We start from the raw sequence: 57671 nt of genomic DNA, 5'->3' as shown, positions 1-57671 counted from the left end.
TCTCGAAGGTTTTTACCGCCTGGGCGATTTTGCAATTGGAAGATGAAGGGCGGCTCGCCCTGGATGACCCGATCGCACAGCATTTGCCGACGCTTGAGCTGAACCAACGGTTCGGTGAGATCACGGTGGCTCATTTGCTGAGCCACACTGCGGGGCTGGAGGAACGCTATTCAGGATATTTCACCTCGCGTGAAGCAACTGGCGCTGACAATGCGATTGATCACATCTCTGCCGTTCTGCCACGTCAAAACCGCCCGCCTGGCGAGGTGATTGCCTATTCCAACGCTAGCTATGTCTTGCTTGGAGAAATCGTTGCGCAGGTCTCTGGCCAACCCTTTGTTGATTATGTGGCCGACATGCTCGCGCCGTTCGATATCGAAGGCCTGCGCGCCATGCACACGCCATCGGAGCAGAACGGCGCAAATCCATTCCACGTTTGGGATGCAGGCCGATATCTGGCTATTGATCCGACCGCATTTCCTGCGATCCACACGCCGTCTGGCGGGCTGGCGTTGACGGGAGAACAAATGGGCCGTGTCATGCAAGTGCTGCTGGCGAACAGTACTGCGGACGGGGCGGCGCGGCGTGGCATCGCCAATATGTACGCGCCTGCCTGGCCCGGTCGGCCGGAGTTTGGAGGGCGAACCCAAGGGTTTTGGACCGAAACATGGGCCGGGTATGAGGTGTTTCACCACGCCGGGACACATTTCGGGTTTCACAGCAACATGGTTCTGGTGCCTGACCTCGGCCTTGGGTTTTTTGTGACGGCCAATGGTCCAAGCGGATCAGCATTGACCGATTTGCCCCGCCGTGTGCTGAACGAAGTGATTGCCCCGGATAATCGCCCGGCTACCCCACGCATTGCGTGCGCTGCGTCCTGTTTGCAGGATTTTGAGGGACGTTACCTGATGACGCGGCGCAATGAGACCGGTCTGGACCGATTGCAAGCGATCAACACTCACGGCTTTGAGTTGACCTCATCCGATGACGAGGCGCTGCTCATCTTTGGTCTGGGTCATGACCTGCTGTTCGAGCCGATCGGCGATGACCGGTTTGAGACCCCGGACGGCGTGATGCGCCTTGGCTTCCGGCGCGATGCCAGCGGCGGTGTCGTGAATGCATACGTGAACGGTGGCATGCACACATTCGACCGTGTCGGCTTTTGGCACAGTGGTCTTTCGCTGGATACAGCGTTGTGGTCCGCTGCTGCTGGGATTTTTGTCTGTCTTGTCGGCATTGCGGTACGCTGGCGCAAAAGGCGCACTTTGACGGGTGCGTCTATGTTTCTTGGAGGTGTCGGGCTGGTTTGCGTTGCGGGGTGCTACTGGGTCTTGGAGCCCATCCTGCGCGGTCGAGACCTATCTGCCCAGGCTGCACCGGGTCTGGATTTGTGGAGTGTCACCGGGCTGTGCATCGCCATGGCGCTTGCCTTGCTTTGGTCCGTGGCGCACGCAATCATTCCGTTTTCAAGAATGCCTATTGGTGAACGGGTTGCGATACTGGTCGCAGGTCCGTTGTTTGCCTGGTTTCTGATTGTCGCGTGGGTTTGGAATGTGCCGACCGCCGCATTGACCTGGTGAATATCCTGCGCAGGTTACTGCACAGCAGCGGCAGCAGCGATTGTGCCAAGTCGCCTGTGTGCGAGCGAGCAAGGCCGCCGCGGATGTGGGCGACCAGACGCTTGACCTGCGCGATTAGGATGTCGCCGTCCTGGCCGTCATTGCGTATCAGCAGCCGGTCACCAGGGGCAGGCTCAAAGAGATCTTCGGCAAACACATCAGCCGCGATATGTTCGGGTGCTGTCACACCCGCGGGCTGATCTCGACCGTTCCCCAATCCCCGCGTCGCGGTGCCCCCCTACACCTACATCACAACAGTCCACTTCCTGGTGACCTTCGATCTGCAGAGCCTGCGAGACCTTCAGGATCGGGAGCAGTTAACAGATACGGGGCTAGCTGCAGCGTGACAATCTAGCGGCAAAGCACTCGCCCTATCGCTCAAAATTTGCCCTGCGCATGAGTTACGGAAATCTCTTCGGTGACTCACTTGAGGCGCCTTGCTTCTAGTCGTTGGTTGGCAGACCTCCAAGTGACAGGCGATAGACGCCTCCATCGCCGACCGTTTGATTGATTTTTCGAATGAAATCGCTATACTTATGCCGCTATGGCGAAGGGTATGCATACCGCGCTGCACACGACTGTGAACGCACCGTACCAGACCTTTTTGGATGCGCCTGATCCACTGTTACAGTGACATCGGTTTAGATTATCTCAGACTAACCGTTCGGACTACACCCGCTCTCTCAAAGGCCTTCGAAGAGCGTTAAGTCGAACCAAAAGCTGTCCGCACCTTCACCCACATCCTGATCGGTGGCCAAAACGAGATGAGCAAACTCGCCTCTGAAATAGTCGCCTACGGGGATTTCGAAGCGGAGCGGACCCTCATCAATCACCGATGGACTGTAGAAGTCGCGGATGCCAAACCCGTCCTGCGTTCCCAGCAAGGTAAAAAAGGTATCCCCATCAGGCACATCATCATTGTCAAATCCGATGGCATGAAATTCACCCTCGGTAGAAGCATCAAACTCAAATGCGAGCAGAGTCTTCTCTGTGACTTCATAGTCGATATCGATCTGCTTCCATGAGTTAGAATCCTGTGCGATCCCAAAACCATCGTTGAATATCTCGACCCCGCCCCTGTCCTGTGCCGGGCCGTAGGATCGCACATTCTCCAGCGCGCCGTTAAGCCGCGCGCGCGGCCCATCCTCGAATAGCATGACATCTGACCAGAAACTCGCCGCAGGCTCCTGTGGCGCAGACGGCGGGGTGTCCAGATCGGTGACAAAGACCAACCGGTCGAATTGCCCTGTGAAATATTCGCCCACCGGAATACGGAAAACCTCGGGGTTCGTGTTGTTTTCAACCGCGACGTTGAAATCCTGAATGCCGAAGCCCTGTTGTGTTCCGCCAAGCTGAAAATACGTCTCAGAATCTGCCTTGTCGTCGTTGTCGAAGCCGATGCCAAAGATTTCAGCCTGCCCGGTGGTGTCCAGACGAAAGGTTAGAATCGTATCTGCCGTCACCTCGTAGTCGATCGGAAGGTGGTTCCAGGCGTTTTCGCCCTGTATCAACTGGGCACCAAATCCGCTCACTTCGAAGGTGCCGCGGTCCTGGTCGCCACCGTAGCTGAGCACGGGCAGCACCTCATCGTTCAGCGGCAGTGTCTCCGCAGGATCAAGCCGAAGCTCCAGCGCGCCCAGATCCACCAGGCTCGCACCGATCTCTTCGACGTAGGGCAAATCGAAGGCCCGTGCAAAGCCGGGGCCGCGCGCATCCGTCAACAGCGGCGCGCCCGTGGCATCAAGCGCCAACCCGGGATCACCCGCATCAAGTGCCAGGTTAAGGTCGGACGCACGCAACAACAGCGTTGGCAGCGCCCCGCCATTGTCAGTCAGGATCGCTCCGTTAGGACCAAAGTTGGCAAAGATGTCCTGGGCATCGACAAGACCAATCAGCGTGTCGCCTTCAAGGATCGCCGAACCGACGATGTTGGTGCCAAGCTTCGCGACGACCCCGCCGGGCGCTTCCGTCACGATGCTATTGATCAGTGTCAGGTCGGCACGGTTTTCAATCTCCGCCCCCGTGTTTGCGGTGATCGTGGATTGCACAAAGGTCAGTTCCCCAGTGTTCCATACCGCATCGGGGGTGCCAAACGACGTGGGTTGCGGGATATTTCCGGTGATCGTTCCGCCACTGACCACCATCGTGCCGGAATTGTTGATGGCGCTGCCTTCAAGACCAAAATTGCCCGTCAACACTATGTTGGTCGCGAGCGTCGTTCCTGTGTTGTAAATGCCGCCGCCGCCGCCCGGGATGCGACCGGCGGTGTTGTTATCGCTGATCAGCGTATCCTCGACAATCAGAAGGCCGGTATTGGCTATGCCGCCGCCATCAGAGGGTGAGCGGCTGAAACCAGCTGAATTCTCAAAAACCTCAGCGCTCGACAGGCGCAAAGTGCCTTCGTTGAATATGCCGCCACCCAGTGATCCACTCATGTCGCCGGCGCCGTTGCGGTATATCCGTGCGTCGGACAGCGCTAGCTCTGCCTCCGCCGCTATGAACACGCCACCACCATTACCCTCGCCAAACTCATCCCGCGGGCCGCGGCCACCGCGGGTGATATCGACGTCCGAGATCGCGGCATCACCGGCATCAATTTCGAAAACGCGAGATCTGTAGTCGCCGTCAAGAACAATGCGGCTTGTGCCATCACCCGCCGCGTCGCCGTCGATCGTCACGTCGCTGCCGATTGTCAGGGCCTGACCGGTGAGCGTCAACCGACCGTTGGCAAGGTCGGGGTGAAAGACAATCTCGTCCGCGCCGGCGATCGCATCGGCAAGACCAAGCGCTTCTCGAAGCGAGAGGCCAGTGCCATCTTCGGCCTCGCGTGTTGCGTCAGGAGGCTGATCGAGGGACAACCTCTCATCCGCAAGAGTTGTTACAGTGTACGTTGTCATCAGAATCTCCGGCCGAACGGCGTCGCTCGACCGACGCGCGCACGCAGCGCTCAACCGGTGACCGCGACGCGAATGAACACAATGGTCAGTTAAATTCGCGGTATTCTAATTCAAAACGCTATGCCGCGATCTAAACTCCATCAAGGTCGATTTCGCGTACAAAACAACGCTCGGCGCGAGATCGCCGAGACTCTGCTATCAGCCCGTATATCTGTGGTTTGGGTAACTCGGAGCATACGTCGAAGACGGCGAAATAACATGCGAAGCAGTTTCATCTAAGGTCGGTCGCTCGGGCGAGATGCAGGCAATGGCGAGAAATGCAGATACCGCAAGCAGACTTGTGTGGTTTAATCGAAAGACATCCTGAGCCTGAGCACGGCGGCAGAGGACAACTTGAACACTCTTGATCAACTAACGAACGTTAGTTTGTTCTATAACATGACTAGTTCCAGCCTCCTCCGTCTCCATGGCGGCTTCTTGATCCTCCTTGCTGTCGCCCTCACGATTGGAGGGTTTGTGGGCCTTACCACAGCAAAAGGCCCTTTCGCCTGGATCGTAGAGGCACCGATTGCTGCGCCTGGCCTCGTTCAGGCATATCTGCTGATGCCGCTTATCGGCTTTGTTCTTTGGTTCGGCTCATATCGCGCCGAAGACACCAATATCTTTCATTGGCTCGGCATGTTGGCACACATGGTGCCACTTGGCCTGTTACCTGTATTCTGGAACATCCTCGGCGCTGTGGGCGCCACGGAAACCGCGCCAACGAGCGTCGCCATTCATGGCGACTGGATTGTGGTCGAGGCATCCTCAATCTGGCGCCTGTACCGGGCTGCGCCGCATGTCTGAACCGGATTAGACGCGCATGGCCGTAATCGACGCGACCGTCGAAGTGATTGCCGCCAAAGGGTATCACGCTCTCTCTATGCGCCGGGTCGCAGAGGCGGCCGGTATCCGAGCGCCAAGCCTCTATAATCACTTCAACGGCAAGGAAGATCTTATTGCGGCGGCCATGCGTGAGCGCCATCCCTTTGTCACGCTCGCACCGCGCTTGGCCACCCTAAAGGGAGAGACGGTCGAAGCCCTCGTGTATGAAGCAGCGGGCCTTGTCGTGGACGCCGTTGATGCGCGTCCACCTCTTCTCGACCTTCTTCTGGCAGAACTTGTAGATCTCCGTGGCGTTCACTTACCCGAGATACTGCCGGAGCTGATCGCTGCTTTGGCACCTTTCCTTGACCAGATCGAAGTCGTTGCTGGATCGCGCCTGCGATTGGATCGTATGGGTTTTCTGCGAGCATTTGGAGCAATGCTGCTATCCCACTTAACACTGAAATATTGTGCAGGTCTGACACGTGAACTCTCGGCCGACGTCGATGCTCTGCTTTTCGGCGCGCTCGGGGCGCCATGACTGGCCGCCGCCGGCCTTCTTTGGTGAGCACGAGTTGCAATCGTGTGGCGTGGTACGGGCGAGCGCGTCCTCTTTTGGTGTACCTTTTCCTATATCGCACTCAGCGTAGTCTTGCATGCACGCTCGTGGTTTTCGAACGAAGCGACGGATCTTTTTGCTGCATTCCCATACTGGTATAATGCAGCTTTCCTTATCGTCATTATGGGCGTGCTGATGCTCTGGTGGCGGTTACCCTGCCGACCCTGAACGGACGTCGGAGATCTTGGGGGAATGGCAAAGATTTCATCCGTATCTGAAGGCCGGATGCATAAAAGAACTCAACCCGGAAACTTGTCCGCTGCTTTCCACCAAGCAGTTATCAGCTCATAGCTACCCAATATTCTAGAAGAAGCTATGCGCGAAAACTCCATCGGACATCAGTTGCTCATGCGGCATGCAAATCGCGTATTTGACAGGCGCTCTGCAGACAGGGGACAGAATTTGGTCTCTCGATTGTGATCTTCGTTTCCTAGAGCTTGAACACAGAATTGCAGTGAAAAAACGGAGAATGCGGCTGAGCGACGCCGATGGGGTAGTTGTGGTATCCTGAAGCTCAAGGCGTTTGGGAGGGCGTATGCAAGACAGTGACCACCTGGAGGAAATTGACCTTGTTTTGAGCGGTGTGGACACAGGGCGCGACCGCCTGGTGACCGACAGCTGGCAGCGCTGTATCGAATCGTATGGCATGGATCCGTCCCGGCGGGAGCCTGCGCATATACTGTCTCAGATGGAATTTCGCGAGCATCGCGAACAGTCCGAACGGCTGATCGCCACTGCGCGCTCGGGGCTTCGATCTCTTTTCAATCAGGTGGCTGGCCAGAGTTACGTGCTTTTGCTGGCTGATGACGAGGGCGTCTGCGTCGACTTTTTTGGAGATCGAAACTTTGAAGACGATCTGCGCGCCGCCGGATTGTACATGGGATATAAGTGGACCGAAGATCTGGCTGGCACCAACGGGGTTGGTTCCTGCCTGGTGACGGGCGAGCCTGTCACAATCCATCAGGGCGATCACTTTTCGCTGACCCATACGCCATTGTCCTGCACCGCCGCGCCGATATTTGACACAAAAGGGTCGCTGGCTGCGGTTCTTGACGTATCGCTGCTACGCGGCCCGTCGCCGAAGCTATCGCAAAATCTTGCTATGACGCTGGTGACCAATTCGACCCGCCGGGTGGAGATGGCCAATCTGATGGCGGCAACACGTCGTGACTGGGTCTTGCGGTTCTCGGTCAGCCCAGAGTTTCTCGAAGTAGACCCCGAGGCTGCGGTGGCGCTGGACGGATCGGGACGGATTGTCGGAATGACATCCGGCGCACAACGCACTCTGGATCCGGCAAGCAAAGGCCATTTGATTGGCTCAAAGCTTGAGGATTGGCTTGAGTTGTCCGTCGATGATCTGCCCGATTTTATGCGCGGACGCCCCTCTGAGCAGCGGGTCTTGCGCATGATTGACGGCCGCGCGCTTTTTGGTCACGCCATCGCTCCTCAAACGCCGCAGATGCCATCAGCGCTGAGGCGCCGAAAGCCGGAGCTGCCGGGAGCACTTGGCAGTTTTGCCGGACCTGACCCGACCTTGCAAGCACTGCTGCTTAAAGCGGCGCGACTTGCCTCGACCAAGTTGCCATTGCTGATTTTCGGCGAGACGGGAACCGGCAAGGAAAAGCTCGCTCGTGCAATTTACCTTGCTGACCCGCGGGCGTGTGGGTTTCAGCCCCTGCGCTGTGCCGGATTGAGTACGGTTGACACCGTCTTTGAAGCAAACGCGGGGACGCTGTACTTGCGTGGTCTCGAGGACCTGTCGCTGCGCGCTCAAGCTGGCCTGCTGTCCGTTCTCGAAAACCGACCCGATCTGCGTGTCATCGCTTCAAGTCGAAGCACGCCTTCTGCGCTCACCGATGTACTGCGCGATGACCTTCTGCATCGGCTGGTCGGAGCCACTTTGGACTTGCCCCCTATACGCAACAGAGCCGATCTGGACTGGCTGATCGACCGAATTCTACGCCGCTGTTCAAGCGACGATATCCTCCTGTCTCCTCTCGCCCGTGCAGAACTGAAATCGAGAGCCTGGGCAGGCAACATCCGGGAGCTTGAACATGTGCTGGAAAGCGCTGTGGCACTTTGTGAGGGGGTGACCCTCGATATTGCGGATCTACCGCCGCCGCCGTTGCAGCCCCCGGCGTTGCATGCAGCGGGCACTGCAGATCTTGAGGCCCTGCTGACAGCTTGTGACTGGAACATGTCCGAAGCGGCAAGACGGCTTGGGCTCAACCGCTCCACGATCTTGCGCAGAGTGCGTAAGGCAGGGCTGGTGGCCCCTCACTGAACCGCAAGAACCGCCTGTTGCATCGCTGTTGCGCACGCAACGGGAACAGCTGCATTTCTGCCTTCGTTTCGGATTGGCCGCATTTGTCTTTGCGCGGACAACGCGAGAACTGCCAGGCTGATCCTCGGAGGGCGAATAGTGAACGGGAGGATCACATGCTCGATACAACTCATTCGGACCAGACCCAAGAGTTTCTAGACCGCTTCGGCGCGGCATTGGCTGAGGGTGATGTTGCGACTGTCCGCGACATGTTTGCAGACGATTGTTACTGGCGTGATCTGGTCGCGTTTACGTGGAATATCAAAACCGTCGAGGGCAAGGACCAGGTCGAGGACATGCTGAAACATCAGCTTGCCACCACAAAGCCCTCAGGTTGGACGCTTGCTGCGGGCGAGACCCCAACCGAGGAAGGAGGCGTAACAACCGCCTGGATCGAGTTTGAAACCGAGGTCGCACGCGGATACGGCCTGGTGCGCCTTAGGGAAGGCAAGATCTGGACCCTGCTCACGACGATGGTCGAGCTGAAGGGCCATGAGGAACCTGCCGGCGCCAACCGCGCTCTCGGCGCGAAGCATGGCGCGGCGAAGAACCGCCAAACCTGGGCCGAAGAGCGCGCCCGCGAGGAAGCGGAGCTTGGCTATGAAACACAGCCCTATTGCCTGATCATAGGCGGTGGTCAGGGCGGTATCGCCATGGGGGCCCGGCTGCGCCAGCTTGGTGTTCCCACCATCATTGTGGAGAAGAACGAGCGGCCCGGCGACAGCTGGCGCAACCGTTACAAGTCACTCTGCCTGCATGATCCGGTGTGGTACGATCATCTGCCCTACATCAAGTTTCCCGACAATTGGCCCGTCTTCTCGCCGAAGGATAAGATCGGCGATTGGCTGGAGATGTACACCAAAGTCATGGAGCTCAACTACTGGAGCAAAACGACAGCCAAATCTGCAAGTTTCGATGAAGCCAGCGGTACGTGGACTGTGGTGGTGGACCGGGACGGGGAAGAGGTCACGCTCAAGCCCACACAGCTCGTCATGGCCACAGGCATGTCCGGCAAGAAGCGCATGCCCGACTTCCCCGGAATGGAGGTGTTCAAGGGCGTCCAGCAACACTCCTCGGAACATGATGGACCGGATCAGTGGACAGGCAAGAAGGTGGTGGTCGTGGGCTCCAACAATTCCGCCCACGATATCTGTGCAGCCCTTTGGGAACATGACGCGGACGTCACGATGGTCCAGCGCTCCTCAACCCACATCGTACGGTCCGAGACATTGATGGATGTAGGGCTGGGAGCCTTGTATTCCGAAGAGGCCGTCCGCAATGGGGTCACAACAGAAAAGGCCGATCTGATCTTTGCCTCTCTGCCCTATGCCATCCTGCACGAATTCCAGATTCCCGCTTACGCCGAGATGAAGAAACGTGACAAGGACTTCTACGACGGTCTGGAGAAAGCCGGTTTCTGGCTGGATTGGGGCGACGATGATAGCGGCCTTTTCCTGAAGTATCTCCGGCGCGGGTCGGGCTACTATATCGATGTCGGCGCCAGCAAGCTTATCATTGATGGCGAAATCAAGCTCAAGCGGGGGCAAGTGAGCGCATTGGATGAGACCGGCGTCATCCTTGATGACGGAACGCATCTGCCCGCGGACCTTGTTGTCTACGCCACCGGCTACAATTCGATGAATGGTTGGGTCGCTGACCTGATGGGCCAGGAAATTGCGGACAAACTGGGCAAGTGCTGGGGCCTCGGCTCGAATACCACGAAGGACCCCGGTCCCTGGGAAGGTGAGCAGCGCAACATGTGGAAGCCGACGCAGGTTCAAAACTTGTGGATGCATGGCGGCAACCTGCACCAGTCGCGGCACTATTCGCAGTTCCTGTCTCTCCAGATCAAGGCGCGGATGGAGGGCATTCTAACGCCCGTCTATGGGCTGCAAGAGGTTCATCATCTGAGCTGATGACGACGCTCTCGATGCCGGGCTGTTCTGCCCGGCGCCCTCCAGTCTTCAAACGCTGACCTGCCCCCTTAAAGCAAGGCTTTCGTAGGAAGCGGGCGCATCAGATACCAAGTTGGAAAGGCAACTCCAATGGAAGTTACACTCGAAGGACAAGGCGTGATCGTAACTGGCGCAGGCCGCGGCATCGGTGCGGCAATGGCGAAGAATCTGGCCAAAAACGGTGCTCAGGTGATGATCGCGGACATAAATGGCGACCTGGCAACGGAGATGGCGCACGAGATCAAATCGGATGGCGGAACGGCTATGGCCTACGCCGTGGACGTGCGTGACCGCGCAAATGTCAAAGAGATGATTGAAACCGCCTGTGCGCATTTCGGCCAGCTCAACACGATGTTCAATAACGCGGGTATTGCACAGGTACGCCCCTTTCTGAGCATAACCGAAAAGGATTGGCAGGACGTCATGGACGTCAACGGGAAGGGTGTTTTGATCTGCATGCAGGAAGCTGCGCAGAAGATGATTGATCAGGGCAATGGCGGCAGTATCGTCAACACGGCCTCTATAGCGGGCAAACAGGGGTATGAGCCGCTCGCTCACTACTCTGCCAGCAAATTCGCCGTTGTTGCCTTAACGCAAGCGGCAGCCCGCGCCTTTGGAGCCCGCAAGATAAGGGTGAATGCCATCTGCCCCGGAGTTGTTGCGACGGATATGTGGAAACTGATTGACGAGGGCTTCCAAGACAGCGGTTTGACGGAAAAGGAAAACCAGGCCTTTGATGAGTTCGCTGGGATCGCCGTCCTTGGCCGCGCTTCACAACCAGAAGATATGGCCGCTGTGGCGACATTCCTGTCCTCGCCTGGGTCAGAATTCATGACCGGGCAGACCGTCATCGTGGATGGCGGGATGGTGTTCGACTAAGCCACCAGAGGAAAGTCGGGGCGTCAGTTGGCGCCCCATCCCGCGTCCTTGGTTGTGTGATCCGATACCTTTTCGGGATCTTATTCTGGCGCCTCAGATGGAACCGGCTCATATGATGCTTTCCAAGACTGTTGCCGAATTGGGCGGCGGTCATTTACCAGTGAATGAAGCTTTTGAGACGCAGACAATAGCTCCGGTCGGCACCATGGTTGGTTCGTCAGCAATCTGTAAATTGCGCTCAATAGTTTCGTTGCGCAAAATACTGATGTGGCCGCTTTTCACGTCGCCTAGTAGCGATCAACTCTAAGCACCTGTAGCGGTTTTCGTGCTGCGTGCGCGTGCAGTGAAGCTTCCGAATTCACAGGTTGGGCTCAGAGCCGACCTTAGCCGCGTCAGGTTCCGATAACAGAATAGACCAGAGTTGACCTTCATGCCATTTGCGAGCGACATTCAAAGCTTGCCCTCGATCAGCCCGGCAGCTGAGCGCTTCGAACATCACGCCCGAGGTCATGTCATCCGCTTCGATTGCGTCGCGCAGCATCACACCCGCAGCGCATAGGTCAGCATCCGAACAGGCTGCAGATCGTGGAATTGCTGAGGGTCGAGCAAAAGTCTCGGTTACGTCTCGGCGAATTGCCGGACGCGGTCGGGTTCGAGCGTCACGACGATCAGGTCCGAGGTTGCAAACCAGGTCCAGCAGGAGCGCATACCGGCAGGCGTCACGATCATGTCGTTCTTTGAAAAGGTGAAACCCCGCAATTCCCCATCGCGGGTGTTTTGCACCCTATGCGGCTACTCCTTGAGGTTCAGAAGAACATGATGTTCGGCGAACACCTCAGTCGGCATGCTCGCAGGCTCTGCCTGAAAATAGCGCACGGACATCAACGCCGCTGCCGATGCATGCGTCAGACCATCGCTGTTAAGCAACGGAAGTGATGGATAAATCTCGGCGTAGCGTCGGGGGCATGCGTCGTTTCTTCGTCGCGAAACTACCCAAACCAAGGTTGTATCTCGTCTAGAGCTAGGGCGGCTCGCATTAGCAAACTTGACAGCACTGCCAATCCCCTTTGCGATCACGATCCCGAACTCGCCCAGCAAGTCCTGTAACATGTTGCTGAGCTGTGTCCGCCGCGGCGCGACCATCAGGATCCAAAATCTGCAAATCAATTCAAATGATTTGGGCGATCTGTCGCTTCCTGGCTGAACATCCTCATCAACTCTTAATAACCTGGGTTTGGCGGCGCGAGCCGAGGGTAAGCGCAAGTTGCTTCTCCAGCTCGAGCAACACGAACAATACCACTCCCAAGCCAACGATTATTAAACCATCGGTCACCGAAACGTCTGAAGTGCCGAAAGCGGTTTGGAGCGGTGGCAGGTAGGTTACGGCGAACTGCAGCAAGGTCACAGAGATCACGCATAGCCAGACGACCCGTGTCCCTCGCACCGCATCCCATGTCAACGAGGTCCCGTAGATGTTTCGGACAAAGAACAGGTGAAAGATCTTGAGCACCACCAGCGTATTGAGCGACAGCGTCTGTGCCAAGGCGAGATCGTAGCCCTGTTTCAACGCATAGCTGAATATGCCGAAGACACCCGCCAGAAATAGCGTCGAGACCAGAACGATGTGCCAGACAAGTTCCGGCCCTAGGATTGGTGCGTTACGTGACCGTGGTGGCCGACGCATGGTGTTTTCCTCTGTTGGCTCATAAGCGAGCGCGATTCCAAGCGTGATGGCGGTGACGAGGTTAACCCACAACAGCTGCAGGGGGCTGATCGGGAGAGCGAGGCCAAGCAGAAGCGCCACCACAACGGTCAGGGATTCCCCGCCATTGGTTGGAAGCAGCCAACTAATCACCTTCTTTATGTTGTCGAACACCGTGCGCCCTTCGCGCACAGCCGCGGCGATGGAGGCGAAATTGTCATCGGCCAGCACGATATCGGCGGCTTCCTTTGCGGCTTCGGACCCTTTCTTCCCCATAGCGATACCGACATCGGCGCGTTTCAAGGCTGGGGCATCGTTTACTCCGTCACCCGTCATTGCCACCGACAAACCATGGGATTGCAAGGCACGCACCAAGCGCAATTTGTGCTCAGGGCTGGTCCGGGCGAAGATGTCTATATCCAGAACATGGGCCGCAAGCTGCGCATCGTCCATTTGATCAATCTGTGCGCCCGTCATGACGGCGCTGCCGTGGGCCAGCCCGATCTCTGCGCCAATGGCTGCCGCTGTGCCCGCGTGGTCACCGGTGATCATCTTTACGGCAATTCCCGCGCCACGACATTCGGCAACGGCTTCGATGGCTTCCGCGCGGGGCGGGTCGATGATGCCGACGAGCCCGAGGAGGGTAAGCCTACCGTCGATATCGCCGATAGTAAGCTTGGTGGTACTCGGCTCCATCTTTTTGCTGGCAAGTGCCAGAACGCGCCGACCTTGGCTTGCCAACTCTGCTGCCTTAGCCGCCCATTGCGCACTGTCAAAACCACGTGTGGTGCCGGCTGAATTTTGTTCGGTCGAACACATGGCAAGCACTTGCTCGGGCGCCCCTTTGACAAAGGTCACAAGGGCATCGTCAGCGCGTCTTTCCATGGTGGCCATGAATCTTTGTCGCGAGTCGAACGGAATAAGATCACGCCGGGACCATGTATCGCCAATCTCCGCGCGACGGCCAAAGACCTTCCAGGCAAGTGTTAGAAGGGCTCCTTCCATCGGGTCGCCGTTAACCTTCCAGACGCCATCGATCTCTTGCAATTGGGCATCGTTACAACGCGCCGCAGCCAAGGCGAGCTGGCGCAGGGCGTCGTCGTCTTCTGGGGCCACTGATTGTCCTTCGTGTAATACCTGCCCGTTGGGAGTGTAGCCGTCTCCTTCTATGTCCAGAACTCCGCTGGCAGTCACAACATCGGTCACGACCATCTCGTTGCGCGTCAGTGTCCCGGTTTTATCGGTGCAGATCACTGACACCGAGCCGACGGTTTCGATAGCTGGAAGGCGTCGCACGATGGCATGGCGCCGTGCCATGGCTTGCACGCCGATCGCCAGGGTGATCGACAAGACCGCCGGTAGACCCTCAGGTATGGCGGACACCGCCAGCACAACGACGGCCATGAACAGTTCGAAAAAGTCATACCCAGCGACGAAGTATCCGAAGACGAGCATGATCGCCGCAACGGCCAGAATGAACAATGTCAGCCAGCGCGAGAAGGTGTTCATTTGTTCGACCAACGGCGTGGTCAGTTCATCCACATCGGAAAGCATCCCACTGATGCGGCCGATCTCGGTCCGATTTGCGGTCGCCGTCACGATGCCACGGCCCTGACCGGCAGTGACCAGAGTGCCGCCGAACGCCATACAGGTCCGGTCCCCGATGGCCGCATCGGCGCTTACCGGCTCTAGGGTCTTTTCAATGGCAACCGATTCACCCGTCAGCATGGCTTCTTGGACCTGAAGCCCGTGGATCTGGAACAGGCGCAGGTCGGCGGGTAGTTTATCGCCTGCCTCAAGCAGCACGACATCGCCCGGCACCACCTCGGCGCTATCGATTGAGGTGCGTTGCCCGCCTCGAAGCACCGAAGCCTGCGGCGCAAGTAGCTCGCGGATCGCCTCCATCGCCTGTTCAGCGCGGCCTTCCTGGACAAAACCAATGATCGCGGTCACAAAAACCACAGTCAGGATCACCACGGTGTCGATGTGATGCCCCAGCAGCAATGTGACCGTGGCAGCACCGATCAGCACGTAGATCAGCACATGATTGAAATGACGCAAAAAGCGCAGCACGACGTTTTTCTCTTTTCGCGCTGGCGGTTGATTGCGCCCAAAGAGGTCTAGACGCCTGGCGGCCTCGGCACTGGAAAGCCCATCTGTGGACGATCCGAGCGCTTCGAAAACCGCGATAGGCTCTTTGGAATGAGACGCATCGAGATCAAACTGCTTGGAGATGAGGTCGTTGTTCACCTATCAGTCCTTTTCGAGAAGTGAGGTCTTGATGTGCTCGTACTAAGGTCAGGATTGGGATCGCCCATGGTCAAGCGCTAACGCGCGTTCCAGCACTGCCAGAAAGGATCCTGCGGGCGTCTTTGAGCGCGCCAATGGCCGCGAAACGGTCGGAATTGCGGGTGAATTCCATCGCCGCCGACACTTTGGGTGCCATCGAGCCTTCAGGCAAATCGAGCGCTGCCAGTTGGTCTTCTGTCAGAAGCTCGATCTTCCTGGCGCTGTCAGTTCCAAAATCCCGATATACGCCGTCCATATCTGTTAGCAAAAGCAACGCATCCGCTTCGATCTGATCGGCAAGCAGTTTGCTTGCATGGTCTTTGTCTATGACCGCTTCGACCCCAAGCAGGCTGCCGTCATTCCGACGAATGACGGGGATACCTCCGCCACCGGCGCATATGACGACGACGTCGTTGTCCAAGAGGATCTGGAGAATCTTGAGATCGGGTATCTCCACTGGCTGCGGTGACGCCACAACGCGTCGCCAACTGTTCCCGTCTCGGGCAACGCTCCATCCTCTGTCTTTCGCAATATTGCGGGCTTCGCGTTCTGAGCCATAGATGGGGCCGACAAATTTCGTTGGCCTGGAAAACGCGCTGTCCTTGGGATCGACGACAATCTGCGTCAGCAAAGTGGCCACCGCACGGCTGTGTTCCAGGGCGTTCTCTACTTCTTGTTCGATGAGATAGCCGATCATACCCTCTGTCTCGGCTCCCAAAATGTCTAAGGGGTAGGCTTCATCGGGTTTGTAGGCGGCCCCCTGAAGCGCGAGCAACCCGACTTGGGGGCCGTTGCCGTGGGTAATGACCAGCTCGTGACCATCATTCACCAGGGCAGCCAAGACAAGGGCGGCCTCAGCGATGTTGCGGCGCTGGTTTGTTGCGGTAAGCGGTTCACCCCGTTTCAAAAGCGCGTTTCCGCCAAGCGCGACGACCACCCGCATCTCAAGCTCCAAGCGTGGCGACCAAGACTGCCTTGATCGTATGAAGCCGGTTTTCTGCCTGATCGAACACAATGGATGCCGGGCTTTCGAAGACCTCTTCGGTGACTTCCATTGATGTCATGCCATATTCCTGCGCGATTTCAGCACCCACGGTCGTCTCTGCGTTGTGAAAGGCCGGAAGGCAGTGCATGAATTTGGCCTCGGGATTGCCCGTTCTGGACATGACCTCCGCGGTTACCTGATAGGGTTTCATCAACGCGATGCGGTCCCGCCATTTCTCTTTTGGTTCGCCCATCGACAGCCAGACGTCGGTGTAAACGAAATCGCTACCTGCAACCCCCTTGTCCACGTCTTCGGTTAGCAGAATGCGTGCACCCGTTGTCTGGGCGACGTCGCGCGCCTCAGCTTCTATAGCTTTGTCAGGCCAACAGCTCCGCGGTGCGCATAGCCGGATGTCCATGCCCATCTTGGCGGCGCCGATCATCAGGCTGTCGCCCATGTTGTTCGCGGCATCGCCAAGAAATGCGAACGCGATGCGGCCGAGCGGCTTATCGCAATGCTCTCGCATGGTGAGAAAATCCGCAAGGATCTGAGTGGGATGAAACTCGTCGGTCAGACCATTGTAGACGGGTACGCCGGCATGGGTGGCCAGTTCTTCGACGATACTCTGACCAAAGCCACGATACTCGATCGCGTCATAGATCCGCCCCAGAACGCGGGCGGTGTCCTTGACGGTTTCCTTACGGCCCAGATGGGTGCCGGAGGGGCCGAGATAGGTGACGTTGGCACCTTGATCATGGGCCGCGACCTCGAAGCCCACGCGGGTGCGGGTGGAGTCCTTCTCAAAGATCAGGGCGATTTCTTTACCCTTGAGTTGGGGCACCTCGGTTCCTGCGTATTTGGCCGATTTAAGATCGGCCGAAAGACGTAGCAGAAAGCCAATCTCCTCTGGCGTGAAATCTCGAAGCGTCAGGAAGTGCCGATTGCGCAAATTGAATGCCATGGTCAAGCTCCTCAGATCGGGTCACGGATTGTCGGACAGCTCATGCAACGGCCTCCGCCACGGCCACGCCCAAGTTCAGCACCCGGCACTTCGATTACATCGATGCCCGCCGCGCGCAGCGCTGAGTTGGTGTCATCGTTTCGATCGTAGCCAATGACCGTGCCAGGTTTGAGAGCGAGGACATTGTTGCCGTCGTTCCATTGTTCGCGCGCCTGTTCGAACAGATCGTCCCCACCGGTCGGCACCACGGTCAGCTTCGGATATCCGAGACATTCGGCGACGATGTCAAAAATCGGTCGCTCGTTTTTTCGGATGTCCAAGGCCGCTGGCCCTTCTCCGGGCCGCAGATCATAGCAGGCAATGCCTTCGGCAACCTCGGTGAAACTGGTAATCACATCCCCACCGCAAAAGGTGAACACTGTGTCCAGATGCATCGCGGCGCGGGATTTTGGCATTTGGCACGCAATCACGCGGTGGGCTCCGCCTTGTTCAAAAAGCGCTTCCGCCAATAAACCAACGGCTTGCGGTGTCGTGCGCTCCCCCATGCCCACCAGTACGATACCATCCCCGATGGGCATGATGTCGCCGCCCTCCAGTGTCGCGAGGCCGTAGTTGCGATCAGGATCTCCCCACCAGACTTTCGTCTTGCCGACAAACTTCGGGTGAAAGCGATAGATTGCGGTCATAAGCAGGGTTTCGGGACGGCGCGCCTCCCAATGCATTGGGTTCAGCGTCACGCCACCGTAGATCCACGCGCTCATATCCCGTGTGAAAAGCGCATTGGGCAATGGCGGCAAGATGAAACCAAGCGGGCCCAGATAACTGCCAAACATGCTCTCCGCGCTGAAAGGGACATCGCTGACGGTAAGCCCGCCCAGCATGTGGTCAGAGAGCGTCTGACCGGTCTGCTGATCACACCATTCGCGGAGTTCGCGTAGCATGCCAACACCGACCATATGGGGCACGATCCGTCGATCAAGTGTCCATGTCCGGCCGTCGACCGTATCGAGCACCTCGGCAAGCAGTTCGCCAAAATCCAGAACGTCGATACCGGTTTCGCGCATCGCAAGGGCGAAGGCGTCGTGGTCCTTTTGGGCCTGCTTGACCCAAAAGACATCGTCAAACAGGAGTTCAGCGCAATTGCCCGGGGTCAGACGCCTGTGAGCCAAGCCCGGACGGCACAGGATCACCTGGCGCAATTGCCCGGTTTCCGAATGAACGCCAATAGACGGGTTCTCCATTGCGATCCTCCCTCAGATGATTACGGAGATGCTGAGCGCGCCCATGATGAAAACGGTCAGGATCAGAAGCAGCGGCCAGATGAACATCAGCCACCGTTCGTAAGGCACCCGACCGATCGCAAGCCCGCCGATGACCACTGCAAAGGTCGGGTTGATCAAGTTGACCAGCCCATTCGCGGATTGGTAGGCGGTCACAACAAGCTCGCGGCTGACACCCGCGAAATCGGATAGCGGCGCAAGGATTGGCATCGACAGCACCGCAAGCCCCGAAGACGACGGCACAAAGAAACTCATGCCCGCGAGAATGCCGAACATCGAATTGATAAAGGCGATGTCGGAAAGATCCCCAAGCGTGTTGGCCGCATTATGCAGGATCGTGTCTGCGATCATTCCGTTTTCCATGATCACCACGATGCCGCGCGCGAGCCCGATCACCAGCGCCACGCCAAGCAACTCCTTTGCCCCGTCGACAAAGGCCCCCGTAAGCGCCTTTTCTCCCAACCGAGCGACAAGACCGACGATGATCGCGGCCCCCAAGAACAGCGCCCCCATCTGCGCCATCCACCAGCCTTGCAGCGCGACACCCCAGATCATGGCCGCAAAGGTTAGCCCGAACAGAACCAGGATGATCGACTGCGTTACCGTCAGTTTGTCGGTCTGACGTTGCGGATCATCCGATAGGAAATGGGCCTTATGTCGTGCATGCAGTCTGGCCACGATTGACCGGGAAGGATCCAGCTTTACGCGTCGCGCGTATCGCATCACATAGGCACTGCAGATCAGCAGGCCGCCACCTAGTAGAACGAGCCTTAGGCCGAGACCGTCGGTGAACGGGATTGCCGCAGCATTCGACGCGATGATTGTGGCAAACGGATTGATGGTCGACCCAAGCACCCCGATCCCCGCGCCGATCAGAATAATGGCAACACCGGTTACCGTGTCATAGCCAGCGCGGAGCACGACAGGCATCAAGATCGCGTAGAATGCAATGGTCTCCTCTGCCATCCCGTAAGTCGTGCCGCCCAGTGCAAAGAGCACCATGAGAAAAGGTATCATCCAGATCTCATGCCCTTCGACCCGTCGCATGGCGGCGCGGATGCCGGTATCGATCGCTCCGGTGGCGTTTACGACGCCGAGAAAACCGCCCAGAAGCAAGACGAACAACGCCACATCGATTGCATTCGCGGCGTAGCTGTCAGGATCGTAGAAGCCCGCAATCGGCGCCAACAACACGTCGATCAAACCCTGTGGATTGGCGTCTACTTCGGCATAGGTGCCCGGTATGGCCACTTCACGACCTACCTCTTCATTCAGAGCTCGTTCGTATTGGCCAGCAGGGATGATCCAGGTCAGCCCGGCGACCAAAACGATCAATAAAAACAGAATGGTATAAGCCGTTGGAAAGCGAGATGTTCCCTCGTTTTCATCTTTGTCAGCGGCGATTTCATTAGCGTTCATGCCATGCCCTCACTGCGTTCTGATGTGGTTTGCCACTATACCGAGACGCTCGGGTACTGGTGTTGACACAGATCAACCTTCGACCGGTTAGGCGTTCAGAGGGTCGCGGCGACTGGCTTTGCTCCCCTTAGGGCTGGGCGACGATGGGGGCGTCAGACGGGGGCTCCGCCGCTCAACCGAAGTCCAAATCCAACCAGACTGGCAGGTGATCGGATGCAACGCGTGTGAGCGCGTTTTGTTGAACGCCTGACGCCCGCACCATCACCTCGCCGGCAAGCGCAAATCTATCCAAAGACACCATGGGACGTGCTGAGTGAAAGGAGGCGCCTGGTGTGACGACGTGAAATCTGTCGACGATCGGTTCCATTCCCTTTGTTCGCGACCATTCATTGAAATCGCCCACGATGAGGGCGCTTGGCTCATCTGAAAGAACACGAGAAAGGCAGCGCAATTGCGCTACACGGTCACGGCGTCTGAGCCCTAGATGGGTCGCCACAACACTCATCGGCCCGTCAATGTTCAGTTTGAACCGGACGGCTCCTCGGGGTTCAAGGCCTGGCAAGGCGATGCGGTCCGCCCCTGTTGCGGACAAATCTTTGCGCACCAGAACGGCATTCCCGTGCCATCCAAGGCTCACGTCATTTGCTGCGACATCCAGGACATCGAGATCGGTTTCACGTTCGATGAGCGCGCGCGGCAAAGCAGCAGATCTATCGCCCAAGCGTCTGTCGGCCTCTTGTAGAGCCACCACATCGGCATCCAGTGCATTGATGACGTTCAGGATCCGCGACGGATCGCGCCGTCCGTCTCGCCCTCGGGCCTTGCGGATGTTGTAACTGACAACGCGCAATCCGCGTTTTGTTTCGGCGTAGATCATCACCTATATATGCGGCCTGGCACGGGACTGGTGAAGGAGTGCGAAGGGCAAATCATGCGATTCCTCCGAAAGCAGAGCCCTATTTTGTTGTTCGTGTGGATCGGCTTGCTTCTGTTTGCCTTTGGCGCCTCCGCGCTGAGCAATTTCGCACTCGCTTTTGTCGCATTGGCGACGCTCGGACTGTCTTTGGCACCTGTCGTTCTTGCGCGTCATTTGTCGATTTCAGTGCCAACGCCCTTCTTTGTGGCCACAACTCTGTTCATTGCGGCTTCGATTTTTATGGGTGAGGCATTTGGCTTCTACGACCGAGTGTGGTGGTGGGATCTTGCACTACATGGGATATCGGCGATTGGCTTCGGGCTCTTCGGGTTCCTGTTCATCTTTATGCTCTTTGAAGGCGACCGATACGCCGCCCCGCCTATTGCCATTGCCTTCTTGGCCTTTTGCTTGGCGGTCACGGTGGGCAGCCTATGGGAGGTGTTCGAATTCTTCATGGACCAAGCGTTCGGCTTGAACATGCAGAAAAGTGGGCTGAATGATACGATGGGCGATATGGTCGTCAACGCGCTTGGCGCCGTGATCGGGGCGGCCAGCGGTTTCTTGTTTTCACGAGGGCGCGAACGAGGTCTGTTTGCACCTTTGATCCGGCAATTCATCGATGCCAACCGCAGGCTTTATCGCAAGGCCAAGGATCAGCTAAAGCGTTGAAACCTGAATTGTGTCGATTGAGTATCCAGAACAACGACGACACTCTCCAAACCCATAGTGACGCGCTGGCCTATGAGAGCGAAGTGCCTGTTGCAGCGGGTAGATCTCTCTATGATCTGAGAAACGCGTTTTCCCGGCGTGCAAAGAGCAAGAAATGCTCATCGTGATCGCTGGATAGATCACCCATCTATTGGTGGTACCGCCCGTCGATAGAGATGCCACATGGTGTGGCCCGGGACTGGCAGAATAAAAATCAAGCCCAGAAACGCCAGTACCATCGACAACAGCATGGTGACCGAGATGATGATGTTTAAGAAACCATCAAAATCCGAGAAGGGTGAATCTTGCAGCACGATTACCAGTACGGTTCGGAACTGGTACACCCACACCCAAAAGATGAACAGTGTAACAAAGGCCATCCAGCCCATCTCGCGCTTGCGTTGATTGGCCATCACGGTGAGGATTTCAGACCAGCCGAGATTATCCCCTTCTGCAACCGGCGGGACATTTCATAGAGCCCTGCGGCAGCGAAAGGTGCGACCAGCGGAAAGCCGACAGCGGCGGGCATAATCATCCAGATCTCGCCGAGCCAGAACAGGCACCAAACAAACAGGACGCTGATAAGCGCAGATGCTTCAGGCCCTCCAACCGCGGCACCGAGCCCATCCTGTGAATTCGATTTTCTCGCTGCGTACGCACGCAGACCGAATTCTTCTGCATCTGTACAAACTCACGCGCTGAGATGCGGCTCAAATACCGGTCATTGGTGGCGGGTGCAGCATTCATCTGGATGCAAATGACCGCGTTGCGGGACATTGCTGCCGTTCGAGAAGTCAAGTTATTCACAGATCATGTCAAAATTCATCGTGCCTCTGTCTATCCTACTTGCGATCCCGCTGCTGGTTGCAGGTCTTTCTCTAGATCCTGCATCTGTTGCTAGTGTTGAGCAGAATTCGTCCAGGCATCCGAGTGATCTGGGGGAGGTAAGGCAGTTCTGGCCGAATGATGGAAATCCAATTGATGTTGTTGCAGTCGCAATTGGGCCAAACGGGGACGTTTTCGCCATTCACCGGGACAATCGTGGGTTCAGTGGCGATGGCACATTGATTGAGCGACCGGTCATCGTGCGTCTTGACCCTGAAACTGCCGAAGTGATGGCTGAAATCGGTGATGGCATTTTCATAAATCCCCATGGCCTTTCCGTCGGAGAGGACGGAGCTCTATGGGTGGCAGACATCGGACTGAATTCGGTCATCAGACTCTCTCAGGATGGGACGTTGCTGGGTGCCTTCGGAGATGCCTATCCACGTTGGATGGAGCCGGCCTTAAGGCTACGGAACGTCCTCCCGCGTTTGCCGGTTCCAATGTCGGATTTGACGTTCGCAAGGCCGACGGATGTCGTGCCCTTGCCCAATGGGGGGTTTGCAGTAACCGATGGGTACCGAAACGCAAGATTGGCAGTGTTTGATGCTGAGGGAGCCCTGAACTGGGAACGCAATTCCCGTGGGTCTGAAGTTGGTTCCTTTCACCTGCTACATGGGCTGGCGGTCGATCGCGAAGGCCGACTTTTTGTTGCGGATCGCCGCAATGCACGCATTCAGGTGTTCTCGTCGGATGGGCAAGTGCTGGCACATCGTCTGGGTGCGGAGCTTGGCCGTCCATTCGGCCTCGATATCGGTGATGATGACTGCTTGTACGTTGTCGACGGAGGCGATCGTCTCGACACCCAAAACCTAACAGAAGAACAAGCGTCTCGCCGAGGCTTGTCTCAAACCATTCTCAATGATGCAGATTTGGAACCAGCCACAAGAGTAGCTATGTCACAACGTTTTGTGCTGCCCCATGACGTCGCGGTCGGGCCCGATGGTACTGTCTTTATTGCCGATCCAGAGGCAGGGTATCTGTTTGCGGTTCAGATTGAGAACTAGTGTGGTTCGGCATGAAAGCGTAATGGCTTGCGTCGAACCGTGGCTTTGTCCTGCGTCTCGATGGTCGATCAGCCAAGCAGCAAAAGAACGGTTTGGATTTCACCCATTAGATCAGTCTTCAGTGACCTTTCTTGCGGCATGGGCCGCAACGCAGAGATGTAAGTGCTGCAGGACCGAATGCGTGCCACGTCTGCAATAGCGGTGGCTGCACAAGTCCGGTTTGTCCCGCTCTTTGCAGTCCGGGCGCGGGCCAGCCTACAACGCACTAATCCCTTATCTAACATTGCTGCGAGAAGTACCAATTGCCGGTATCGGCTCAATCCAGGCAATTGATCAGATTAGACGCCTTCTCTACTCCTATCAGAATGATTGATACCAAAACCACCGACCTTAATTTGCTCGTCGCTCTGGATGCTCTGATCGCCGAACGGAATGTGACGCGCGCGGCGAAGCGCTTAAACATCTCGCAGCCTGCTCTTTCTGCGCGGCTCAACCGGCTTCGCGACCTTTTTGGGGACCCGCTTCTGGTGCCAACTCAACGTGGCATGATCCCGACGCCGCGCGCTTTGGAACTTCAGGACCCATTACACGCCGCATTGGAAGGGGTTCGAGCAGTCGTGTTGGATGGTCGGGCGTTTGACCCTGCCAGCGCGGCCGGCGTCATCAACATCGCCGCCTCCGACTACGTGCAGTATACGCAACTCAGGCCGCTAAGCGCTCGTCTTCGTCAGGATGCGCCAGCGCTGCAATTGGCATGGCATCAGATCAATGGTGCGCAATTGCAGGGGCAGATGGAGCGGTCCGAGATCGATCTGGCGCTCATGACACCCTCAACGGCACCTGATCAGTTGCGTATGCGCAAGCTTTATAATGAAAGCTATGTTGCGATTGTACGGCGGGATCACCCGGCGAACCATGGCGAGCTTGATCTGGAATTGTTCTGCGCGCTTGAACATATCGTCGTCTCAACGCGCGGGGGCGGCTTTCAAGGCGCGACCGATGCGGCCCTGACAGGGCTCGGGCGGACACGGCGGGTTGCCTTGTCCGTTCCAAGCTTTCTGATCGTGCCTGAGATCGTTGCCTCTTCCGATCTGATTGCATTGGTGCCCCGGCGTCTGGTGGATAATCGGTTCGCTCATCTGCAGATCTTCGATCCACCACTGCCTGTCGAAGGGTTTTCCATCGCGATGCTTTGGCATGACCGGGCCGATGCTACACCGTCGCATCGCTGGGTCCGCGATCAGCTTGTGAAGATGGAGGTCGAACTGGTGGCCTGACGTCAGCTATTCATATCATGGATAACTGATCTAACACCGTTCGATTTCCGAATGGCAGAGCTATCTCCTAAGTCTTTTGCAGCACCAGGACAACCCTGACGCACAAGGAAGGAGGCCACTCATGACACGTAAATTCAGAACCATCCTATCAACAACCGCATTGGTTGCCGCACTTGTCGGCACGCCAGTTGCCTCGGTCGCGCAAGTTGGCCACCTGACCGATGAGGGCACCCAATTGGCCCAAATCGAGACGCCGGATCAGGCCGTCGCCTTTGCCAATGTCCAAAACCTGGTCGCACGCTGGAACACGATCATCACCCAGACTTCGACCGGGGAAGAGCAACTGCAAGTCATGCTTGAGTCGGGTGTCTTCGCCGAGGACTTCACCATCGCTTTCAACCTGCCCGATGGCACACGGATTGCGCTTGAGGGTCTTGATACCGATGACGCACGCGGCTTTTACAACCAAACGGTCAATGGGTTGCAGAAGGCACGTGCCAACGTGGCATCGAATGTGGAAGTCACTGCCTTTGGGCGCGATGAGATCCGCGCACGCTTCCGCTATGTTGTCTTCATGGGCGATCGCTACTCACTCGGCGGCATCAACGAAATCACCGTTGAGGTCCGGGATGGGCGCTATCAGATCGCCGGGTCGGAAATTTTCGTCGAACGGTTCGACACGGACCACGCCCGCTAATCCATCAGTTCCACGTCTTTCCACGAGGCAAGCGCGAGCTCGTCTCACGTTCAGAAGGTGCTATACCATGCCCGTTATTCGTATCTCACTCGCCCGTTTCCAACCGTCAAATGCCGACACCGTTCACGCCCTGCTGGACGAAAGCCGTGCTATTCTTGTTCCGGCAATTCAAGGGCTCAAGGGCAATCTTGGCTTTTACGCTGGCGTCGACGCTGCACAAGGCGCGATGACCAACGTCAGCCTTTGGGAGACCGAACAAGATGCTTTGCAGATGGCGAACCTTCGAGCCATGACAGATCTTGCAAAAGCGTTTGTCGATGCCGTCGTTCAATTTGAAAGGCCCATCACCAACCATCAGGTGCTCTGGTCGATTTAGGACGAACGCTGTTGTTCCCATTAGATAGGTCAAGGATCGTTTCGTCTTTCACTGCCGACGTTGGCGCGCTGATCAGCGAAGGTCTATTGTGAGCGCTCAAGCACCGATCGATCTGGCCGCGATGCGTGGGAACAAGCAGCTTGGCCACAATGAGGCTTATGCGCAAAGCAAGCTCGCCGTCACCATCTGGACCCGCGAATTGGCGAAAGAACTTGGGGACGGGCCGCTTGTCGTTGGGGTCAATCCCGGTTCTTTACTGGCCTCGAAAATGGTAAAAGAAGGCTACGGCATCGCGGGCAACGATCTATCGATTGGTGCGGACATTCTGCGCGAAGCGGCCCTTGGCGTGTCCTTCGCGGCTGCTTCCTTGGCCGAGTGTTATCAACGACTTCACCTTGTCATTGATAGCCCGTCTTTTGTGAGCGGTACATCGCAGCATAGAGGCCATCGTGAGCCATCAGGTCACTGTGAGTTCCCTGTTCCACCACTTTCCCGAAATCTAGCACATAGATCCAATCGGCATGGATGACGGTAGACAGGCGGTGGGCGATCATCACAGTGGTGCGCCCCTTTGCGGCGCGTTCGAGGGCATCGCGAACCCTTTCCTCCGTCTTCTGATCCAAGGCCGACGTAGCCTCGTCCATCAACAGGATCGGAGCATTCTGCAAAACGGCGCGGGCAATGGCGATGCGTTGTTTTTGGCCCCCAGACAACTGGCTGCCCTTGGGGCCTAGGGGCGTATCCCCCCGTTCGCGCATCAGATCTGCAATCTCGGCGGCTTCGGCAGCGGCCCAAAGATCGGCATCGGTGGCATCGGGGCGCACGTAACGGATGTTGTCGGCAATCGAAGCGTTGAAGATGACGATATCCTGTGCCACCACAGAGAACGCCTTGCGCAGCGCCTTGACTTGAAGCTCTTGGATATTCTCACCGCTTATTGTGACAGCGCCATCGTTTACCTCGTAGAGGCGGGTAATGAGGCTAAGAACAGTGGTCTTGCCCGATCCTGTGGCTCCCACAATGGCGGTGGTCTTACCACCTTCGATCGTCAGATCGAGCCCCTGATAGAGAGGCTCGGCATCTTCATATGCGAAATGCACCCCGTCCAGGCAGATATCGCCTGTGGCGTCAAATTCGGCACGCGCGCCAGGAATATCTTTCACCGAAGCATTAAGCCGAAGAATGCTGTGGAGGCTGTCCAGCAGAATGAGCGAAGCCTGGAGCGTGGCGAAAAACTGCGCCAGACGGCGGGCTGGATCAAACAGGATCGTAAGGCCCAAGAGAAAGGTAATAATCCCTGCTGCATCAATCCTGAAATCACCGCTGATCACCATGTATCCGCCGCCGCCGATCACCAGGACATAAGCGCAGGCCGATACCAAATCGATGGCCGGCGCCACCATGGCCTGGGCCGATTGCAAACGGATCGTCAGACTGCGGATACCAATGGCTGCAATGTTAAGACGCTCGCGCTCGCGCCCTTCTTGCCCTGAGATCTTCACCGTGCGCATGCCGTTGGACATTTCTTCGATGGTGTTGATGTAGTCACCGAACGCGTTCTCGGCCTTGGCTTGGATATCTTTGATCCGATGCGAGATCTGCTGCATCAAAAAGATCACCACAGGTATGAAGATTACCGCCCCCACAAACAACAATGGCGACTTGTAGATCAGATATCCGGCCACGATCACAACGGTAACTGCATCGCGAACCGCACCTACGGTTCCGACGCCGATGAACCTGCCCATCCCATCGGCCTGGTTGACCAAGCGCAGGATCGTATCTCCAACTTTGGTCCGCTCGAAATAGGACAGATCCTGCATCAACAGGTGCGCCGTGAGATCAGCACGGAGTTTGACGATGGCATCGCTGGCAAGCCAGACTGACAGCCGAGGCACCAGATAGGATAAAAGCGCGCGCACCGCGAACAGGAAGAAGACATAGGCGCAGATCAACGCCAGTTGATATAACTGCCCGTCCTCAAAGATGACGCGCAGACCGTTCTCAGTGAGTTGGAGAAATTGCTGGTAGACGACCCCCTGAATGCTCACCATGCCCAAAACGCCTAACAGCCAAAGCGATCGATCGCGCAGATATGAGCGCCAGAACCAACGCAAATTCGTACGGTCTTGGGGCGAGAACAGGACCCTCGTGTTTGGCGTATTCGGCTGCGTCATCGTGGGATACCCGTAGGGCAAGGGGGGCGACCATCCAGGCAAACAGGTGGCGGGTCGGCAAAGTCATGGTCTCTTAGTAGATTGCCATAGGACGTTCAAGGCAATGTGTCCCGGCGGCTTTTGCCGAGACTTGGCAACAAGCTGCCATCGATCACACGGCCTCTGCACTCGGTGTTAAACACGGTCACGGCGGCGGCAAACCACCCGTTTCTTCGGGCCCGCTATCAAGTTCTGCAGCACGTCTGATCAGCTGTCGATGAGATCGCGTTGAGTGTGTTTCGGTTCAGGCATTTTGCCTTGATGCATCCGAGATTTGTACCGAGGCGAGCATCACAATGACGTCGCTGCAAGCGCCGTTTCGCCCGCTAAGCGTTTCTTCCAGCCTCTCGGAACGCTACCAGCTACGGTACAAGCCCTGGGTATCCGTCGGGAAAACGGCAGTCAGCTCTGTTTTCTCACACTCCCTCAATCCGCGCGACGATGAAACTCTGCGATACTGTCCTCGCGCATATTGCCATCCACCATGATCTCGATCTTCTTGTCCACTCGATGGAGTTCGCGCGTGGCACGGCGGATGCCGTTCGCGATCTGTCCGCCCAGGCTCTGTCTCATTTTGGTTGCACTTGGCCAGACACCCGCCTCGATCAACTTACGTCAGACTGTCCCTCGAAGCACAAAGTCAGACAGACAAACCAACCAAGCGCGGCCCGCAGTTAGATCCTCCAAGAAAGGTTGCAATTCGAAGGCTTTGCAAGTCGATGCCGGCATGCGCTCAAGTTTCGGGTTCATCGCGTCGCGGCATCATGTCCTGAATGCCCTGGCCAGATGGTCCATCACCACGCGCACCCGCGGGACATTTCGCAAATCCTCATGGGTGACCAGCCAGGTGTCCATTGCATCGACCTGTAGAGAGGGTAGCACCTGACGGAGGGCCTGGTTCTGTCGGGCGACAGGTATCTGCACTGCGGCGATTCCCAGACCCGCGCGAACGGCGGCGAATTGCGCGGGATGGCTGTCGGTTCTCAGCACAAAATCCTGGGGCGACACACTCGGCAAGACCTGCGCGGCGAGATCCAGATCGGCCTTGGATCGATCAGGGCCTATGATGTCGTGATGTGCGAGATCATCCACGCTCTTCGGTACCCCACGCCGCTCTAGGTAGTCGCGATGGGCGAACAATCCCAGCGGGATGGTCGCGATTTTCTGGGCAACCAATGCTTGTTGTCTCGGATCGGTCATGCGCAACGCGATATCCACTTCCTGTTCCAGGAGATTGGCGCTGGTATTGGACAGGATGAGTTCGACGCGAAGGCCCGGATGATGCGCGCGCAACGCAGCCAACATCGGCGGCAGGACTTCGATCCCGACAAATTCCGACACGCTCAACCGCACGACGCCGCCGACCCCATTGGGCGGAGAGGAGGCCGCCCGCACCATGGCCTCCGACGCCCGCTGCATCGCTCGCACGTGGCCCGCAAGCGCCAGCGCCTGCTGTGTGGGCGCCATTCCATTGACTGAACGCACGAACAGCGCAGTGCCAAGCGCGTGTTCCAACGCGGAAATCCGTGTGCGAACAGTGGGTTGCGAGATCGCCAGACGACGCGCGGCGGCTGAAAGGCTGCCCTCCTCTATGACCGCCAGAAAGGCGCGTTGATCATCCCATTCAGCTTCGGTGCGTCTATGCGTGTTCATAATAATTTTATGAGCTGTCTGGAATATTTAGACAATTCCTTTCTGCCCGATGCAACGCCATCTTCCTCCTATCACCGCAAGGAGGATGACATGACACAGACTTGCAAAGACACACATACGGTGCTCGTTTTGGGCGCGACCGGCGGCATCGGAGGTGCGGTGGCCCGCGCGCTGGCCGACCAGGGTTGGATCGTTCGGGCCATGGTCCGCGACATTGTCAAGGCCAAGGCTGGCTGGACGGGCCCGACCACGCCAAACTTCATCACTGGTGATGCAATGAACCGGGAAGAGGTCGTTCGGGCCGCTACGGATGGGGGCGCCGTTCACGCGATCATCCATGCCGTAAACCCGCCGGGTTACCGGAATTGGGACACCGTTGTGCTGCCGATGATCGACAACACGATTGCCGCTGCGCGCGCCGCGGACGGCGCGCGCATTGTGCTGCCGGGCACGGTCTACAATTACGATCCGGCGACGACCCCGATCATTGACGAGATGACAGTGCAAAATGCGTTGACCCGCAAAGGAAAAATCCGTGTCGCATTGGAACGACGTCTTGCCGAAGCCGCGCCGGAGGTTCCAAGCCTGATTGTTCGGGCCGGCGATTTCTATGGCCCTGACACACGGGCAAGTTGGTTCGCACAGGCAATGATCCTACCCGACAGGCAGGTAAGGAAGGTGGTGAGCATGGCACCCGGCGTGCCGCATGATTACGCGTATCTGCCCGATCTCGCCGAAACCTTCGCACGACTGCTTGATATCTCAGACAAGTTGCGCCCCCATGAGATTGTCCAGTTCCAAGGAACCTGGGACGCGGATGGGCAGACCATGCTGAACACGATCCGCGCGGTGGTCGGCCGCGATGTGCCGCAAAAGGCCTTCCCGTGGTGGTTGATGCGGTTGTTTGCCCCCTTCGGCGGCTTTCCAAAAGAAGCCCTCGAAATCGAACCCGTCTGGCGCCATCCCATGCGGCTGGACAATACGCGGCTGGTGGACTTGCTGGGTGAGGAACCGCGGACACCGCTTGCCACCGCGATCGAGTGCACGCTTAGGGGCATGGGATGCCTGACCGGCACCGCCCCCGCGTCGTCGGTCTTGACCGCCTGACGCTTCCCCATCCCGGCATTTGTCCGATACGCCATTCCCCCCCAAAAAAGAAAGGACCTGACCAATGACCTTCCGCACCTTCCTACTTGCTCAAGCCTTTGGGATCGCCGCCTTCAACGTGGCGATCAACTCGGCATACACTTCGTATCTGTGGGGCGCAGAACAGCAGCTTGCTCTTGGCGAGGTAAGCGCTGATCTGGCGATGACACCGATTTGGATCGGGTTGTTGTCGGTATTGCTCGGGACGTTTTTCATCCGGAAAGCATTCGCGGACGGAACTATGCTCCGCGATGCGGGGATCACATCTCATCCGGTGTTCAGCCGGTTGCCCCGCAATGTGTTGCCCCGTTCGGTGGTTGTGGCTGTGCTTTGTGCGATTGCCTTCGCCTTACCGCTTTTTCTTGCTTTGCCGTTGATTGGAGATGGCGTTCTGACGCCCGTCAATGCCATCGGCACAAAGGCGATCATCACCCTGCTGTTCAGCCTGCTGATCGTGCCTCTCATCGTCTATGCGACCACAGCCGATGTTGTGCAATGAGCCTCGCCACGCCTTCACCCTCGGCAAAATCCCGTTGAGGGCGAAGCAAGACAGCGCCTGCAAGATGACAATGCCGCTGCCTGCCATCGCTTTGGCAGTGAAGGTCGGCACCACGGCTTATGCCACGGGCCCAAAGGTTTCGACATGGATGTGATCCGCCGGGACACCTTGGGTCTCCAACCCGTCGCGGATATCGGAGAGGAAGACCGCGGGACCGCAAAGCATGTAGCGCGCGTTTGGTCCCGCCCCGAGCTTCAGCAGGTCAGTGGCTGTCATGCGCCCGGCCACGTCATAGTCGCGGCCAATGACATCCTCGTCATCCGGATCGCTGTAGAAGACACGCTGTTGCAGGTGGGCCTGGGCCGATACCATCCGGTCCACCTCACCGCGCAGCGCGTGTTGGCGTCCGTTTGCAGCGCCGTGCACATACCAGACAGCGCGGTCTTGGGTGGCTGTTGCGTGAAGCAGGGCGATCATCGGTGTCTGCCCCACACCCGCGCTGACCAGGACAAGCGGGCATCGGTGACAAGGCATCGTGAAGTTGCCTGACGGGTCTTGTGCCTCGATCATGTCGCCCACACGCAGATCCCAGTGGAGGAAGCCTGAAACCAGCCCCTGCGTTTCGCGTTTGACCGTCAGACGATAGTGTCCTCTCTCTGCGGGCGATCCGGATAGAGAGTAGCTTCGCCTGGACAATCCGACCTGCCCGGGGATCTGCACCGCGATGGGCAGATGCTGCCCGGCTTCGAATGGTGCCAGCGGACGATGGTCGACCGGCTCGAAATAGAAGGATGTGATCTGGTCGGTTTCGTTTTCACGCCGGGTTAGCCGCAGGCGCCGGGACAGATGATCTTGGTTTTCCCACCGCAGACCTACCGCGTTCGGACGGTCGATCACCGCGTCGATTTCAACATCAATCATCCGCCATGCATCTGGGTCATGCGCGTCACGTGGGTGCCAATCGACGGTTGCGCGGCCGCTGATATGCAGCAGACCGCCGGTCGCGAAATCCACAAACAGCAATCCGATGCGGGGATCGGACATGATGTTGCCGATCGTGTTGAAGAAATTGTTGCCTGCATAATCGGGGATTTTCAGATGCGTGCCGTCGACCACATGGACAAACCCCGGGGCGCCACCCCGATGGGAGGCATCGTAGCCGTTCGACGCAGCACCTGGGGTGCCCTGATGGCCTGATCCGATAAACATCGTATCGGCGTCGTTGATGCGGCCGATCTGGCTTGGCGTCAGGGCTCGACTGTGCTGCGCCCGACCGTGTTCGGTCTTCGGTATACGGATCCAGGCGCGTTGGTGGATATATTGCGGGCAATTGCCAAAGCTTTGCCGGATATCGATCCTGTATCCTTGGTCGCTTGGTGTCACGTGACCGCTGAAGCGGTTGCGGCGGCGGGATGCCAGTTCAATCCCCAGAACACCCACATCCGCCCCCGAGGCAAATGCGGAGGCAAGCGGATCAGACGCCTCAAGCGTGGTTGCAAGCGTGATCAGATGTGGATTGGGAGAGGCGACAAATCCTTCCGACCCGTCCACAAGTGTCACCCAAATGTGCCCATTCAGGTCGCCACCCGCGACGACGAGACATGGCAACCCGCTGTGGAACGCGCGGTGCTGATCCGGCAGGTAGTCGCGAATGAACCCGCCCGCCCATTTCGCGACGTCGCCGACACCCGCCTTAGCCTGTGCACGCAACTCTCCGTCGTGGAATGGGTGAGCGGGGTCCATTTTTGATATGCCTTTGTCCTATTGGATGTTCGCGGCCGCACGCCAAGGTCGCCGCGTCCCTCGCAGGTGGTGCTGATCAGGCCAATTCTGGGATCGGGGACGCCGCCATTGCGACAAAGCCTGGCTGCGCCTCCACACGGCCAAGCCATGCCCGGATATTGGGATAGGGCACAAGATCGACACCGCCTTCGGGCGCATGGGCGATGTAGCTGTACCCCGCGATATCGGCGATGGTGATCTGATCGGTGGCGAGCCACGCGCGCGTGCTCAGATGACTGTCCATGATTTTGAACAAATCATGCGCCTTGGTCACCGAGGCCGCGTGATCAAGCGGCACGCCAAACACCTTGACCAATCGGGCAGCACAGGGCCCGGCATAGATGTTGTCCGCAGCCACGGTTAGCCAGCGCTGAACCTCAGCGGCTGCTTTCGGGTCCGATAAAAGCCACCCCGTATCCTTCGCATAGGTATTTGCCAGATAGACCAAGATCGCGTTGCTGTCGGCCAGGGTATAGCCGCCGTCATCAATCGCCGGGACGAGGCCAAAGGGGCTGATTTGCAGGAAATCTGGCGCCTTGTGTGCGCCATTGGCCATATCCAGATCGATGGTTTCATAGGGCAGATCCAGAAAGGCGAGCATCAGCTCAACCCGGTGGCAATGGCCGGATTTCGGAGCCCGGTAAAGTTTGATGGGGGTGATCATCGTCTTGTCCTATGCATGGATTTGAACATGGGCTTCAGAAGCCGAAGTCGCTTAATCCTGGGTGATCGTCGGGGCGTCGGCCCGATGACCAGCGAAACTTGCGGTCTTCTTCGCGGATCGGATGCTCGTTGATGCTGGCATGACGGACGGCCATGTAACCCTCATCGTCAAACTCCCAATTTTCGTTGCCATAGGCCCGGAACCAGGTGCCGCTATCGTCGTGGTATTCATAGGCAAAACGCACGGCGATGCGGTTGCCGTCAAAAGCCCAAAGCTCTTTGATCAGCCGATAATCGAGTTCTTTGGCCCATTTGCGGGTCAGGAATGCTTCGATCTCTTCCCGTCCCTGGGGGAACTCCGCGCGATTGCGCCATGTGCTGTCCGGTGTGTAGGCCAGCGCAACCTTGGCGGGATCGCGGCTGTTCCAGCCATCTTCGGCCAAACGCACTTTTTGGCGTGCAGCGTCTTCGGTGAACGGAGGCAGGGGATGGCGGCTCATGTTTGGGTCCTTTTGCATCCAGATGCGCCACGGCGGCGCAGTCGCGGTTGGTGAAGACCTAACCAATCACTTGCTGCGGAATAATACCTGATTTTTAAAAGTCATTATTCCGCCAAATGATAATAACCGTGATATAGATCTCTCCAATTGCAGGATGGGAACCGGGGGAACGCATATGGATCGCATTCAAGCGCTCGAAGTCTTTGTGGCCGTGGCAGAGGCGGAAAGCTTCGCCGAAGGGGCCCGCACCGTTGGCCTAAGCGCGCCGTCTGTGACGCGCGGGGTCAACACGCTGGAAGATCGACTGGGCGCGCGCCTGTTCACGCGCACGACCCGCAAGGTACGCCTAACCGATGTGGGCGCGGCCTATCTGGAAGATGCACGCGGCATCCTGGCCCATTTTCAAGCCGCCAACGAGGCCGCGTCGGGCGCCGCGACGAACCCGGTCGGCAAGCTGAGGATCACCTGCTCGCATGAGTTCGGGCGGATCTATGTCACACCGATCATCACGGCGTTTCTTGACACCTATCCGGACGTGTCCGCCGAGATCATGATCGTCGATCGGATCGTCAACATGGTCGAGGAAGGGTTCGACATAGCGGTGCGCATCGGGGCCTTGCCCTCGTCCGGGCTTGCCGCTGTGCGCGTCGGGTCCGTGCGCCGGGTGATCTGCGGCGCCCCCGATTACTTTAAGCAGCATGGAATACCGCGAACCCCGGCGGACTTGAAAGATCACCAGATCGTTTACGCATCGCCGAATAGCATTGAAACCGATTGGCGCTTTGGGCCGGATAGCGCACATGTGTTGCGTATCCGTCCACGGCTGGTCGTGGGGAGCATGGCCGCAGGGATAGAGGTCGCCCGTCAAGGTTGGGGGCTATGTCGTGTTCTGTCCTATCAGATCGGTCCTGACCTTGCGGACGGTCGCCTGCAGACCGTCCTTGATGATTTCGAGCCAGATCCATTGCCCATCCACCTTGTCCATGTGGAAGGGCGGCGCGCGGTCGCCAAGGTCCGCAGTTTCATCGATTTCGCCGCCGAACGTTTGCGCGCCATGCCAAATCTGAACCTGCCGTGATCTGACGGAAACGGCACATATCTAGACATGTGCGGCGCAGAACCGGATCGCAGTCTCACCATCTGTCGGATCCTTTAGAAAACGGGCCTCGACCGAGAAGCTGGTTGCCAGAAACGCCTCGTCAACGACCTCTTTCGGGGCGCCGAGCGCGACGACGCGACGCTGTTGCAAGACGCAAATCCGGTCGCAGAGCAGCGCGCCCTCAGATCGGGAACAACCTCCTGGCCCCGCGCCTGAAGGTCATAGATCATCGCTAGTTTTTCGATCCCGCGATAGAGATTTGCTGTGTCAAACAGCGCAGAATGCGTGCCGTCGATGCCGACACTATTGTCCTTGTCCTCGCAATCGGTGGGCATCACGCAGGTGGGTATCCCAAGCTCGTGGAATTGCTCGCGCGTGGCCACATGGCCTTCGGGCCCGATATGCCATTCGAACATCACGGTCACCAATTCGGGCCGCCGGTTCATGATGCTTTCGAAGCTGGAATCATTATCCGCCAGACATGCGATGCCGGCATTCAGCTCTTCGAATTCCGGCAGAACCGGGTTGAACCAGACCGATGTGCCCACGACACGCTCGTTAAATCCCAAAAGCTACAGGATCTCGGTTGTCGATTGGCCGAAGATCACGGTCGGATCAGGCGCCTGATCGAAGGTGACGTTGATGTCCTGGCTGATCTGGCCGGACCACGTCGTGGCACCCTCGGGGATCATTCCGGCGATGGACGCGCTGCTATGGCCGCGATCGGTGGCCTGAATCAGAACGCTTTCGCCCGGCTCGATCTGAAGGATGCGCGGCGTGAAGACCATGCGCAAAGCTCTATCGGTGGGATGGCTGTTCAGCATCTCGACAATCGCGACCGGGGCGGCCTGCGCGAACAGGCCCGGGGCGGCAACGCCCGCAATCACCGATGACGCACACATCAAGATTGTGCGTCGCGTGAGCAGTTCCATATCGATCACCTTCAAGGCGGCACTTCGGCTGGATGATCGCACCTTGCTCGGCGCTGCCTATCGAACCTTTCGCCGCAAAGGCTACTGTTTTTATCGGATGTTTCGCGGTGACTGCTTGGGACGCGTCGCCCAGGTGGCGTGATGCCCAGCCGCATGGCATTCTGAACCCATGAAACGCTTTCCCCCAGAACGCATCGTCTGTCTGACGGAAGAAACGGTCGAAACGCTTTATCTGTTGGGAGAGCAGGACCGGATCGTGGGCGTTTCCGGCTATGCGGTCCGCCCAAAACAGGTGCGCCGGGAAAAACCGCGTGTCTCTGCGTTCACGTCCGCCGATATCCCCAAGATCCTGGCGCTTGCGCCTGATCTGGTGCTGACGTTTTCGGACCTTCAGGCCGAGATTGCCGCCGAGTTGATCCGGAAGGGCGTGACGGTGATGGCTTATAATCAGCGAGATGTGAGCGGCATCCTCGCCATGATCTCACATCTCGGCGCGATGGTTGGCCAACCTGCCCGGGCGGCGCAGTTGGTTGGGCAATACGAGCGGCGGTTGGATGAGCTTGCCGCGCAGGCCACGGGCAGGCCGCGCCCGCGTGTCTATTTCGAGGAATGGGATGAGCCGATGATTTCGGGTATCGCATGGGTGTCCGAATTGATCGAAATCGCGGGCGGGCGGGATGTGTTCCCCGATCTGGCGGCCCAAGACGCAGCCTCGGGTCGGATCGTGACCTCCGATCAAGTGATCCGCGCCGCGCCAGAGGTGATCCTGGCCTCGTGGTGTGGTAAGAAAGTTCGGCCCGAACGGATCGCGGACCGGCCTGGTTGGACCGATATCCCGGCAATCCGAGACCGCCGTATATTCGAGATCAAATCCCCCCTTATCCTGCAACCGGGGCCAGCGGCGCTCACCGATGGGCTCGATGCGATCGTAACGGCTCTGTCGGCTCATCCTGAGATCCCGGCCAGCTAGCGGGACGCCGACACCATGGGCCTCAAACGGGCGTCTGGGGGGTGCTTCGGCCTATGATATCAGCCTGACCGCCCGTCCGCTCTCGTCCCAATCCGCCCAACTTGGGAAGGCCAAAGGCTCGGCCTGATCCAGATTGGAAAGATGCTCTGCCCATGCTGTCAGGTTTTTCCGCAGCCTGTCTTGCACGATATGCTCCTCCTCATACCGATATCCGTGGCCCTGAACACCGTAAGAGAGATAGGGCGGCAGAATAGTGAACCCCATATAATGAAGCGAGTATTGAACCGGCCACAGAATGACATCGAGATCACCACCGCGGCTCCCGGGGCCGAACGCTTCGTGCGGCGCGCCGGTGGTGACGGACACCAGCGCGCGGCGCCCCTTGAAGTAGCCGGTATCGTAGCGCATCCGACTGGTATAAAGGCCGCCATTCACAAAGACGCGGTCCATCCAGCCCTTTAGGATCGCGGGCGGGCCGTGCCACCAGAGCGGGAATTGCAGGATCAGCAGATCGGCCGTCTCAAGGTTCCGGATCTCATCGTCGATCGCTTGTGGCAGGGTCCCGGTTTGCCACGCATGACGCTGTTCGCTTAAGGCGGCGAAAGTGTCCGGGTCACTGCGCGACCCATAATGCGCCGCTGTTTCAACAGGATCAAAACCCTGTTGGTAGAGATCCGTGATCGAGGTTGTGCCGCCATGAGCCTGTAAGGCTTCCAGCGCGGCCGCGGTCAAAGCCGCGTTGTAGGAGCCAGGTTCAGGATGGGCATGTACGATATGCGCGTGCATGTGCGGCCTCTCGACAATTTCGATGCTGAGACCAGGCTACGTCGTTCATATTCAGATAGATAATCGGCTAAATCTGCAAAGCAGCATTTCAAAAATGAACACATGGCTGCATCTCCTCGGTGAGGAGACAGGCCTGCAAATTACACAAACAACATCTGCGTCGGGCTGGCGCGAGCTACTCCACAACGTTTTTCGAGGGGCGCGCATGTCTTCCAGCGTGTGTTTCGAAAGGGGTGTGAGCGGCGACGCCAGGATCCGCCCCCGGCGGTCCATCGCCGAGCGCCGTCATTTCAGCCGTTTTCGGGCCTGACATCGGCGCGAAAGGTCGGTATGTAGGCAGTGCGACTCATGATGGAGAGATGTCGATGATGATTTTCAGGACCCCACGCCTGAGCTGAACAAGCCGGTCCTGAAAGGGTGGCTTTGTCCCACCCAACCCTCATCACCATCTCATCCCGCGCCCCATGGAGGGCATCATGTATCGCAAGTTCGAAGATCTCATAAATCCGTTCGCTTTTGTGCCCGGCGATACGCCGCCCTCCACGCTATGGGCCTATATCCGCACGCAGCTGACGCCGTTTCACCGTTGGCTGCCCTGGATGGCGCTTTTGGGTCTGCTGGTGGCGATCATGGAAAGCGCGCTGATCTTCTATTCCGGGCGTTTGATCGATTTGATGAATGCGGCAGGGCCTGCAGCCTTCTGGGAAACCCACAAGCTGGAGGTCACCCTTGCAGCCTTGTTCATCCTGTTCCTGCGGCCGGCGCTGATCACGTTCAACCATTTCTTCCTGGAACAAACGCTGGCCTCGAATATGCAGGAGCAGGCCCGCTGGCGCGCGCATAAGCACCTGCTGGGGCAATCTTCGGGCTTTTTCCAGAATGATTTCGCGGGACGGTTGAGCAACCGCGTCATGCAGATGGGTCCGGCTGTCGAAGACAGCGTCTACATGGCGTTCGAAGGGATCTGGTTTTCCGTCACCTATGTCGCTGGTGCGATCCTGATCCTGTCGCAGATCGACATTCGCCTGGGACTGCCTCTGGCGATTTGGCTGGTCGTTTACATCTTCTATGTGCGGCGGATCGCCGTTCGGGTCGCCTCGGCCTCGGAAAAGTGGTCGGATGCGCGCTCGCTGGTCACAGGCCGGGTCGTTGATGCCTACGCCAATATCGAGACCGTCAAACTGTTCTCGCACGGGGATCGGGAAGAGGCCTATGCGCTCTCGGCCATGCGCCGTCTGCGGCTACGGTTTCAGCGCTTCTTGCGGCTGATGACCGAGCTTGCCTTCGGCCTGAACGCCATCAACGGGATGCTGATGGTGGGTGTGATCGGGCCTGCCATCTGGCTTTGGACCCAGGATATCGTGACCGTGGGTGAGGTCGCCGCGGCGGCGGCCCTGACGATCCGGTTGAACGGGATGAGCGGGTGGATCATGTGGGTGACGATCCGGCTGTTTGAACATGCAGGCGTGATCCGTGAGGGCCTGCGCTCGATCGCCAAGCCGCAGGATGTGGTGGATGCACCCGGTGCGATCCCGCTGGTCGTGCGCGAGGCCGAGATCCGGATCGAGAACCTGACCCACCATTATGGCAAGGGCCATGGCGGGCTCGACGGGATCAACCTAACCATTCCAGCCGGTCAGCGTGTTGGCCTGATCGGGCGTTCGGGTGCAGGAAAATCGAGCCTTGTCAATTTGTTGCTGCGCTTCCGCGACGCAGAGCGCGGGCGCATTCTGATCGATGGGCAATCAGTGGCAGATGTCACGCAGGATAGCCTGCGCGCTCAGATCGGCATGGTAACACAGGACAGCTCGCTCCTGCACCGCTCGGTGCGGGCCAATATCCTCTATGGCAATCCCATGGCGAGCGAAGCCGAGGTGATCGCCGCGGCGAAACGGGCGGAGGCCCATGATTTCATCCAGGATCTGCGTGATCCCGAAGGTCGTGCGGGTTACGACGCGCAGGTCGGTGAGCGCGGTGTGAAGCTGTCAGGCGGGCAACGGCAACGGATCGCCATTGCGCGGGTCATCCTGAAAAACGCCCCGATCCTGATCCTGGACGAGGCGACCTCAGCCCTGGACAGCGAGGTTGAAGCCGCCATTCAGGAGACGCTTTACGGTGTCATGCAAGGCAAAACGGTGATCGCCATCGCCCACCGATTGTCGACCATCGCGCAGATGGATCGCATCGTCGTGCTGGATGCCGGCCGTGTCGTCGAAGATGGCAGCCACGCAGACCTCCTGGCGCAAGACGGCCTCTATGCGGGCCTGTGGGCGCGGCAATCGGGCGGGTTCCTGGGCTGATCTTTGTTCTGAAAAGGGGCGCTCGCTCAGCAATTCCTCGAAAGGCTGCGCATCATTTTGCGCCTCTCATACAAGGGTTCATTGCGTTGACGTAATGAAGTCGGGTCTGCCTGCGGGCGCATCGTCTTTGGGGGCCGGCTTGTGGGTCGGCCAGACAGATCCCGGATAAAGGCGATCCCATTCTCTACGCCTGGCTCAGGCTGGGCGACGGGGCCTTTGCCGGTTGCGTTAGAAGTTTCCACGCTCTTTCGCGCGGCCTTGGCCGTCCGCAGGGTCTGGAGCCGCCTGCATCGCCGAAAGTTGGTCTTTCAGGAGAACCGGATCGTCTCAGGAAAGACGGTGAGGGGTGCTCACTGCCCCGCTGCCAGCATCACGTTGCCCTCGGGGCGGCTGGTCGGCGCTCCGAAGCCACCGATTTGCGAGACCGCTTCGGCCCCAAGCCGGTTGCCCTGGATCAGCGCTTCGCTTGGGCCCCGGCCCGCCAGCCATGCCGCGAGGAACCCGCCATTGAATGCGTCGCCTGCCCCGGTCAGGTCGCGCACAACGGCCTGAAATGCCGGGGCCGTCAACACGTTGCCAGTTGCGGGCCGGTATTCGGCCCCCGCCACACCGCGCTTCACAATGGTCGCGATCCTGGGCGCGGCGCTCACCCCATTTCGTGCCAGTTCTGCCTGTTCGGCCTCATTCGGGAAGAACAGATCAACCGACGCAATCGTCTGTGCGATGCCCGGCTGGCCAAGCGCCGCCGCATCCCATGCGCAATCAAGCGATATGGTCATCCCCGCCGCCCGCGCCATCGGGATCAAATCGCCATGTTCCAAGGCCGTGGTCAGCTCGCCGATATGCAGATGTGCGGCTTTGGGAAGCGCAGACAAAGGCGGGATGGCCGCGCCCACGCGGCGGGTCAGAAAGGCCCGGTCATTGTTCTGGGGAAACGCCACCGTCACCTGGGGCGCTTCGCAGGCGGTGCCATCGACAAAATGCGCCGTGATCCCGGCGCCCGCGATCTCTTGGTCCAGCAATTGGTCGAACGGTGCGGCGGGCCGCGTGGTGATCAGGCCCGCCTCCAGACCTTCCCGCCCCAGATAGGCCGCGGTGATGAACGCGCCGCCCCCCGCCCGCAGGTTGAGGCCCCCGGCAAACACCTCTCGCCCGGCGGCGGGGGCCGCATCCAGATCGGTAAAGACCAGATCGCAATAGAGGCGCCCGGCGCATAGAACCGTCATCGGGGCCGTCACGTCAAAGCAACTCCGCTGGCCTCGTCGAACAGATGCAGACCGGTCGTCGACAGGTTCAGCGCAATGTGATCGCCCGCCGCAGGGGGCGTCCGCCCCGGCGCGGTGGCGACGATCTCTTTGCCGCCGACATCGACATAGATCAGCGTTTCCGACCCCAGTGGCTCGGCCACGGTCACAACGCCCGACAGGGCACCCCCCTCCCCCGGCCCACTTTGCAGATCCTCGGGCCGCACGCCCAATGTCACCGGGCGCCCGGCGGCCAATCCGGGCCCCTCTAGCGGAACATTCGTGCCGTTCCACAGCTTTACGCCCCCTTCGGTCCCCTCCCCCGCCAACAGGTTCATGGCGGGCGCCCCGATGAACTGCGCCACAAAGGTGTTCGCCGGGTTATGATAGACCTCGGACGGCGTGCCGATCTGTTGGATATGGCCGTCTTTCATGATGACAATTCGGTCGGCCAGCGTCATCGCCTCCACCTGATCATGGGTTACGAAAATCATCATTCGGCCCACGCGGTTATGCAGCTTCTTGATCTCCAGCCGCATCTGGGTGCGCAATTGCGCGTCGAGGTTCGACAGCGGCTCATCGAACAGAAACACCGCCGGATCGCGCACCATCGCGCGCCCAATGGCCACACGCTGCCGCTGCCCGCCCGACAGCTGCGCGGGCCGACGCTCCAACAGATCCGTCATGCCCAGGATCCCGGCAACCTCATCGATCCGCGCGTTCTTTTCTGCCTTGCTCAGCTTGGCCGTTTTCAGGCCGAACCCGATATTCCGGCGCACCGACATATGCGGGTAGATCGCGTAGTTCTGGAACACCATCGCGATGTTGCGTTCCTTGGGTTCCAGATTGTTCACGACGTTCCCGCCGATCTCGATCACACCGTCCGAGATCTCTTCCAGCCCCGCGATCATCCGCAGCGTCGTGGATTTGCCGCAGCCCGAGGGGCCGACAAGTACGATGAATTCCCCCGCCGCCACATGCAGGTTGATCGAATGCAACACCTCCGTGTCGCCGTAGCGTTTCACCAAATCGCGCAGGATCAGGTCGGTCACGGGCGCTCTCCTTTCGTGACCGCGTCGAAGGCGGCCTTTCGTGTGTCTTCCGCTGCATTCTGGCGCGTCAGCCGGGCCAGATGGGTCTGGGCAATCTCGCGCACGGTAGCGGCATAGCCATCCAAGGCCGCATCCAGGGCTGCGGGGGCCGGGCCGCCGAACCGGTCGCGCCGGGCAACGAAACTGCGTGCATCCACCGCCTGGGCAAAAGCTCTCACATCCAAGCGCGGCGAGCGCCCGGCCACCTCGGTAAACGCCGCCTGGAAATCGTCGTAGCCTTCCGCCAGAGAGGCCTGTCGAGCGATCACAGCCCGCGCGGTTGCGGCGGCGATCTCATGGGCCTGGCGAAAGCTCAGCCCCTCGTCACGCACCATCGTATCCGCCAATTCGGTGATGGTGATACAGGCCGCATCGGCGGTGCGCGCCACCCGCTCGGCATCGATGGAACAGGCGGGCAGAAAGGCGGTGAACAGATCCAACACGCGCCCGGCATGGTCGAAGGCGCCATAGCCTGCCTGCTGCACCTCACCCTCGCTGTCATTCATATCGGTGAAGGGCGTGTTGTGCATCGTCGCTATCACCGCCTCGGCCCGTCCGGCGGCCATCGAGGCAAGGTGGCGCAGATGTTCGATCGGCACCGGGTTGCGCTTTTGCGGCATGATGGACGAGATCTGGACCAGACTGCGCGGCACATAAAGCTGCCCCACCTCAAAGGCCGCCCAAAAGCCCATATCCTGGATCACGCGGCCCAGATGGATCATCGGAAGCTTCAGCGCGGAATAGAGGCCGGTGACATAATCGACCGAGGCGATGCAGCCATAGGCGTTCTGTTTCGGCGCCGCGAACCCCAGAAGCGCGGCCATCCTGTCCCGGTCGATGGGAAAGCCGCTGGTGGTGATCGCCGCCGCCCCCATCGGGCACAGATCCAGCGCATCGCGGGCCATCTCAAACCGGCGCATATCTGATAGAAGAACCTCGATCACCGCGCCAAGATAATGGCCAAAGGTCGATGGCTGCGCCGGTTGGCCATGGGTATAGGCCACAATCAGCGTCTCGCGCTCGGCCCGTGCTTTGTCAATCAGCGCCTCGGTCAACGCGATCATCCGGGCCTGCATCGTCGCCGCCCGGTCGCGCAGGGCCATCTTGAACATCGTATGGTCCATGTCGTTGCGCGACCGCGCCGTGTGCAGGGCGCCCCCCAGATCGCCCAGGCGGTGCCTCAGCTCGGCTTCAACCAGGAAAAAGAAATCCTCATGCTCGCCGGTATAGCTAAGGGCGGCGATATCGGTCTCCGCCGCGATATCGGACAGAGCCCGGCCGATCTTTTGGCCCTCGTCCCCCGACAGGATGCCGGTTTCGACCAACATCACCAGATGCGCCTCGTGGATCGCCATCATGTGGTTGGCAAAGTGGGTTTTGACCCCTTCGAATAAGGGCGCCAAGACCGTGTCGCGATAGGCCGGATCGGGAAAGGTGGATTGGTCGGTCATGTTCCACGTTCCTGGAAGGATTGGAGCCACATGGACCGATCTGTGTCGCCAGGACCGGAATCAAGGGCAGCGCCCGCCGGTCCATCGCCGACCCGCCCCATCGGGGCGGCGATTTGGTTGGGTTTGGCGCATCGGTCGAATGTCTTCCGACTGCTGCCACCATTAAGCGCGCCGCTTAGGGGTTTGGATCGCCCCCCCGCGGGTCGGCGATGGACCTCCGTTTTGCGGGCTCGAACCGCTTTGCTGGGCTCCGCCCATTTAACACTCAATCGGTCTACTTCACCGATTGCCATCTGCACCACGCCGCCGCTCATCCCTTCAGCCCCGCCATCACGACCCCGCGGATGATGAACCGCTGGAAGATCAGGAAAAACACCAGTGTCGGGATCGTGGAAATCGCGGCGCCGGTCATGATCAGCTCCCATTGCACATCGGCCTCATCCCCGAAGGACGACAAGCCAACGGGCAGCGTATAAAGCGAGGTATCCGTGGTCACGATCAGCGGCCACAGGAACGCCGTCCAATTGCCCAGGAACACGAAGATCGCCAGGGCAGCCAAGGCCGGTTTGACCATCGGCAACGCCACTTGCCACCAGATCTGGAACTCATTCAGCCCATCGATCCGCGCGGCCTCCAGGAAATCGTCGGGCACGGTCTCGAAGAACTGCTTCATCAGGAACACCCCGAACGCTGTCATCAGGCCGGGGAACATGATGCCCCAATAGGTGTCCAGCCAGCCCAGGCTCTGGCTCATCAGATACCACGGGATCACCAACATCTCCGTGGGGATCATCAGCGTCGACAGGATCGCGATGAACACGATGTAGCGCCCGCGAAACGTGAACTTGCACAGCGTATAGCCCACCAGCGCATCGAAAAAGAGGTTCGAGATCGTGGTGATGGTCGCGATGATCAGCGAGTTGATGAACCACCCGAAAAAGCGCCCATCCTCCAGCACACGGGCGTAATTCTGCAGATGCGGCTCTTCTGGGATCAGGCTCAGCTCGTAGACCTCGAACGGCCATTTCAGCGAGGTCGACAGCATATAGGCAATCGGCATCACCATCAGGACCCCACCGACAAATAGCAGCGTCCAGCGGATCAATTGCGCCCAATCACGGCGTGGCGCGGGGCCCTGGGCGCGCAGCAGCGTCTCGGAAGAGGCGCGGATGGTCAGATCGTCACTGGCGGACATGGCTTATCGATCCCTCAAAAGGCGCAATTGCAGCAGGCTGACGATCAGCAGGATCAGGAACAGCACCACGGTCTGCGCGGCGGCATAGCCCATATCGAAACTGTCGAAGGCGGTCTGGTAGATCATCAAAACCAGCGGCTTGGTGGAATTCAGCGGCCCGCCGGGATTGTTCGTCGTCATGTTGAACACATGATCGAAGATGCGCAGGAACCCGATGGAACTGAGCACCACGATGAACACGATGGTCGGGCGCAACAGCGGCAGCGTGATCTCCCACAACACCGTCCAACTCGACACGCCGTCGATCTTCGCAGCCTCGTAGAAGGTGCGCGGGATCGCCCTGAGTCCGGCCATGAAGACGATGATCTGAAACCCCAACCCGGCCCAGACCGCGGGCGCCAGGATCGCCGGCAGCGCATTGGTGGTCGATCCCAGGAACTCGATCTGCGGGATGCCGAACGAGGCCAGCGTGTTGTTGAACAGGCCAATCGGCACGTCCTGGTAAAACCACCGCCAGACCCAGGCCATGGCCACGGCGCTGGTCATGAAGGGCAGGAAATACAGCGCCCGGATCGTGCCATGCATGAACCGCACCTTATCCAGGTGGTAGGCGATCAGGAATGAGATCACCAGGCTGATCGGAGTGCCCAGGAGCAGATACATGAAGGTATTGCGGAACACCTGCCAAAAGACCGGGTCGGCGATCAGCTTGGCGTAATTGTCCAGCCCCGCCCATTCGCGATCTTCCAGCAGGTTCCAATCCTGGAACGACAAAACGATGGCATTGCCCGTCGGATAGAACCGGATCACCACGTAGAACAGGATCGGAACTGCCAGAAAGCCCCAGGCCCACAAGGTCCGCTTTTGCTTGATGCTCAGCCGGTGATAGGCGCGCGAGACCGCGTTGGCCTTGCGTGGGGCGGCTTCTGACGTGCGCCCGGCTAGGGAATGATCGCTTGGCATCGGGCCGCAATCCTGTGGGCAAAGGGTGAAGATCGGGCGCCTCCCCGGCATCGGGAAGGCGCGTCGTCAGACAGCGTTAGTCTGCGTAATACTCATCCAGGATGGCTTGCTCGGCCTCGGCCGCCATCGACAGCGCCTCGGCGGGATCCATGCCTTCGATCTGCACCCGCGCGACCATATCCACCATTTCCTGGCGCTGCGCGCTTTCATTGGCGAACAGGGTCGTGTTGGCGTATTCGAGGCCCCGGATGAACGGCCCAAAGACCGGATCGTTGGCGTTGTCCTCGGTCAGCCCCACCTCTTGCCGGGCGGGCAATTCGCCGACCACTTCCAGCCAGATCTCCATCGCCTCGGGTGACGTGATGTATTCCATGAACTTCACCGAAGCCTCGTATTCCGGGCCTTCCTGGGCGCCGGTTGTGATCGCATTCACCCAATACGACGAATAGTTCGAACTGGTCCCGTCGGGGCCTGCTGGCAATTCCGTGACGCCCCATTGCAATCCGCCGGTGCTGTTCAGCGCGCCGATGCGGAACGACCCGTCGATATGCATACCCGCCCGGCCCGCGCGGAACGCGGCCTGCGGCTCGTCCATGAAGCCGGTCTGGCTGACCCCGTTTTCCTCAAGGCCCAGATAGAAGTTCAACGCCTCAAGACCGGCCTCGGAATCGTAGGTGACGGTCTGGTAATCCTCGGTATAGGGCTCTCCGCCGAACTGACGGATCAGCACCTCGCGGAACCAATGGTGATCCTGGGCCGTCATGCCCGAGGTGATGCCGACCTGGGTGATGTTGCCTGCGCCGTCGCGTTCGGTCAGCGCCTCGGCGATCTCCATCATCTCGTCCAAGGTCGTGGGCGGCTCCTCGATCCCGGCGCGTTCGAACAGACGTTCATTGTAGAACAGCGCCAGCGACCGCACCGCCGTGGGCAGCGCGTAATATTGGCCGTCACGCTCCATCGCGCTGACCATCGGGAAGAACTCCGCCTCGATCGTCTCGGCCGGGAAGGTCTCTTCCGGCAGGGGCTGGATCAGGCCCGCCTCAATGTAATCGTTCAGCCACCCGTAGAAAAGCTGCACCACATCGGGCCCCTCCCCTGCCGGGATCGCCACGGCGGTGCGCGTGCGGTAATCGGCATAGGGGAAATGCGTCATGGTCACGGTGATGTCGGGATTGGCGGCCTCGAAATTCTCGATCAGCACCTCCATCGCGTCCACGCGCGCCTCGAAGAAATATTGCCAATATTCGATTTCGACCTGCTCCGCGTTGGCCAAGCCACCGGCCATGGACATCAGCGCCGCGGCAGAACTTGCCATTATGGTGTTACGATAAGTCTTCAGCATTCCAGCACTCCCTGTTGTGCAGACCACATTTTGCGAAAGACGCATCGGGCCCGTGTATCCGGTTATGAATAAATCAATTGCATTGAGTATTCAATATAATTGAGTTAATTCCTGCCCCATGTCTGTCCGACCCATCACGCCAGGATCGAATGCCGAACGCAGCCGCGTCTACAATCGCGGCCTTGTGCTGGAACATATCCGTCAGGAAGGCGTGGCGGGCCGGGCCGAGATTGCGCGCGCCTCAGGGCTCAGCACCCAGGCCGTCAGCAATATCATCGCCGAACTGGTCAAGGATGGTTGGGTGTACGAGGCCGGGCGCCGGGCCGGGCAACGCGGCCTGCCCGCCGTCACCTATGCCATCCAGGGCAAAGCCGCGATCGCCTTCGGGGTTGAGATCCGCCCGGGCGCGCTATTGGGGGCGCTGATCGATCTGGAGGGGCGATTGCTGTTCTCGGATCGGCGTGCCGTGACCGATGCCGCCCCCGGAACGATCCTGCCCTTGGCCAAGGATATGCTCGACCGCGCCTTGGATCAGGCTGGCAAAGGGCGCGGCAGTCTGATGGGCGCGGGCGCGGTGATGCCCGGGCCCTTCGGACAAACCGGCCTCTCGGGTCAGGCGACGGACCTGCCCGGCTGGGATGCCGTCGATCCGGTTCAGGCCCTGTCCGAGGCGCTTGACGTGCCGGTGACCGTCGAAAACGACGCCAACGCTGCGGCGATGGCCGAGCGTGTGTCGGGCGTGGCGCAGGGGCTGTCGACCTATGCCTATCTCTATTTCGGGACCGGTCTGGGCCTGGGCGTGGTGGTCGATGGTGAGATCTATCGCGGCGCGTTCGGCAATGCCGGTGAGATCGGGCATATCCCCGTCCCGACGCCGCAGGGGGCCGCCGCATTGGAAGATGTAGCCAGCCGCATCGCCCTGGGGCGGATCCTGGCGCAAGGCGGGCGCCCCGGCGACACGGTGGAGGATCTGGCCCGCGCGCATCAGGATCGCGACCCGATCTACCAAGACTGGCTGGATCAGGCGCGCCCGGCTTTGGGCCATGCCGTCCACGTCATCGAAAACCTGTTCGATCCTGAATCTATTGTCTTGGGCGGCGCCATGCCCGCCCCGATCCTGGCCGAACTCGCCGAGACTCTACCCCTGCCGCAAAGTTCCATCGCGCACCGCGCCGACCGGATGATCCCCCGGGTCCTGCCCGGTACGGCGGGGCGGATGACGGCGACAATCGGGGCGGCGGCCTTGGTGGTGAACACACATCTCTCCCCGCGCCTGTCGCTCGGCGCCTGACCCGCATCGACCCAAGGAGGTTCCATGCCCAACGCACCGCAATCGCGCCTGATGGCCGAGGCGCATTCGCCACGCATCGCTCTGCTGTGGAAGGCGCTGGCGGGCCTGCGGTCGAGTGTCGGCTTTCTCAATACCGGCGCCCATCCCGATGACGAGACAAGCGAGATGCTGGCCGCGCTCTGGCTGCGGGACGGCGTGAAGCTGTCCTATGCCTGCTCCACCCGCGGCGAAGGCGGCCAGAACGATATCGGGACCGAAGCAGGCAGCGTCCTGGGCACCCTGCGCACCGCTGAGATGGAGGCCGCGGCAGAGGCGCTCGATATGCGGCTCTACTGGCACGGGCAAAGCATCGACGATCCCGTCACGGATTTCGGCTTTTCCAAATCCGGTACTGAGACGATGGGCAAATGGGGCCATGACCGCCTGATGCGTCGGTTTGTCGAGATCCTGCGCCAGGACCGGCCCGATATTCTCTGCCCCACCTTCCTCGATATCCCCGGCCAGCACGGCCATCACCGCGCCATGACCGCCGCCGCCTTTGAGGTCATCGGCCTGGCCGCCGACCCCGCCTATGCGCCCGATGGTCCCGCGCCCTGGCAGGTGTCAAAGCTCTACCTGCCCGCCTGGTCCGGCGCGGGCGGTGCCTATGATGACGAAGTGCCGCCGCCACCGGCCACGGTGACGGTCGCTGGCACAGGTATCGATCCGGTGTTGGGCAGCAGTTATGCGCGGATCGGGCAATATTCCCGTCAGTTCCACCGGACTCAGGGCATGGGACGCTGGGTTACGCCGGAGGAAGAACAGGATTGGCCGCTGCATCTGGCCTGGAGCGATGTGGGCGGCGACATGGGCCAGATCACCGACAACCTGCCGCAAACGCTGGCCGATATCGGATGCGCCGAGGCGCAGAGCGCGATATCCGACTGCGTCGCGGCCTTCCCCGATGGCGCCGCCATCGCCGATGCCGCCGCGCGGGCCCTGGCTGCGCTGGATAATGCGCGGGTCGATCCGCTCCACGCCCACCGCGTCGCGCGCAAACAGGCGCAACTGGCCCGTGTCCTGATGCTGGCGCTCAACATCGATCCGCGCGCCCTGCCCCAGACCGACCGCGCCGCCCCCGGTGCCCATGTCGCCATTGCAACCAAGCATCGCCTGACCGACCGGGCCGACATCACCTTGTCGCTTGTGCCGGGCGAAAGCCAGAAGGCCACCGGTACGGTGTTGGAGATCTCCACCGAGGCCGCGCCTTCCGACCCCTACCCCGACAGCTACGATCCCCTCGTGCCGCGTGCGCCTTATCTGGCCGCCGAGATCCGCATCGACGGGCTGACCACCACCGCGTGCATGCCGTTCGAGCGCCCGATCCTCACCCTGCCCGCGGCCCGCGCCCGGCTGTCCGACACCGCCGCGATCCTGAACCTGTCGACTGAGACGCGCGAACTGACGCTCAATGTCGGCGACCCGTCGTCAGGCGCACCGGCGTTCACCCTGCCCGAGGGCTGGACGCAAACGTGGTCCGGCGGCCAGGTGACGCTCCGCATTCCCGATCATGCCGCGCCGGGCCTTTACGATCTGTCGCTGACGCTGGACCGCACGCCCGCACGAACGCTCAGGATTATCGATTACGACCACATCACCCCGCGCCTGCATCACAGCCCCGCCATTCTGCGCGTGCGGCTGGCCCATATCACGCCCCCACCTGCGCGCGTCGCCTATATCGGCGCTGGCAATGACCGCGTGGCCTATTGGCTTAGCGCGGCGGGCTTCGATCTGACCGTTCTGGAGGATGCCGATCTGGGCGGGGACACCCCGTTTGCGGGTTTCGACACCGTGCTGGTCGGCGTCTTCGCCCATCGTTTCCGACCCGCCCTGAAATCCGCCAATGCGCGCCTGAACGCCTGGGTCCGTGACGGCGGCACACTTGTTACACTATATCATCGGCCCTGGGACGATTGGGATCCCGATACCGTCCCCCCTGCCCGGCTGGAGATCGGGCAACCGTCGCTGCGGTGGCGCATCACCGATGAAAGCGCCGAGGTCACAGTGCTGGCGACCGACGCGCCTATCCTGTCCTATCCCAACCCGATCAAGGCCGAAGATTGGGCGGGCTGGCACAAGGAGCGTGGCCTCTATTTCGCGAAAGCCTGGGACCCCGCCTATACGCCCGTCCTGCGTATGGCCGACCCCGATGAACAACCGCTCGATGGCGCGCTTCTGGTGGGTGAGATCGGCGCCGGGCGACATGTCCATATCGCCTTGAACCTGCACCACCAGGTCACGCAACTTGTGCCCGGCGCCTATCGTCTGTTTGCCAATGCGTTGACCCCCCGCAGCCCATCCCAATGACCGACGGGCCCGCGCCCCCGGCCTCGCGCGCCGACAATCTGCGCGGGGCGGCTTGGCTGATGGCGGACATGTCCCTGAACATCTGGGCGCTGAGCATCGTGAAGGCCTATGGCGCTGAATATTCCGCCACCCAGGTTGTCTTCATGCGGGCGGGCGTGGGCCTTGTGCTGCTGTTGCCGTGGCTCTGGCGCGACCGGGCATCCTTTCGGCAGATCGACCGTTTGGGGCTCCATGCCGTGCGGGTGGTTCTGTCTTCGATCACGCTGGCGGCCTCGTTTTATGCGATCCCGCGGATCTCCTTTGCGCTCTTCACGGCGATCAACTTCACGCGGCCCATTCTGCTGATGCTGCTGGCCGCGCTGTTGCTGCGTGAGCAGATCGGGCGCTGGCGCTGGCTGGCTGCCGCGATTGGGCTGATCGGGGCGCTGATCGCCGCAGCCCCGGGAAGTATCGCGTGGAATTGGGGCCTGGCGAGCCTGTGCCTGGCCGTTCTGACAGGCACCCTGGCGGTGATCCTGACGCGCCGTTTGAAAGGCACGCCGACCATCGTGATGATGGTGTTCTATACCGCCGGTCTGGGTCTGGTCACGGCCCCCTTTGCGCTGATGGACTGGCACGCCGTTCCGGCCATGGACCTGCCCTTTCTGCTGGGCGTCGGCGTGTTTGCGCAATTGGCGCAATTCTGTTTCCTGCGCGCCCATTGGCTGGGTGATGCGGGTGTGCTGGGTCCGGTCTCCTACAGCTCCATCCTTCTTTCAGCGAGCGCGGGCTATCTGTTTTTCGGCGAAATCCCCACGCTCAACCTGCTGGCTGGTGCCGCACTGATCATCCTGGCCAGCCTGTGGATCGTCCGCACCGGCTGAGGTTTCCCGCCAGCGTAAAGCAAACGTTAACCAGACCATTGCAGGGTTATCCGCTGTCGATGGGAAGCCAACGGGGCCAGGATGTCAGATTGCACCGCAACACGATCCGAACTAGCGCAGGCCATGCGGCGCCCCCTGCCCGGCCCGCCCGCGCTGGTGCAGCTCGATCCGTTTCGCATCAAGGATGGCGGCCCCTCGACCCGGCTGGAGGATGACGAGGCCGCCGATCGCGCCTTGCTGCAATCGATTGCGGCCCATGGTCAGCGCGTCCCGGTTCTGGTGTGCCCACATCCCGATCAGACCGACACCTATCAGATCATCGCCGGGCGCCGTCGTGTGCTGGCGGCCCGCGATCTTGGGCAGCCGGTCTTGGCGATAATCTCTCCGCTCGATGATGTGGGCACCGTTCTGGCGCAGGGTCAGGACAACATCCTCCGCCGCGATCTGAGCTTCATCGAAAAGGCCGATTTCGCCCGCCAATTGGCTGAGGCCGGATATTCCCGCAAGGTCATCGGGCAGGCGCTGTCAGTCAACAAGACGCTGGTCTCGCGGATGCTGGCTGTCACTCAGACGATCCCGGTCGCCGTGATCTGGGCAATTGGGGCCGCGCCGTCCATCGGGCGCGAGCGGTGGAGCAAGCTGACGCGCGTCTTTGTCGAGCGCGCGGCCGATATCGATATCGATACGGTCGTGGGCTTTGCGGGCTGTGTCGGTACCACGTCGGACGCGCGGTTCGAAGGGGTGCTGGCGATGCTGGAGCGCGCCCCGAAACTGGAGGCGGCGGCGCGCGCCCGCCCCCGCCCTCTTCAGGGCGCCGAGGGTCTGGCGATTGGCACCGTAAGCCGAACCCGCCGCCGCGTGACCCTGTCATTCCGTCCCCGTGCAGCCCGTGGATTCGAGGAATGGCTGGTGGCCAATGTGGCCGAGTTACATCGGGAGTGGCTGGCGCGGCAGACCGGGTAACACGGCGAAGATCCCGAGCAGAGTTTACAGCTGTAAACTCGATCTGCCTTCCGTCTGCGCGGTCCTGATCCGATCAAAACCGCTCTATAAGTGACTTTGGGCAAGACGGCGGATATAGTCTCTAGCTGGCGCGTAAGACACTATATCCGGGATAATCCTTGACTTGGATCGATGAATCACTGCTTTTGTCCCCAAGTGGCGTGAAAAAAGCCGCAATTGGGCATTTGAGGCAACTAGATGATTCCCGTGACACCACTGACACATGACCGGCCTTCGTCCCTGGCGACGGAGATATCGGAGCGTCTCAATACCGCGATCCGGGAACATTTGCTATCCGCCTTTGCGCCCGACAACACCAAAACCTTGCGGTCCTTCCCGGCCCCAGAAGCGGCGGAGCTGTTGGGCGTGTCGGGCCAGTTCCTGCGCAAGGTCCATGGCGAAGGCACCATTCCCGAGCCTTCGGAAAATCGCGGCGGGCGGCGGCACTATACGGCGCAAGAGATCTGGAATGCGCGCGACATTCTCGAACAATCCTCGCGCAAGGCCGGGCGCTATGTCCCGCGCCGGAGAGAGGGTGAAAACCTGCAAATCTGGCAGCTGATGAACTTCAAAGGTGGCAGCAGCAAAAGCACCACGACCATTCACCTCGCCCATTACTTCGCCCTGCGCGGCTATCGCATCCTGGTGGTGGATCTCGATCCGCAAGGCTCGCTGACCTCGATGTGCGGCATAAGCCCTGAGATCGAGTTCGATGGCCTGACGATCTATGACGCCATTCGCTACGATGATCCGGTGCCGATGGCCGACGTTGTTGTGCAGACCTACTTCCCCGGTCTTGCCCTGGCGCCATCCCGCCTGATCCTGTCGGAATTTGAGACGGAATCCGCCGTCCACTCCTCACCCGATCATCCCTTCTTCACTCGGATCCGCAGCGCCATCGCGCAGGTGGAAGGCGATTACGACATCGTGCTGATGGACAGCCCGCCGCAGCTTGGCTTTCTGACCATCGCAGGGATGGCTGCGGCCAGTTCGCTGATCGTGCCGCTGACGCCCTCCATGCTCGACGTATCCTCGACCGCGCAATTCCTGGAGCTTGCGGGCGCCTATATGGGCGTGATCGAAGATGCCGGCGCGACGCTGCAATATGACCATTTCAAGTTTCTCATCACCCGCGATGAGCCCACCGATATCCCGTCGCAGCAGCTGACCTCGTTCATGCGGGCGCTGTTCCTGGATCGCGTCATGGCCGCCACAGCGCTCAAAAGCACGGCAATCAGCGATGCGACGATGCTGAAGCAATCGATCTACGAAGTCGTCCGGTCTGAGATGACGCGCGCCACCTATGACCGCGCGCGAAGCTCGATGGATGCGGTCGGGTTGGAGGTTGAGCAGATGGTCCACCAAGCATGGGGGCGTGAGTGATGGCGCGGAAATCCACCTCTGGCCTGTCGGGCATCGCCAACACAATCGCGCGCTCTGGCACCCAGGGCACAGGCAAATCGCGCACCAGCGCCCCGGCCTTGGGGGCCTTGCGCGGCTCGCTTGCCGCGATCCGGGAAATCGACCCGGCCCTGATCGATGATTGGGGCCCGGCCGACCGGCTGGACGAGTTTACAGCTGTAAACTCCGACGATGATCCCGAGACATTCGAAGGGCTCAAACGCAGCATCGCCGAGGGCGGCCAACAGGTGCCGATCCTGGTGCGCCAGTCCAAGACCGAAGGCCGGTTCGAGGTGATCTATGGCCGCCGCAGGCTGCAAGCCTGTCGCGAGTTGGGCCTGAAGGTTCGCGCCAATGTGCAGGATCTGGACGATGCGACGGCGCTTTTGGCCAAGGGCCTGGAAAACGCCGCCCGCCGCGACCTGTCCTTCTATGAAAAAGCCCGCTTTGCCGAGGCGATCCAGAAGGCGGGCCATGACACAGACACCGTTCGGCAGGTCTTGAACCTATCTGCACCGGGCCTGTCGCATCTGACGAAAGTGACACAGGCGGTACCGATGGCGGTGGGCGATCTGATCGGCTCCGCTCCGAAATCCGGCCGCCCCAGATGGACGGCATTGGCCGAAATATTCACGGCCCGCCGCATGACTGAGCCGCGGGCGGTGAAGCTGCTGGAGCGTCATCGCGATCTGCCATCCGACGAGCGGCTCGACAGGCTTCTGGCCGAGGCCGCCAAGCGCGGCGCGCAACAGAAAACCGGTGTCTCCGAGGTGACGCCAATGGAAGGTGTGTCGATCAAATCGGGGCGGGGGGCCGTCTCGGTCTCGGTCAAGCGGTCCGGTGCGACCGAAGCCTTTGCCGATTGGCTCGACGAGAACCTGGAAGACATCATTCAGAGATCCCACGCGGAATTCACGCAGATGAACCCGCCGGATGACACTTGAGGATTGAGCAGAAAGGAGGAAGGCACACAAAGAAAAACCCCCGAAACCGAAGCTTCGAGGGCTGCTGCGCAAAGCGCAACTCTTAGATTAGACACCTAAAGGGTAGCAGTCTCCGAATCGCCGGACAAGAAAAAACGCTTCTGAGCGCATGGGAAATCTTTGTCTGCTGACGCGGAGATGGAACAGGAAAACACAGGCCCCAATGGGGCAACCGAGGCGCACGCGTCTCGGGACAGTAATGGCTTGCCTATGTTCAAGCATCCGTCGGGCTGGCGAAAAGCCAGTGCGGGTTTGGCCCTGGCAGAGACACTGGCAGAGACGGGCGAGGGGCTCGACATTCCCAAATCCGAGGCCTTTGTGGCGGTGAAACGCGTCGGCGCCCATATCGGCCTGAAACCGGGCGATGTGCTGCTGCTCGACACGCTTGGCGCCTTCACCCAGGCTCAGGATTGGCAGGCGCGCCGGCGCCCGATCGTCTGGGCCTCGAACGCTTATCTGATGGCGCAGACGGGGTTTTCCCTGTCGGCGTTAAAGCGTCATGCGCGCCGTCTCGCAGAGATCGGCCTGATCGCCTTCAAGGACAGTCCCAATGGCAAGCGTTGGGGGCGGCGGAACGATGACGGGCACATCATCGAGGCTTACGGATTTGATTTGTCGCCCATGGCGGCCCGTGTCGAAGAGTTCACGGCGTTGCATGGGCGGATCCAGGCGGAACGTGCGCTCTGTCAGCGCCTGAAGCGTCAGATCACCGTGCTCCGCCGTATGATCCGCGCCCGGATCGAGGCGGCGATGAACAGCGCACTTGCTGGCGCCTGGACACGATATCTGGACCAGTTCGAAGGCCTTCTGGCACGGCTTCCCCGCGCCAATGCGGCGTCTGAGACGCTCGAACAGGCACTTGCCTGGTTTCAGCAGCTGCAAGAACGGGTCGAGCAAGCCTATCTCAACGCAGTTCGCATCGATGATCTTGTGGAAAGTTCCTCTGACACCGTCGTCAAAGCCAACGATCAGACTCCAAAAATGAACCCCAAGGAGGTCACTTTCGACCCCCATATACGAACTACAAACCAACTCGATCCTGTGTCATGTAATCGCTCAGAACCTGAGCAAGCGGCGGGCGTGGCACCTGAACGACCAAGGATTGTACGGGTTGAGGGGTCTGGACAGGACGGGCAGGAGTCTCGTGCTGAGCCATCCGCGCGGTGTGTTGCAGTAGATGTGGCGACGGTCATGCAAGCCTGTCCGGAATTCGCCTTCTGGGCGCGGCAAATGGGTGGATATCTTCAGGATTGGGGCGATCTCTACCGGATTGCGGGCGCTCTCAAAAAGATCATCGGGATTTCGGATCACGCTTGGCTGGCCGCACAGCAGGTCATGGGCAAGCAGATGGCCGCAGCGGCCATGGCGCTGGTCTTCGACAAACATGCCAAGGGCGAAGTCGCGTCTGCTGGGGGCTATCTGCGCGGCATGACCGAAAAGGCCGGGGCAGGGGAGCTGCATCTGGAGCGCAGTTTCTACGGTCGGCTCAGCGGGCAGGCGGCATGAGGCGGCGGTGGAGTGTCGAGTGCCGCCCGTTGATTGGTGCTCGCCATTGGCATATATTGCCAATAAGGAGTTTGACCCATGGTGACACGCAACGTTGTTCTGACCGAGACCCAGGATGAACTGGTCCAGGCCTTGGTCGCCTCTGGCCGCTATCAAAATGCCAGTGAGGCGATGCGGGCTGGCCTGCGGCTGCTCGAACGGGAGGAGGCGCATCTCGCCGATCTCCGCCAGGGTTTGATCGCGGGTCTCGACCAGGCCAATCGCGGTGATTTTGCCGCGGGAAGTGGCGAGGATGCGGTGCGCCGGGCCTTTGCGAAAGCCCGCGACACGCGATGAGCCGATCCTTTCGGCTGACGCGGCGCGCGGAAGACAGCCTTGTTGAGATTGCCCGCTGGACCATCGACACATTTGGCCTGACACAATCGGTGCTTTACGAGGCTGAGGTGCTGGCGCGCTGTAGGGCAATCGCAGAGGGACACGTGCCCAGTCGCAGCTGTGCTGTGTTGGTCGAGGGTGCCGAGGATTTGCGCTTCACACGGGCGGGCGAGCATTTCCTGGTGTTTCTGGACCGTCCGGACGCGGTCATCATCGTCGATATTCTGCATTCGCGCAGTGACTTGCCACGTCATGTTGCGGCGTTGGCCGCCCTGAAGGGCGACTGACTGCCATTCACAGCCCTGCGGCTTTTGTGAGGTTGACGCGGAACCGGTCTCTGCGGCGTTGGTATCTTCGTGTCATTTCTGCGGAGGCGTGTCCGAGGTGGCTTTGGACGTGGCGTTCGTCGATTTCGGC

Annotated in this window: 49 protein-coding genes and 2 pseudogenes (1 of these 51 running past the window's edge); 26 read left to right on the top strand and 25 right to left on the bottom strand. The window is 59.6% G+C overall.

Features of this window, described 5'->3' with window-relative positions:
- Positions 1 to 1580, top strand: partial view of a serine hydrolase domain-containing protein gene (locus V8J82_RS23115; RefSeq protein ID WP_339979348.1) — the 3' portion only. Its footprint begins 316 nt before the window's first position; 1580 of the gene's 1896 nt are visible here — the last part of the coding sequence; its start codon lies off the left edge, out of view; the stop codon is at positions 1578 to 1580.
- A 64-nt stretch (positions 1581 to 1644) separates the two neighbouring features.
- Positions 1645 to 1966, top strand: a pseudogene (gene scpB, locus V8J82_RS23110) (SMC-Scp complex subunit ScpB); the annotation flags it as partial.
- A gap of 336 nt (positions 1967 to 2302) precedes the next feature.
- On the opposite strand, the gene V8J82_RS23105 reads toward scpB, so the two are convergent.
- Positions 2303 to 4516 carry a hypothetical protein gene (locus V8J82_RS23105; RefSeq protein WP_339979346.1) on the bottom strand — a complete coding sequence of 738 codons (2214 nt, stop codon included), beginning with the start codon at positions 4514 to 4516 and terminating at the stop codon, positions 2303 to 2305.
- Between the two features lie 393 nt (positions 4517 to 4909).
- Between V8J82_RS23105 and V8J82_RS23100 the strand changes: the two genes are divergently transcribed.
- The 5 genes from V8J82_RS23100 (at position 4910) to V8J82_RS23080 (ending at position 11156) form a co-directional block, all read left to right on the top strand.
- Positions 4910 to 5362 carry a hypothetical protein gene (locus tag V8J82_RS23100; protein WP_339979344.1) on the top strand — a complete coding sequence of 151 codons (453 nt, stop codon included), beginning with the start codon at positions 4910 to 4912 and terminating at the stop codon, positions 5360 to 5362.
- 16 nt (positions 5363 to 5378) lie between these two features.
- Complete coding sequence (locus V8J82_RS23095; RefSeq protein ID WP_339979342.1) at positions 5379 to 5921, top strand: TetR/AcrR family transcriptional regulator; 543 nt, start codon at positions 5379 to 5381, stop codon at positions 5919 to 5921.
- Between the two features lie 613 nt (positions 5922 to 6534).
- On the top strand, positions 6535 to 8283 hold the full coding sequence (locus V8J82_RS23090; protein WP_339979340.1) for a sigma-54-dependent Fis family transcriptional regulator: 1749 nt from the start codon (positions 6535 to 6537) through the stop codon (positions 8281 to 8283).
- A gap of 155 nt (positions 8284 to 8438) precedes the next feature.
- Positions 8439 to 10238 (top strand): NAD(P)-binding domain-containing protein, encoded by a 1800-nt coding sequence (locus tag V8J82_RS23085; RefSeq protein WP_339979338.1) that lies wholly within the window; start codon positions 8439 to 8441, stop codon positions 10236 to 10238.
- A gap of 129 nt (positions 10239 to 10367) precedes the next feature.
- Complete coding sequence (locus V8J82_RS23080; protein ID WP_339979336.1) at positions 10368 to 11156, top strand: glucose 1-dehydrogenase; 789 nt, start codon at positions 10368 to 10370, stop codon at positions 11154 to 11156.
- Between the two features lie 358 nt (positions 11157 to 11514).
- Here V8J82_RS23080 and V8J82_RS23075 read toward each other — a convergent pair whose 3' ends face one another.
- The 8 genes from V8J82_RS23075 to V8J82_RS23040 form a co-directional block, all read right to left on the bottom strand.
- Positions 11515 to 11697, bottom strand: a complete 183-nt coding sequence (locus V8J82_RS23075) for a hypothetical protein (protein WP_339979334.1) — start codon at positions 11695 to 11697, stop codon at positions 11515 to 11517.
- A gap of 77 nt (positions 11698 to 11774) precedes the next feature.
- Positions 11775 to 11939, bottom strand: a complete 165-nt coding sequence (locus tag V8J82_RS23070) for a hypothetical protein (RefSeq protein WP_339979331.1) — start codon at positions 11937 to 11939, stop codon at positions 11775 to 11777.
- A 430-nt stretch (positions 11940 to 12369) separates the two neighbouring features.
- Positions 12370 to 15108: a cation-transporting P-type ATPase gene (locus tag V8J82_RS23065; RefSeq protein ID WP_339979328.1), complete on the bottom strand. Its 2739-nt coding sequence runs from the start codon at positions 15106 to 15108 to the stop codon at positions 12370 to 12372.
- Between the two features lie 70 nt (positions 15109 to 15178).
- Complete coding sequence (gene arcC, locus V8J82_RS23060; protein ID WP_339979325.1) at positions 15179 to 16090, bottom strand: carbamate kinase; 912 nt, start codon at positions 16088 to 16090, stop codon at positions 15179 to 15181.
- A gap of 1 nt (position 16091) precedes the next feature.
- On the bottom strand, positions 16092 to 17093 hold the full coding sequence (argF, locus tag V8J82_RS23055; RefSeq protein ID WP_339979322.1) for an ornithine carbamoyltransferase: 1002 nt from the start codon (positions 17091 to 17093) through the stop codon (positions 16092 to 16094).
- 11 nt (positions 17094 to 17104) lie between these two features.
- Complete coding sequence (locus V8J82_RS23050) at positions 17105 to 18334, bottom strand: arginine deiminase (RefSeq protein ID WP_339979319.1); 1230 nt, start codon at positions 18332 to 18334, stop codon at positions 17105 to 17107.
- A 12-nt stretch (positions 18335 to 18346) separates the two neighbouring features.
- Complete coding sequence (locus tag V8J82_RS23045; protein WP_339979317.1) at positions 18347 to 19792, bottom strand: YfcC family protein; 1446 nt, start codon at positions 19790 to 19792, stop codon at positions 18347 to 18349.
- Positions 19793 to 19964: 172 nt separating this feature from the next.
- A complete protein-coding gene (locus V8J82_RS23040; RefSeq protein ID WP_339979315.1) occupies positions 19965 to 20669 on the bottom strand; it encodes an endonuclease/exonuclease/phosphatase family protein in 705 nt (234 codons plus the stop codon).
- Positions 20670 to 20723: 54 nt separating this feature from the next.
- On the opposite strand from V8J82_RS23040, the gene V8J82_RS23035 reads away from it, so the two are divergent.
- Positions 20724 to 21377 carry a DUF2238 domain-containing protein gene (locus V8J82_RS23035; protein ID WP_339979313.1) on the top strand — a complete coding sequence of 218 codons (654 nt, stop codon included), beginning with the start codon at positions 20724 to 20726 and terminating at the stop codon, positions 21375 to 21377.
- Between the two features lie 179 nt (positions 21378 to 21556).
- Here V8J82_RS23035 and V8J82_RS23030 read toward each other — a convergent pair.
- Positions 21557 to 21945, bottom strand: a pseudogene (locus V8J82_RS23030) (DUF2189 domain-containing protein).
- 283 nt (positions 21946 to 22228) lie between these two features.
- Between V8J82_RS23030 and V8J82_RS23025 the strand changes: the two are divergent.
- The 4 genes from V8J82_RS23025 to V8J82_RS23010 all read left to right on the top strand — a co-directional run bounded on the left by V8J82_RS23025 (position 22229) and on the right by V8J82_RS23010 (position 25655).
- Complete coding sequence (locus tag V8J82_RS23025) at positions 22229 to 23305, top strand: NHL repeat-containing protein (protein ID WP_339979311.1); 1077 nt, start codon at positions 22229 to 22231, stop codon at positions 23303 to 23305.
- A 365-nt stretch (positions 23306 to 23670) separates the two neighbouring features.
- Positions 23671 to 24582 (top strand): LysR family transcriptional regulator, encoded by a 912-nt coding sequence (locus tag V8J82_RS23020; protein ID WP_339979308.1) that lies wholly within the window; start codon positions 23671 to 23673, stop codon positions 24580 to 24582.
- A 121-nt stretch (positions 24583 to 24703) separates the two neighbouring features.
- Positions 24704 to 25279 carry a hypothetical protein gene (locus tag V8J82_RS23015; protein ID WP_339979306.1) on the top strand — a complete coding sequence of 192 codons (576 nt, stop codon included), beginning with the start codon at positions 24704 to 24706 and terminating at the stop codon, positions 25277 to 25279.
- A 67-nt stretch (positions 25280 to 25346) separates the two neighbouring features.
- Positions 25347 to 25655, top strand: a complete 309-nt coding sequence (locus tag V8J82_RS23010; RefSeq protein WP_339979304.1) for a hypothetical protein — start codon at positions 25347 to 25349, stop codon at positions 25653 to 25655.
- Between the two features lie 398 nt (positions 25656 to 26053).
- Here V8J82_RS23010 and V8J82_RS23005 read toward each other — a convergent pair whose 3' ends face one another.
- The 3 genes from V8J82_RS23005 to V8J82_RS22995 form a co-directional block, all read right to left on the bottom strand.
- The gene (locus tag V8J82_RS23005; RefSeq protein WP_339979301.1) at positions 26054 to 27709 is read right to left on the bottom strand and encodes an ABC transporter ATP-binding protein; all 1656 of its coding nucleotides are present in this window, start codon (positions 27707 to 27709) and stop codon (positions 26054 to 26056) included.
- Positions 27710 to 28297: 588 nt separating this feature from the next.
- Positions 28298 to 28444: a hypothetical protein gene (locus V8J82_RS23000; RefSeq protein ID WP_339979298.1), complete on the bottom strand. Its 147-nt coding sequence runs from the start codon at positions 28442 to 28444 to the stop codon at positions 28298 to 28300.
- A gap of 189 nt (positions 28445 to 28633) precedes the next feature.
- Positions 28634 to 29524 (bottom strand): LysR family transcriptional regulator, encoded by an 891-nt coding sequence (locus V8J82_RS22995; protein WP_339979296.1) that lies wholly within the window; start codon positions 29522 to 29524, stop codon positions 28634 to 28636.
- Between the two features lie 90 nt (positions 29525 to 29614).
- Between V8J82_RS22995 and V8J82_RS22990 the strand changes: the two genes are divergently transcribed.
- A complete protein-coding gene (locus V8J82_RS22990; RefSeq protein WP_339979294.1) occupies positions 29615 to 30631 on the top strand; it encodes an NAD-dependent epimerase/dehydratase family protein in 1017 nt (338 codons plus the stop codon).
- A gap of 64 nt (positions 30632 to 30695) precedes the next feature.
- The gene (locus V8J82_RS22985; RefSeq protein WP_339979291.1) at positions 30696 to 31169 is read left to right on the top strand and encodes a hypothetical protein; all 474 of its coding nucleotides are present in this window, start codon (positions 30696 to 30698) and stop codon (positions 31167 to 31169) included.
- A gap of 117 nt (positions 31170 to 31286) precedes the next feature.
- On the opposite strand, the gene V8J82_RS22980 is transcribed toward V8J82_RS22985, so the two are convergent.
- From V8J82_RS22980 to V8J82_RS22970, 3 genes are all read right to left on the bottom strand, one after another.
- Complete coding sequence (locus tag V8J82_RS22980; protein WP_339979289.1) at positions 31287 to 32912, bottom strand: FAD-binding oxidoreductase; 1626 nt, start codon at positions 32910 to 32912, stop codon at positions 31287 to 31289.
- Between the two features lie 76 nt (positions 32913 to 32988).
- Positions 32989 to 33615 (bottom strand): glutathione S-transferase family protein, encoded by a 627-nt coding sequence (locus V8J82_RS22975; RefSeq protein ID WP_339979287.1) that lies wholly within the window; start codon positions 33613 to 33615, stop codon positions 32989 to 32991.
- Between the two features lie 34 nt (positions 33616 to 33649).
- On the bottom strand, positions 33650 to 34114 hold the full coding sequence (locus V8J82_RS22970) for a nuclear transport factor 2 family protein (protein WP_339979284.1): 465 nt from the start codon (positions 34112 to 34114) through the stop codon (positions 33650 to 33652).
- Positions 34115 to 34289: 175 nt separating this feature from the next.
- Here V8J82_RS22970 and V8J82_RS22965 point away from each other — a divergent pair, with 175 nt between their 5' ends.
- On the top strand, positions 34290 to 35192 hold the full coding sequence (locus tag V8J82_RS22965; RefSeq protein WP_339979282.1) for a LysR family transcriptional regulator: 903 nt from the start codon (positions 34290 to 34292) through the stop codon (positions 35190 to 35192).
- A 74-nt stretch (positions 35193 to 35266) separates the two neighbouring features.
- Here V8J82_RS22965 and V8J82_RS22960 read toward each other — a convergent pair whose 3' ends face one another.
- Entirely contained in the window at positions 35267 to 35782 is a 516-nt protein-coding gene (locus V8J82_RS22960; RefSeq protein WP_339979279.1) for an ABC transporter substrate-binding protein, read from the bottom strand.
- Between the two features lie 3 nt (positions 35783 to 35785).
- Positions 35786 to 36145, bottom strand: a complete 360-nt coding sequence (locus tag V8J82_RS22955) for a cupredoxin domain-containing protein (RefSeq protein WP_339979277.1) — start codon at positions 36143 to 36145, stop codon at positions 35786 to 35788.
- Between the two features lie 169 nt (positions 36146 to 36314).
- On the opposite strand from V8J82_RS22955, the gene V8J82_RS22950 reads away from it, so the two are divergent.
- Positions 36315 to 37115 carry a cobalamin-binding protein gene (locus V8J82_RS22950; protein ID WP_339979274.1) on the top strand — a complete coding sequence of 267 codons (801 nt, stop codon included), beginning with the start codon at positions 36315 to 36317 and terminating at the stop codon, positions 37113 to 37115.
- A gap of 51 nt (positions 37116 to 37166) precedes the next feature.
- Here V8J82_RS22950 and V8J82_RS22945 read toward each other — a convergent pair whose 3' ends face one another.
- Positions 37167 to 37901 (bottom strand): NAD(P)H-dependent oxidoreductase, encoded by a 735-nt coding sequence (locus V8J82_RS22945; protein ID WP_339979271.1) that lies wholly within the window; start codon positions 37899 to 37901, stop codon positions 37167 to 37169.
- A gap of 476 nt (positions 37902 to 38377) precedes the next feature.
- Here V8J82_RS22945 and V8J82_RS22940 point away from each other — a divergent pair, with 476 nt between their 5' ends.
- Complete coding sequence (locus V8J82_RS22940; protein WP_339979269.1) at positions 38378 to 40201, top strand: ABC transporter ATP-binding protein; 1824 nt, start codon at positions 38378 to 38380, stop codon at positions 40199 to 40201.
- A 350-nt stretch (positions 40202 to 40551) separates the two neighbouring features.
- Here the strand turns inward: V8J82_RS22940 and V8J82_RS22935 are convergent, their stop codons facing one another.
- From V8J82_RS22935 to V8J82_RS22910, 6 genes are all read right to left on the bottom strand, one after another.
- A complete protein-coding gene (locus tag V8J82_RS22935) occupies positions 40552 to 41439 on the bottom strand; it encodes a carbohydrate kinase family protein (RefSeq protein WP_339979267.1) in 888 nt (295 codons plus the stop codon).
- Complete coding sequence (locus V8J82_RS22930) at positions 41436 to 42497, bottom strand: ABC transporter ATP-binding protein (protein ID WP_339979265.1); 1062 nt, start codon at positions 42495 to 42497, stop codon at positions 41436 to 41438. Before V8J82_RS22930 ends, V8J82_RS22935 begins: the two co-directional genes overlap by 4 nt.
- Complete coding sequence (argH, locus tag V8J82_RS22925; RefSeq protein WP_339979263.1) at positions 42494 to 43987, bottom strand: argininosuccinate lyase; 1494 nt, start codon at positions 43985 to 43987, stop codon at positions 42494 to 42496. The genes V8J82_RS22930 and argH overlap by 4 nt, the downstream gene beginning before the upstream one ends.
- A 310-nt stretch (positions 43988 to 44297) precedes the next feature.
- Positions 44298 to 45182: a carbohydrate ABC transporter permease gene (locus V8J82_RS22920; RefSeq protein WP_339979261.1), complete on the bottom strand. Its 885-nt coding sequence runs from the start codon at positions 45180 to 45182 to the stop codon at positions 44298 to 44300.
- A 3-nt stretch (positions 45183 to 45185) separates the two neighbouring features.
- Positions 45186 to 46145, bottom strand: coding sequence for a carbohydrate ABC transporter permease (locus V8J82_RS22915; RefSeq protein ID WP_339979258.1), 960 nt, complete (start codon positions 46143 to 46145; stop codon positions 45186 to 45188).
- A gap of 76 nt (positions 46146 to 46221) precedes the next feature.
- Positions 46222 to 47487, bottom strand: coding sequence for a sugar ABC transporter substrate-binding protein (locus V8J82_RS22910; RefSeq protein ID WP_339979256.1), 1266 nt, complete (start codon positions 47485 to 47487; stop codon positions 46222 to 46224).
- 118 nt (positions 47488 to 47605) lie between these two features.
- On the opposite strand from V8J82_RS22910, the gene V8J82_RS22905 reads away from it, so the two are divergent.
- The 9 genes from V8J82_RS22905 (at position 47606) to V8J82_RS22865 (ending at position 57541) form a co-directional block, all read left to right on the top strand.
- Positions 47606 to 48778 carry an ROK family transcriptional regulator gene (locus V8J82_RS22905; RefSeq protein WP_339979254.1) on the top strand — a complete coding sequence of 391 codons (1173 nt, stop codon included), beginning with the start codon at positions 47606 to 47608 and terminating at the stop codon, positions 48776 to 48778.
- A gap of 24 nt (positions 48779 to 48802) precedes the next feature.
- Entirely contained in the window at positions 48803 to 51124 is a 2322-nt protein-coding gene (locus V8J82_RS22900; RefSeq protein ID WP_339979251.1) for a PIG-L family deacetylase, read from the top strand.
- A complete protein-coding gene (locus tag V8J82_RS22895) occupies positions 51121 to 51987 on the top strand; it encodes a DMT family transporter (protein WP_339979248.1) in 867 nt (288 codons plus the stop codon). Before V8J82_RS22900 ends, V8J82_RS22895 begins: the two co-directional genes overlap by 4 nt.
- An 81-nt stretch (positions 51988 to 52068) precedes the next feature.
- Positions 52069 to 52950, top strand: coding sequence for a plasmid partitioning protein RepB (gene repB, locus V8J82_RS22890; protein ID WP_339979246.1), 882 nt, complete (start codon positions 52069 to 52071; stop codon positions 52948 to 52950).
- Between the two features lie 237 nt (positions 52951 to 53187).
- Positions 53188 to 54372, top strand: a complete 1185-nt coding sequence (gene repA, locus V8J82_RS22885) for a plasmid partitioning protein RepA (RefSeq protein WP_339979244.1) — start codon at positions 53188 to 53190, stop codon at positions 54370 to 54372.
- Positions 54372 to 55334 (top strand): plasmid partitioning protein RepB, encoded by a 963-nt coding sequence (repB, locus tag V8J82_RS22880; protein ID WP_339979241.1) that lies wholly within the window; start codon positions 54372 to 54374, stop codon positions 55332 to 55334. Before repA ends, repB (V8J82_RS22880) begins: the two co-directional genes overlap by 1 nt.
- Before the next feature lie 249 nt (positions 55335 to 55583).
- Positions 55584 to 56879 (top strand): plasmid replication protein RepC, encoded by a 1296-nt coding sequence (gene repC / locus V8J82_RS22875; protein ID WP_339979239.1) that lies wholly within the window; start codon positions 55584 to 55586, stop codon positions 56877 to 56879.
- Positions 56880 to 56957: 78 nt separating this feature from the next.
- Complete coding sequence (locus tag V8J82_RS22870; RefSeq protein ID WP_339979237.1) at positions 56958 to 57215, top strand: type II toxin-antitoxin system ParD family antitoxin; 258 nt, start codon at positions 56958 to 56960, stop codon at positions 57213 to 57215.
- A complete protein-coding gene (locus V8J82_RS22865; RefSeq protein WP_339979235.1) occupies positions 57212 to 57541 on the top strand; it encodes a type II toxin-antitoxin system RelE/ParE family toxin in 330 nt (109 codons plus the stop codon). Before V8J82_RS22870 ends, V8J82_RS22865 begins: the two co-directional genes overlap by 4 nt.
- The last annotated feature ends 130 nt before the right edge of the window (positions 57542 to 57671 follow it).

This window comes from Gymnodinialimonas mytili (genome assembly GCF_037544085.1).
Lineage (GTDB): Bacteria > Pseudomonadota > Alphaproteobacteria > Rhodobacterales > Rhodobacteraceae > Gymnodinialimonas > Gymnodinialimonas mytili.
This window is presented reverse-complemented; position numbering and strand designations above follow the sequence as displayed.

Bases quoted from the DNA above. Each gene is read 5' to 3' on its own strand.
- V8J82_RS23105 (WP_339979346.1), bottom strand. From the start codon at position 4,516: ATGACAACGTACACTGTAACAACTCTTGCGGATGAGAGGTTGTCCCTC.
- V8J82_RS23095 (WP_339979342.1), top strand. From the start codon at position 5,379: ATGGCCGTAATCGACGCGACCGTCGAAGTGATTGCCGCCAAAGGGTAT.
- V8J82_RS23090 (WP_339979340.1), top strand. From the start codon at position 6,535: ATGCAAGACAGTGACCACCTGGAGGAAATTGACCTTGTTTTGAGCGGT.
- V8J82_RS23085 (WP_339979338.1), top strand. From the start codon at position 8,439: ATGCTCGATACAACTCATTCGGACCAGACCCAAGAGTTTCTAGACCGC.
- V8J82_RS23080 (WP_339979336.1), top strand. From the start codon at position 10,368: ATGGAAGTTACACTCGAAGGACAAGGCGTGATCGTAACTGGCGCAGGC.
- V8J82_RS23075 (WP_339979334.1), bottom strand. From the start codon at position 11,697: ATGCTGCGCGACGCAATCGAAGCGGATGACATGACCTCGGGCGTGATG.
- arcC (WP_339979325.1), bottom strand. From the start codon at position 16,090: ATGCGGGTGGTCGTCGCGCTTGGCGGAAACGCGCTTTTGAAACGGGGT.
- argF (WP_339979322.1), bottom strand. From the start codon at position 17,093: ATGGCATTCAATTTGCGCAATCGGCACTTCCTGACGCTTCGAGATTTC.
- V8J82_RS23050 (WP_339979319.1), bottom strand. From the start codon at position 18,334: ATGGAGAACCCGTCTATTGGCGTTCATTCGGAAACCGGGCAATTGCGC.
- V8J82_RS23045 (WP_339979317.1), bottom strand. From the start codon at position 19,792: ATGAACGCTAATGAAATCGCCGCTGACAAAGATGAAAACGAGGGAACA.
- V8J82_RS23040 (WP_339979315.1), bottom strand. From the start codon at position 20,669: ATGATCTACGCCGAAACAAAACGCGGATTGCGCGTTGTCAGTTACAAC.
- V8J82_RS23035 (WP_339979313.1), top strand. From the start codon at position 20,724: ATGCGATTCCTCCGAAAGCAGAGCCCTATTTTGTTGTTCGTGTGGATC.
- V8J82_RS23025 (WP_339979311.1), top strand. From the start codon at position 22,229: ATGTCAAAATTCATCGTGCCTCTGTCTATCCTACTTGCGATCCCGCTG.
- V8J82_RS23020 (WP_339979308.1), top strand. From the start codon at position 23,671: ATGATTGATACCAAAACCACCGACCTTAATTTGCTCGTCGCTCTGGAT.
- V8J82_RS23015 (WP_339979306.1), top strand. From the start codon at position 24,704: ATGACACGTAAATTCAGAACCATCCTATCAACAACCGCATTGGTTGCC.
- V8J82_RS23010 (WP_339979304.1), top strand. From the start codon at position 25,347: ATGCCCGTTATTCGTATCTCACTCGCCCGTTTCCAACCGTCAAATGCC.
- V8J82_RS23005 (WP_339979301.1), bottom strand. From the start codon at position 27,709: ATGGTGAGCATTCAGGGGGTCGTCTACCAGCAATTTCTCCAACTCACT.
- V8J82_RS23000 (WP_339979298.1), bottom strand. From the start codon at position 28,444: ATGAGACAGAGCCTGGGCGGACAGATCGCGAACGGCATCCGCCGTGCC.
- V8J82_RS22995 (WP_339979296.1), bottom strand. From the start codon at position 29,524: ATGAACACGCATAGACGCACCGAAGCTGAATGGGATGATCAACGCGCC.
- V8J82_RS22990 (WP_339979294.1), top strand. From the start codon at position 29,615: ATGACACAGACTTGCAAAGACACACATACGGTGCTCGTTTTGGGCGCG.
- V8J82_RS22985 (WP_339979291.1), top strand. From the start codon at position 30,696: ATGACCTTCCGCACCTTCCTACTTGCTCAAGCCTTTGGGATCGCCGCC.
- V8J82_RS22980 (WP_339979289.1), bottom strand. From the start codon at position 32,912: ATGGACCCCGCTCACCCATTCCACGACGGAGAGTTGCGTGCACAGGCT.
- V8J82_RS22975 (WP_339979287.1), bottom strand. From the start codon at position 33,615: ATGATCACCCCCATCAAACTTTACCGGGCTCCGAAATCCGGCCATTGC.
- V8J82_RS22970 (WP_339979284.1), bottom strand. From the start codon at position 34,114: ATGAGCCGCCATCCCCTGCCTCCGTTCACCGAAGACGCTGCACGCCAA.
- V8J82_RS22965 (WP_339979282.1), top strand. From the start codon at position 34,290: ATGGATCGCATTCAAGCGCTCGAAGTCTTTGTGGCCGTGGCAGAGGCG.
- V8J82_RS22955 (WP_339979277.1), bottom strand. From the start codon at position 36,145: ATGGAACTGCTCACGCGACGCACAATCTTGATGTGTGCGTCATCGGTG.
- V8J82_RS22950 (WP_339979274.1), top strand. From the start codon at position 36,315: ATGAAACGCTTTCCCCCAGAACGCATCGTCTGTCTGACGGAAGAAACG.
- V8J82_RS22945 (WP_339979271.1), bottom strand. From the start codon at position 37,901: ATGCACGCGCATATCGTACATGCCCATCCTGAACCTGGCTCCTACAAC.
- V8J82_RS22940 (WP_339979269.1), top strand. From the start codon at position 38,378: ATGTATCGCAAGTTCGAAGATCTCATAAATCCGTTCGCTTTTGTGCCC.
- argH (WP_339979263.1), bottom strand. From the start codon at position 43,987: ATGACCGACCAATCCACCTTTCCCGATCCGGCCTATCGCGACACGGTC.
- V8J82_RS22920 (WP_339979261.1), bottom strand. From the start codon at position 45,182: ATGTCCGCCAGTGACGATCTGACCATCCGCGCCTCTTCCGAGACGCTG.
- V8J82_RS22915 (WP_339979258.1), bottom strand. From the start codon at position 46,145: ATGCCAAGCGATCATTCCCTAGCCGGGCGCACGTCAGAAGCCGCCCCA.
- V8J82_RS22910 (WP_339979256.1), bottom strand. From the start codon at position 47,487: ATGCTGAAGACTTATCGTAACACCATAATGGCAAGTTCTGCCGCGGCG.
- V8J82_RS22905 (WP_339979254.1), top strand. From the start codon at position 47,606: ATGTCTGTCCGACCCATCACGCCAGGATCGAATGCCGAACGCAGCCGC.
- V8J82_RS22900 (WP_339979251.1), top strand. From the start codon at position 48,803: ATGCCCAACGCACCGCAATCGCGCCTGATGGCCGAGGCGCATTCGCCA.
- V8J82_RS22895 (WP_339979248.1), top strand. From the start codon at position 51,121: ATGACCGACGGGCCCGCGCCCCCGGCCTCGCGCGCCGACAATCTGCGC.
- repB (WP_339979246.1), top strand. From the start codon at position 52,069: ATGTCAGATTGCACCGCAACACGATCCGAACTAGCGCAGGCCATGCGG.
- repA (WP_339979244.1), top strand. From the start codon at position 53,188: ATGATTCCCGTGACACCACTGACACATGACCGGCCTTCGTCCCTGGCG.
- repB (WP_339979241.1), top strand. From the start codon at position 54,372: ATGGCGCGGAAATCCACCTCTGGCCTGTCGGGCATCGCCAACACAATC.
- repC (WP_339979239.1), top strand. From the start codon at position 55,584: ATGTTCAAGCATCCGTCGGGCTGGCGAAAAGCCAGTGCGGGTTTGGCC.
- V8J82_RS22870 (WP_339979237.1), top strand. From the start codon at position 56,958: ATGGTGACACGCAACGTTGTTCTGACCGAGACCCAGGATGAACTGGTC.
- V8J82_RS22865 (WP_339979235.1), top strand. From the start codon at position 57,212: ATGAGCCGATCCTTTCGGCTGACGCGGCGCGCGGAAGACAGCCTTGTT.